63 protein-coding genes (1 of these 63 only partly in view) are annotated in these 56,949 nt (G+C 42.6%); 37 read left to right on the top strand and 26 right to left on the bottom strand.

Going from position 1 to position 56,949, the window contains the following annotated elements; all coding sequences use genetic code 11:
• The 19 genes from miaB to B5F18_RS01400 all read left to right on the top strand — a co-directional run.
• On the top strand, window positions 1-475 hold the 3' portion of the coding sequence (gene miaB, locus B5F18_RS01490) for a tRNA (N6-isopentenyl adenosine(37)-C2)-methylthiotransferase MiaB (protein WP_087155897.1). 977 nt of this gene lie to the left of the window's left edge; only the last 475 of its 1,452 coding nucleotides appear in the window; its start codon lies off the left edge, out of view; it ends in the stop codon at window positions 473-475.
• Between the two features lie 117 nt (window positions 476-592).
• Window positions 593-1,009 carry a putative ABC transporter permease gene (locus B5F18_RS01485; protein WP_087155896.1) on the top strand — a complete coding sequence of 139 codons (417 nt, stop codon included), beginning with the start codon at window positions 593-595 and terminating at the stop codon, window positions 1,007-1,009.
• Between the two features lie 84 nt (window positions 1,010-1,093).
• Window positions 1,094-3,748 (top strand): DNA mismatch repair protein MutS, encoded by a 2,655-nt coding sequence (gene mutS / locus B5F18_RS01480; RefSeq protein ID WP_330394076.1) that lies wholly within the window; start codon window positions 1,094-1,096, stop codon window positions 3,746-3,748.
• A gap of 12 nt (window positions 3,749-3,760) precedes the next feature.
• Complete coding sequence (gene mutL / locus B5F18_RS01475) at window positions 3,761-5,758, top strand: DNA mismatch repair endonuclease MutL (protein ID WP_087155895.1); 1,998 nt, start codon at window positions 3,761-3,763, stop codon at window positions 5,756-5,758.
• A 15-nt stretch (window positions 5,759-5,773) separates the two neighbouring features.
• Window positions 5,774-6,730: a tRNA (adenosine(37)-N6)-dimethylallyltransferase MiaA gene (gene miaA, locus B5F18_RS01470; protein ID WP_087155894.1), complete on the top strand. Its 957-nt coding sequence runs from the start codon at window positions 5,774-5,776 to the stop codon at window positions 6,728-6,730.
• A complete protein-coding gene (locus B5F18_RS01465; RefSeq protein ID WP_087155893.1) occupies window positions 6,718-8,013 on the top strand; it encodes a methionine gamma-lyase family protein in 1,296 nt (431 codons plus the stop codon). The genes miaA and B5F18_RS01465 overlap by 13 nt, the downstream gene beginning before the upstream one ends.
• A gap of 14 nt (window positions 8,014-8,027) precedes the next feature.
• On the top strand, window positions 8,028-9,254 hold the full coding sequence (locus B5F18_RS01460) for an NAD(P)/FAD-dependent oxidoreductase (protein WP_087155892.1): 1,227 nt from the start codon (window positions 8,028-8,030) through the stop codon (window positions 9,252-9,254).
• Window positions 9,255-9,263: 9 nt separating this feature from the next.
• Window positions 9,264-10,901, top strand: coding sequence for an NAD(P)/FAD-dependent oxidoreductase (locus B5F18_RS01455; protein WP_087155891.1), 1,638 nt, complete (start codon window positions 9,264-9,266; stop codon window positions 10,899-10,901).
• A 156-nt stretch (window positions 10,902-11,057) separates the two neighbouring features.
• A complete protein-coding gene (gene radC / locus B5F18_RS01450) occupies window positions 11,058-11,756 on the top strand; it encodes a RadC family protein (protein WP_087155890.1) in 699 nt (232 codons plus the stop codon).
• 21 nt (window positions 11,757-11,777) lie between these two features.
• Complete coding sequence (locus tag B5F18_RS01445; RefSeq protein ID WP_087155889.1) at window positions 11,778-12,800, top strand: rod shape-determining protein; 1,023 nt, start codon at window positions 11,778-11,780, stop codon at window positions 12,798-12,800.
• 2 nt (window positions 12,801-12,802) lie between these two features.
• Window positions 12,803-13,663, top strand: a complete 861-nt coding sequence (gene mreC / locus B5F18_RS01440; RefSeq protein ID WP_087155888.1) for a rod shape-determining protein MreC — start codon at window positions 12,803-12,805, stop codon at window positions 13,661-13,663.
• A 23-nt stretch (window positions 13,664-13,686) separates the two neighbouring features.
• Complete coding sequence (gene mreD / locus B5F18_RS01435; protein WP_204217047.1) at window positions 13,687-14,220, top strand: rod shape-determining protein MreD; 534 nt, start codon at window positions 13,687-13,689, stop codon at window positions 14,218-14,220.
• On the top strand, window positions 14,213-17,104 hold the full coding sequence (locus B5F18_RS01430) for a penicillin-binding transpeptidase domain-containing protein (protein ID WP_087155887.1): 2,892 nt from the start codon (window positions 14,213-14,215) through the stop codon (window positions 17,102-17,104). The genes mreD and B5F18_RS01430 overlap by 8 nt, the downstream gene beginning before the upstream one ends.
• Window positions 17,105-17,122: 18 nt before the next feature.
• A complete protein-coding gene (locus B5F18_RS01425; RefSeq protein WP_087155886.1) occupies window positions 17,123-17,779 on the top strand; it encodes a septum site-determining protein MinC in 657 nt (218 codons plus the stop codon).
• Between the two features lie 19 nt (window positions 17,780-17,798).
• Window positions 17,799-18,590, top strand: coding sequence for a septum site-determining protein MinD (minD, locus tag B5F18_RS01420; RefSeq protein ID WP_087155885.1), 792 nt, complete (start codon window positions 17,799-17,801; stop codon window positions 18,588-18,590).
• A 12-nt stretch (window positions 18,591-18,602) separates the two neighbouring features.
• The gene (locus tag B5F18_RS01415) at window positions 18,603-18,842 is read left to right on the top strand and encodes a cell division topological specificity factor MinE (RefSeq protein ID WP_087155884.1); all 240 of its coding nucleotides are present in this window, start codon (window positions 18,603-18,605) and stop codon (window positions 18,840-18,842) included.
• On the top strand, window positions 18,839-19,945 hold the full coding sequence (locus B5F18_RS01410; RefSeq protein ID WP_087155883.1) for an FtsW/RodA/SpoVE family cell cycle protein: 1,107 nt from the start codon (window positions 18,839-18,841) through the stop codon (window positions 19,943-19,945). The genes B5F18_RS01415 and B5F18_RS01410 overlap by 4 nt, the downstream gene beginning before the upstream one ends.
• 11 nt (window positions 19,946-19,956) lie before the next feature.
• Window positions 19,957-20,352, top strand: coding sequence for a methylglyoxal synthase (locus tag B5F18_RS01405; protein WP_087155882.1), 396 nt, complete (start codon window positions 19,957-19,959; stop codon window positions 20,350-20,352).
• Window positions 20,336-21,334 (top strand): D-alanyl-D-alanine carboxypeptidase family protein, encoded by a 999-nt coding sequence (locus B5F18_RS01400; RefSeq protein ID WP_242955773.1) that lies wholly within the window; start codon window positions 20,336-20,338, stop codon window positions 21,332-21,334. Before B5F18_RS01405 ends, B5F18_RS01400 begins: the two co-directional genes overlap by 17 nt.
• A gap of 52 nt (window positions 21,335-21,386) precedes the next feature.
• Here the strand turns inward: B5F18_RS01400 and B5F18_RS01395 are convergent, their stop codons facing one another.
• Window positions 21,387-21,593, bottom strand: coding sequence for a DUF378 domain-containing protein (locus B5F18_RS01395; protein WP_087155881.1), 207 nt, complete (start codon window positions 21,591-21,593; stop codon window positions 21,387-21,389).
• Between the two features lie 74 nt (window positions 21,594-21,667).
• On the opposite strand from B5F18_RS01395, the gene B5F18_RS01390 reads away from it, so the two are divergent.
• The 8 genes from B5F18_RS01390 to B5F18_RS01355 are packed head-to-tail and all read left to right on the top strand — an operon-like array spanning window position 21,668 to window position 28,199.
• Window positions 21,668-22,624 (top strand): TIGR01212 family radical SAM protein, encoded by a 957-nt coding sequence (locus B5F18_RS01390; RefSeq protein WP_087155880.1) that lies wholly within the window; start codon window positions 21,668-21,670, stop codon window positions 22,622-22,624.
• Entirely contained in the window at window positions 22,621-24,018 is a 1,398-nt protein-coding gene (locus B5F18_RS01385) for an HlyD family efflux transporter periplasmic adaptor subunit (protein WP_087155879.1), read from the top strand. The genes B5F18_RS01390 and B5F18_RS01385 overlap by 4 nt, the downstream gene beginning before the upstream one ends.
• A 14-nt stretch (window positions 24,019-24,032) precedes the next feature.
• Window positions 24,033-24,734 (top strand): YggS family pyridoxal phosphate-dependent enzyme, encoded by a 702-nt coding sequence (locus B5F18_RS01380; protein ID WP_087155878.1) that lies wholly within the window; start codon window positions 24,033-24,035, stop codon window positions 24,732-24,734.
• 13 nt (window positions 24,735-24,747) lie between these two features.
• On the top strand, window positions 24,748-25,293 hold the full coding sequence (locus B5F18_RS01375) for a cell division protein SepF (protein WP_087155877.1): 546 nt from the start codon (window positions 24,748-24,750) through the stop codon (window positions 25,291-25,293).
• A gap of 14 nt (window positions 25,294-25,307) precedes the next feature.
• Window positions 25,308-26,063, top strand: a complete 756-nt coding sequence (locus B5F18_RS01370) for a YlmH/Sll1252 family protein (RefSeq protein WP_087155876.1) — start codon at window positions 25,308-25,310, stop codon at window positions 26,061-26,063.
• Between the two features lie 21 nt (window positions 26,064-26,084).
• The gene (gene lspA, locus B5F18_RS01365; protein WP_087155875.1) at window positions 26,085-26,606 is read left to right on the top strand and encodes a signal peptidase II; all 522 of its coding nucleotides are present in this window, start codon (window positions 26,085-26,087) and stop codon (window positions 26,604-26,606) included.
• Window positions 26,606-27,514, top strand: a complete 909-nt coding sequence (locus B5F18_RS01360) for an RluA family pseudouridine synthase (RefSeq protein WP_087155874.1) — start codon at window positions 26,606-26,608, stop codon at window positions 27,512-27,514. Before lspA ends, B5F18_RS01360 begins: the two co-directional genes overlap by 1 nt.
• Before the next feature lie 40 nt (window positions 27,515-27,554).
• The gene (locus tag B5F18_RS01355) at window positions 27,555-28,199 is read left to right on the top strand and encodes a cytidylate kinase-like family protein (RefSeq protein ID WP_087155873.1); all 645 of its coding nucleotides are present in this window, start codon (window positions 27,555-27,557) and stop codon (window positions 28,197-28,199) included.
• Window positions 28,200-28,261: 62 nt separating this feature from the next.
• Here the strand turns inward: B5F18_RS01355 and B5F18_RS01350 are convergent, their stop codons facing one another.
• Window positions 28,262-28,996 (bottom strand): tRNA 2-thiocytidine biosynthesis TtcA family protein, encoded by a 735-nt coding sequence (locus tag B5F18_RS01350; protein ID WP_087155872.1) that lies wholly within the window; start codon window positions 28,994-28,996, stop codon window positions 28,262-28,264.
• 165 nt (window positions 28,997-29,161) lie between these two features.
• On the opposite strand from B5F18_RS01350, the gene dtd reads away from it, so the two are divergent.
• From dtd to B5F18_RS01335, 3 genes are read left to right on the top strand one after another with little or no spacing between them, the layout of a single operon-like run.
• Window positions 29,162-29,608, top strand: a complete 447-nt coding sequence (gene dtd / locus B5F18_RS01345; protein ID WP_087155871.1) for a D-aminoacyl-tRNA deacylase — start codon at window positions 29,162-29,164, stop codon at window positions 29,606-29,608.
• A 24-nt stretch (window positions 29,609-29,632) separates the two neighbouring features.
• Window positions 29,633-30,250, top strand: a complete 618-nt coding sequence (locus B5F18_RS01340; RefSeq protein ID WP_087155870.1) for a glycerol-3-phosphate acyltransferase — start codon at window positions 29,633-29,635, stop codon at window positions 30,248-30,250.
• Window positions 30,251-30,256: 6 nt separating this feature from the next.
• Complete coding sequence (locus B5F18_RS01335) at window positions 30,257-31,381, top strand: MGDG synthase family glycosyltransferase (RefSeq protein ID WP_087155869.1); 1,125 nt, start codon at window positions 30,257-30,259, stop codon at window positions 31,379-31,381.
• Between the two features lie 9 nt (window positions 31,382-31,390).
• On the opposite strand, the gene B5F18_RS01330 is transcribed toward B5F18_RS01335, so the two are convergent.
• Window positions 31,391-32,452 (bottom strand): tyrosine-type recombinase/integrase, encoded by a 1,062-nt coding sequence (locus tag B5F18_RS01330; RefSeq protein ID WP_087155868.1) that lies wholly within the window; start codon window positions 32,450-32,452, stop codon window positions 31,391-31,393.
• 212 nt (window positions 32,453-32,664) lie between these two features.
• Here B5F18_RS01330 and B5F18_RS01325 point away from each other — a divergent pair, with 212 nt between their 5' ends.
• From B5F18_RS01325 to B5F18_RS01300, 6 genes are all read left to right on the top strand, one after another.
• The gene (locus B5F18_RS01325; RefSeq protein WP_204217045.1) at window positions 32,665-33,588 is read left to right on the top strand and encodes a DUF7916 family protein; all 924 of its coding nucleotides are present in this window, start codon (window positions 32,665-32,667) and stop codon (window positions 33,586-33,588) included.
• A 164-nt stretch (window positions 33,589-33,752) separates the two neighbouring features.
• On the top strand, window positions 33,753-34,613 hold the full coding sequence (locus B5F18_RS01320) for an ABC transporter ATP-binding protein (RefSeq protein WP_087155867.1): 861 nt from the start codon (window positions 33,753-33,755) through the stop codon (window positions 34,611-34,613).
• The gene (locus B5F18_RS01315) at window positions 34,610-35,407 is read left to right on the top strand and encodes a hypothetical protein (RefSeq protein ID WP_087155866.1); all 798 of its coding nucleotides are present in this window, start codon (window positions 34,610-34,612) and stop codon (window positions 35,405-35,407) included. The genes B5F18_RS01320 and B5F18_RS01315 overlap by 4 nt, the downstream gene beginning before the upstream one ends.
• Window positions 35,404-35,808 carry a GntR family transcriptional regulator gene (locus tag B5F18_RS01310; protein ID WP_087155865.1) on the top strand — a complete coding sequence of 135 codons (405 nt, stop codon included), beginning with the start codon at window positions 35,404-35,406 and terminating at the stop codon, window positions 35,806-35,808. Before B5F18_RS01315 ends, B5F18_RS01310 begins: the two co-directional genes overlap by 4 nt.
• Entirely contained in the window at window positions 35,789-36,505 is a 717-nt protein-coding gene (locus B5F18_RS01305; protein WP_087155864.1) for an ATP-binding cassette domain-containing protein, read from the top strand. The genes B5F18_RS01310 and B5F18_RS01305 overlap by 20 nt, the downstream gene beginning before the upstream one ends.
• Before the next feature lie 15 nt (window positions 36,506-36,520).
• Window positions 36,521-37,054 (top strand): hypothetical protein, encoded by a 534-nt coding sequence (locus B5F18_RS01300; protein ID WP_087155863.1) that lies wholly within the window; start codon window positions 36,521-36,523, stop codon window positions 37,052-37,054.
• A gap of 37 nt (window positions 37,055-37,091) precedes the next feature.
• On the opposite strand, the gene B5F18_RS01295 is transcribed toward B5F18_RS01300, so the two are convergent.
• Window positions 37,092-38,900 (bottom strand): ABC-F family ATP-binding cassette domain-containing protein, encoded by a 1,809-nt coding sequence (locus B5F18_RS01295; RefSeq protein WP_087155862.1) that lies wholly within the window; start codon window positions 38,898-38,900, stop codon window positions 37,092-37,094.
• Between the two features lie 211 nt (window positions 38,901-39,111).
• Window positions 39,112-39,450: a LysM peptidoglycan-binding domain-containing protein gene (locus B5F18_RS01290; RefSeq protein WP_087155861.1), complete on the bottom strand. Its 339-nt coding sequence runs from the start codon at window positions 39,448-39,450 to the stop codon at window positions 39,112-39,114.
• Window positions 39,451-39,684: 234 nt separating this feature from the next.
• On the opposite strand from B5F18_RS01290, the gene lexA reads away from it, so the two are divergent.
• Complete coding sequence (gene lexA / locus B5F18_RS01285) at window positions 39,685-40,302, top strand: transcriptional repressor LexA (protein ID WP_087155860.1); 618 nt, start codon at window positions 39,685-39,687, stop codon at window positions 40,300-40,302.
• Window positions 40,303-40,358: 56 nt separating this feature from the next.
• On the opposite strand, the gene B5F18_RS01280 is transcribed toward lexA, so the two are convergent.
• The 21 genes from B5F18_RS01280 to B5F18_RS01180 all read right to left on the bottom strand — a co-directional run bounded on the left by B5F18_RS01280 (window position 40,359) and on the right by B5F18_RS01180 (window position 56,835).
• The gene (locus tag B5F18_RS01280; RefSeq protein WP_087155859.1) at window positions 40,359-41,003 is read right to left on the bottom strand and encodes a DUF2238 domain-containing protein; all 645 of its coding nucleotides are present in this window, start codon (window positions 41,001-41,003) and stop codon (window positions 40,359-40,361) included.
• Window positions 41,004-41,148: 145 nt separating this feature from the next.
• A complete protein-coding gene (locus B5F18_RS01275) occupies window positions 41,149-43,350 on the bottom strand; it encodes a DNA topoisomerase III (protein WP_087155858.1) in 2,202 nt (733 codons plus the stop codon).
• Window positions 43,351-43,370: 20 nt separating this feature from the next.
• Window positions 43,371-43,730 carry a ribosome silencing factor gene (gene rsfS, locus B5F18_RS01270; RefSeq protein WP_087155857.1) on the bottom strand — a complete coding sequence of 120 codons (360 nt, stop codon included), beginning with the start codon at window positions 43,728-43,730 and terminating at the stop codon, window positions 43,371-43,373.
• Entirely contained in the window at window positions 43,718-44,326 is a 609-nt protein-coding gene (yqeK, locus tag B5F18_RS01265) for a bis(5'-nucleosyl)-tetraphosphatase (symmetrical) YqeK (protein WP_087155856.1), read from the bottom strand. Before yqeK ends, rsfS begins: the two co-directional genes overlap by 13 nt.
• Window positions 44,319-44,942 (bottom strand): nicotinate-nucleotide adenylyltransferase, encoded by a 624-nt coding sequence (gene nadD / locus B5F18_RS01260; RefSeq protein WP_087155855.1) that lies wholly within the window; start codon window positions 44,940-44,942, stop codon window positions 44,319-44,321. Before nadD ends, yqeK begins: the two co-directional genes overlap by 8 nt.
• A 19-nt stretch (window positions 44,943-44,961) precedes the next feature.
• Window positions 44,962-45,252: a ribosome assembly RNA-binding protein YhbY gene (gene yhbY, locus B5F18_RS01255; RefSeq protein WP_087156073.1), complete on the bottom strand. Its 291-nt coding sequence runs from the start codon at window positions 45,250-45,252 to the stop codon at window positions 44,962-44,964.
• 17 nt (window positions 45,253-45,269) lie between these two features.
• Window positions 45,270-46,553 (bottom strand): GTPase ObgE, encoded by a 1,284-nt coding sequence (gene obgE, locus B5F18_RS01250; protein WP_087155854.1) that lies wholly within the window; start codon window positions 46,551-46,553, stop codon window positions 45,270-45,272.
• A gap of 82 nt (window positions 46,554-46,635) precedes the next feature.
• Window positions 46,636-46,917, bottom strand: coding sequence for a 50S ribosomal protein L27 (gene rpmA, locus B5F18_RS01245; protein WP_087155853.1), 282 nt, complete (start codon window positions 46,915-46,917; stop codon window positions 46,636-46,638).
• A gap of 4 nt (window positions 46,918-46,921) precedes the next feature.
• Window positions 46,922-47,254, bottom strand: a complete 333-nt coding sequence (locus B5F18_RS01240; protein WP_087155852.1) for a ribosomal-processing cysteine protease Prp — start codon at window positions 47,252-47,254, stop codon at window positions 46,922-46,924.
• Between the two features lie 15 nt (window positions 47,255-47,269).
• Window positions 47,270-47,578, bottom strand: coding sequence for a 50S ribosomal protein L21 (gene rplU, locus B5F18_RS01235; RefSeq protein ID WP_087155851.1), 309 nt, complete (start codon window positions 47,576-47,578; stop codon window positions 47,270-47,272).
• A gap of 140 nt (window positions 47,579-47,718) precedes the next feature.
• On the bottom strand, window positions 47,719-48,504 hold the full coding sequence (locus tag B5F18_RS01230) for an amidohydrolase family protein (protein WP_087155850.1): 786 nt from the start codon (window positions 48,502-48,504) through the stop codon (window positions 47,719-47,721).
• The gene (locus tag B5F18_RS01225) at window positions 48,497-49,048 is read right to left on the bottom strand and encodes a GNAT family N-acetyltransferase (RefSeq protein WP_087155849.1); all 552 of its coding nucleotides are present in this window, start codon (window positions 49,046-49,048) and stop codon (window positions 48,497-48,499) included. The genes B5F18_RS01230 and B5F18_RS01225 overlap by 8 nt, the downstream gene beginning before the upstream one ends.
• 3 nt (window positions 49,049-49,051) lie before the next feature.
• Window positions 49,052-49,480, bottom strand: coding sequence for a CBS domain-containing protein (locus B5F18_RS01220; protein WP_087155848.1), 429 nt, complete (start codon window positions 49,478-49,480; stop codon window positions 49,052-49,054).
• A 17-nt stretch (window positions 49,481-49,497) separates the two neighbouring features.
• Window positions 49,498-50,817, bottom strand: coding sequence for an aspartate kinase (locus B5F18_RS01215; RefSeq protein WP_087155847.1), 1,320 nt, complete (start codon window positions 50,815-50,817; stop codon window positions 49,498-49,500).
• Window positions 50,818-50,834: 17 nt separating this feature from the next.
• Window positions 50,835-51,419: an HAD family hydrolase gene (locus B5F18_RS01210; RefSeq protein WP_087155846.1), complete on the bottom strand. Its 585-nt coding sequence runs from the start codon at window positions 51,417-51,419 to the stop codon at window positions 50,835-50,837.
• Between the two features lie 13 nt (window positions 51,420-51,432).
• Window positions 51,433-51,915 (bottom strand): Cys-tRNA(Pro) deacylase, encoded by a 483-nt coding sequence (ybaK, locus tag B5F18_RS01205; protein WP_087155845.1) that lies wholly within the window; start codon window positions 51,913-51,915, stop codon window positions 51,433-51,435.
• Window positions 51,897-53,099, bottom strand: coding sequence for a ribonuclease E/G (locus tag B5F18_RS01200; RefSeq protein ID WP_242955772.1), 1,203 nt, complete (start codon window positions 53,097-53,099; stop codon window positions 51,897-51,899). Before B5F18_RS01200 ends, ybaK begins: the two co-directional genes overlap by 19 nt.
• Window positions 53,100-53,103: 4 nt before the next feature.
• Complete coding sequence (locus B5F18_RS01195; RefSeq protein WP_087155843.1) at window positions 53,104-53,802, bottom strand: TIGR03936 family radical SAM-associated protein; 699 nt, start codon at window positions 53,800-53,802, stop codon at window positions 53,104-53,106.
• Window positions 53,780-55,651, bottom strand: a complete 1,872-nt coding sequence (locus B5F18_RS01190) for a TIGR03960 family B12-binding radical SAM protein (RefSeq protein ID WP_087155842.1) — start codon at window positions 55,649-55,651, stop codon at window positions 53,780-53,782. Before B5F18_RS01190 ends, B5F18_RS01195 begins: the two co-directional genes overlap by 23 nt.
• 259 nt (window positions 55,652-55,910) lie before the next feature.
• Window positions 55,911-56,546: a GyrI-like domain-containing protein gene (locus B5F18_RS01185; protein ID WP_087155841.1), complete on the bottom strand. Its 636-nt coding sequence runs from the start codon at window positions 56,544-56,546 to the stop codon at window positions 55,911-55,913.
• Window positions 56,533-56,835 (bottom strand): VOC family protein, encoded by a 303-nt coding sequence (locus B5F18_RS01180; RefSeq protein WP_087155840.1) that lies wholly within the window; start codon window positions 56,833-56,835, stop codon window positions 56,533-56,535. The genes B5F18_RS01185 and B5F18_RS01180 overlap by 14 nt, the downstream gene beginning before the upstream one ends.
• Window positions 56,836-56,949: the final 114 nt, after the last annotated feature.

Below are 56,949 nucleotides of genomic sequence, written 5' to 3'. Positions count from 1 at the left end.
AGAACAATATCTTGCTCTGGCAGAAAAGATCAAAAAAGCCATGCCGGATATTTCGCTGACAACGGACATTATCGTTGGATTTCCGGGAGAGACGGAGGAAGATTTCCAGGAGACGCTGGATGTGGTGAGAAAAGTGCGCTATGACAGTGCATTTACCTTCATATATTCCAAGAGAACAGGGACACCTGCCGCAGTGATGGAAAATCAGGTTCCTTCGGATGTCATCAAGGACCGTTTTGACAGACTTTTAAAAGAGGTGCAGGAGATTTCAGCCCAAGTGTGCAGCGTACATACAGGAACGATACAGGAAGTTCTTGTGGAGGGTGTTAGCGAACATGAGCCATCTCTTGTGACCGGAAGGCTTAGCAATAATCTTCTTGTACACTTTGCAGGCGGACAAGAGCTGATTGGAAAGATCGTACAAGTAAAATTAAACGAATGCAAAGGATTTTATTATATCGGACAGCAGGTGTAGGCAATAGAAAAGGGTTTTTTGTTTGTATTGTGCCAAATAACAGGAACTGCCATTATAATTCCGAAAGAAAACGTCCAGACTATGAGTATCTGAATTTCATAGAAAGGGCGTTTTTTGATGAAAAAACTCAGTGAATACTTATTTTTGATCGCTGCCGGAGGCTGTATTTATTATACATTTGAAATGCTTTTTCGCGGGTTTTCGCACTGGAGTATGTTTCTTTTGGGGGGAGTCTGTTTTTGGTTCTGTGCATGGCAGGGAATCCTGGTCAGGTGGCAGGATCCACTTTGGCGTCAGGTGGCGAGATGTCTTATTTTTGTTATTTCCTGCGAATTTATCACAGGGCTGATCGTAAACAAGTGGATGGGATGGCAGGTATGGGATTACAGTGACCAGCCGTTTCAGCTGTTTGGGCAGATATGTGTTCCATTTGCAGTCATTTTTTCCGGGCTTTGTGCCATCGGAATCCTTCTTGCTGCTTATCTTCTACATTTCTTGTACAGGGAACCTAAACCGGATTTTCACGTTCTTTGATCTGCTCAGATATTTTTTCTTTGCGCTTTTTTTAAAAGATGATATAATGAAATGTAAAAAACCAAAGAGAAAGAGGAGAAGATTGTGGCAGAATTAACACCAATGATGCAGCAATACATGGAGACGAAAGAACAATATAAGGACTGTATTTTATTTTATAGATTGGGAGATTTCTATGAAATGTTTTTTGATGATGCGCTTACCGCTTCAAGAGAACTGGAGATCACCCTGACCGGAAAAAACTGTGGATTGGAAGAACGTGCGCCGATGTGTGGAGTTCCGTATCATGCGGTGGACACGTATCTGAACCGTCTTGTTTCAAAAGGCTATAAGGTAGCTATCTGCGAACAGGTGGAGGATCCCAAACAGAGCAAAGGGATCGTAAAAAGAGAGGTTATCCGAATTGTGACGCCGGGAACTAATTTGAATACACAGGCGCTGGATGAGACGAAAAACAATTACATTATGTGCATTGTATATGCGGATGAGCAGTACGGGGTTTCCTCTGCGGATGTGACGACCGGCGATTACTCTGTGACGGAAATTGATTCGGTGCAGAAACTTCAGGATGAAATCTATAAAATATCCCCATCTGAGATCATCTGCAACGAGGCGCTGTTTATGAGCGGATTTTCCTTGGAGGAGCTGAAAGACAGGCTTGGGATCACAGTGTATTCGCTCGATTCCTGGTATTTTGACGACATGCTCTGCAAAAAGACATTGCTGGAGCATTTTCATGTATCTTCCCTTGAGGGGCTTGGATTAAAGGATTATGACAGCGGTATCATTGCAGCCGGAGCGCTTTTAAAATATCTTCTGGAGACACAGAAGACTTCGCTTGACCATTTGTCAAAATTGAGCGGGTATGTGACGGGTAAATATATGCTTCTTGACAGCTCTACCAGACGGAATTTAGAACTTTGCGAGACACTGCGGGAAAAGCAAAAAAAAGGCTCCCTTCTCTGGGTGCTGGACAAGACAAAAACAGCCATGGGTGCAAGAATGCTAAGAAAATACGTGGAGCAGCCGCTCATTGAAAAGGAGTCTGTCTTAAAAAGACTGGACGCAGTGGAGGAGCTTGTATCCAATGCGATCGGAAGGGAAGAAATCCGGGAATATTTAAGCCCGGTCTACGATCTGGAGAGACTGGTGAGCAAGATTGTGTATCAGTCCGCCAATCCAAGGGATATGACGGCATTTCAAAGTTCTCTCGCCATGCTCCCGCCCATCCGCTACATATTGGAGGAGATGAACAGTGAACTTTTGCGGGAACTCTATGAAAATCTGGATCCCCTTGAGGATATTTGTGCTCTTATACAGTCTGCAATCAAAGAAGATCCTCCGATTGCCATGAAAGAAGGAGGCATCATAAAAGAAGGATACAACGAAGAGGTGGACAGGCTTAGGAATGCAAAGTCGGACGGCAAGATGTGGCTTGCAGAACTTGAGGCAAACGAGCGGGAGAAGACGGGGATCAAAACGCTTAAAATAAAATACAATAAAGTGTTTGGGTATTACCTGGAAGTGACAAATTCTTTCAAAGATCAGGTGCCGGATTATTATACCAGAAAACAGACGCTTGCCAATGCAGAGCGATACACCATTCCAAAGCTAAAAGAGCTTGAGGATACGATTTTGGGGGCTGAGGACAGGCTCTATGCGCTGGAATACGAGCTGTACTGTGAAGTGCGCAATCAGGTGGCAGCTCAGATTCTGCGCATCCAGACTACTGCAAAGGCAGTAGCCAATCTGGATGTGTTTGCCTCTCTTGCTGTGGTGGCGGAGAAAAACCGGTATGTCAGACCGAAAATCAATGAAAAGGGAGTCATTGATATCAAAGACGGAAGACATCCGGTTGTGGAGAAAATGATACCCAACGATATGTTTATCAGCAACGATACTTATCTGGATGACAAAAAAAACAGGATTTCCATTATCACAGGACCAAATATGGCAGGAAAGTCCACATATATGAGACAGTCAGCGCTGATCGTACTAATGGCACAGATTGGTTCCTTTGTTCCGGCGGCCAGCGCCAATATCGGGCTGGTGGACAGAATTTTTACAAGAGTCGGAGCATCGGACGATCTTGCCTCCGGGCAGAGTACTTTTATGGTGGAGATGACTGAGGTTGCAAATATTCTTCGGAATGCCACGAGTAAAAGTCTTCTTATTCTGGATGAGATTGGGCGCGGAACGAGTACTTTTGACGGTCTCTCGATTGCCTGGGCTGTGGTGGAGCACATCAGCAATGGAAAACTTTTGGGGGCGAAAACTTTGTTTGCCACCCATTATCATGAGCTGACTGAACTGGAAGGAAAAATTGATAATGTGCACAACTACTGTATCGCGGTGAAGGAAAAGGGGGACGATATTGTCTTCCTCCGGAAAATCGTCAAAGGTGGAGCGGATAAAAGCTATGGAATTCAGGTTGCAAAGCTTGCGGGAGTGCCGGAATCTGTCATTGTGCGGGCTAAGGAGATTGTGGAAGAGCTGAGCGATGCGGATATCACCACACGAGTCAGAGATATAGCCGAGCATACTGTAGAGATGAAACGAAAGAAGAAAAAATACGACGACTTGGATCTGGCGCAGTTTTCGCTTTTTGACACAGTCACGGATGATGATGTGATCGAAGAACTGAAAAGTATTGATATCGGAAATCTGACTCCGGTAGATGCGCTCAACACCATCTATCGGCTGCAGAATAAGCTGAAAAATCGATGGGGAAACTGCTAGGAGGAGATATAAGTGGGACAAATACATGTGTTGGATCAGATTACAATTGATAAAATAGCAGCCGGTGAGGTGATCGAGCGTCCTGCATCCATAGTAAAGGAACTGGTGGAAAACTCCATTGATGCAGGTGCTACTGCCATTGTGGTGGAGATTAAAGAAGGAGGAATCGCGTTCATCCGCATTACAGACAATGGATGCGGGATTGCCAAGGAGGATTTAAGGGCTGCGTTTTTGCGCCATTCCACGAGCAAGATCACGAGTGCTGATGATTTGGAGGATATCCATTCTTTAGGTTTTCGTGGGGAGGCCCTCTCCAGCATTTCTGCGGTCACTCAGGTGGAAGTGCTGACAAAGACCAAGGATGAGATATTGGGCAGCAGATACCGCATAGAAGGTGGAAAGGAAATCTCTTTGGAGGATGCGGCTGCCCCGGACGGCACAAATTTTTTGATCCATCAGCTTTTTTATAATACGCCGGCCAGAAGGAAGTTTTTAAAAACTCCGATGACCGAGGCAAGCCATATCAGTGATCTTGTGGCAAGACTTGCCCTCTCTCATCCGGAAATCTCTTTTCAGTTTATCAACAATGGACAGAGCAAAATCCATACGTCCGGAAACGGAGATTTAAAAAGTGTGATCTATCATCTTTACGGGCGGGAGATTGCCGGAAATCTGATAGAAGTGGATGAAAGTTTCCGCGGCATGCACATGAAAGGTTTTCTCGGAAAACCGATCATCAGCAGAGGAAACCGAAATTTTGAAAATTATTTTATCAATGGCAGATATATCAAAAGCCAGGTGATCTATAAAGCCATTGAGGATGGGTATAAAGATTTTGTCATGCAGCATAAATATCCGTTTGTGGTCCTGCATTTTACAATGGATGGACAGAATACGGATGTCAATGTACATCCGGCGAAGATGGAGGTTCGATTTTCCAACCAGCAGGAAGTGTATCGGTTTGTGTGTAATGCAGTGGAGGAAGGACTTCACGAAAAAGAGCTGATCCCAAAAGTGGAAGCGCCGGATGCAAAAGAGATACCAATGCCTGATAAGGAAACCGAAAAAGGTATGGACAGTGCGTCGGTTTTGGTGCAAACAGAATCTTCAGGGAAAGAGATAGGAGGACAAAGCAGCCAGAATTCTGAGAAAGAGAGGGATTTGGACTATTTCATGGAGAAGATGAAAAAGAGGGTGCGAGCCTACCATGAACAGCAGTCCAAAGCAGAAGTCTCTGACAGGGCGGAAATTGAGAAACATACAGGCGCTATGGATAAAGTGCGGGAGGCTGTACAGTACCGGATCCAAAATGAGGAACAGCCAAAGTTGCAAAGACCGGTGGAAGAAAGTTTACAGACGGAAAAAAAAGAGCAGCCAGTGGAAAAGCAGCTTGATTTTTTTGAGGAGAATCTTCTGAAACGGGAAGTAAAGGCAGAATACAAAATTATCGGCCAAGCGTTTGATACATACTGGCTTGTAGAATTCCACGATAATCTCTATATCATTGACCAGCATGCGGCACACGAAAGAGTACTCTATGAAAAGACATTGAAGGGTATGAAACAAAGAGAATATACTTCCCAGTATATCAGCCCGCCGATGGTATTGAATCTATCCATGCAGGAGGCACAGCTTTTGGAAACGTACATGGAACAGTTTACAAGAATCGGGTTTGAGATAGAGGAATTCGGGGAATCCTCCTACGCGGTGAGAGCAATTCCTGATAACCTTTTCGGGATTGCAAAGCGAGAGCTTTTTATTGAGATGCTGGATGCGCTCTCTGATGAGATCCGCCCCAATACAGCACCGGACATGATCGATGAAAAGATAGCGTCCATGTCCTGCAAGGCAGCAGTGAAGGGAAATTCCAGGCTTTCTTTTCAGGAAATGGAGACTCTGATCGGAGAGCTTTTGACACTGGAAAATCCTTACCACTGTCCGCATGGAAGGCCGACGATCATCTCCATGTCCAGGCGGGATTTGGAAAAGAAATTTAAAAGGATTGTTTGATAAGGGGAATCATTTATGAAAAAACCATTGATTATACTGACAGGCCCTACGGCCGTTGGAAAAAGCGCCTTATCCATTCAACTTGCAAAAACAGTTGGCGGAGAGATCATCTCCGCTGATTCTATGCAGGTGTATCGTCATATGGACATCGGCTCTGCAAAGATCACGGAAGAGGAGATGGAGGGAGTGCGCCATCATCTTATCAATGTGCTCGAGCCGACACAAGAATTTAATGTCGTTCGATTCCAGGCAATGGCAAAAGAGGCGATGGAGAAGATTTATGATGCCGGACATATTCCGATTGTTGTGGGAGGAACCGGATTTTATATTCAGGCACTGCTCTATGATATTGACTTTACAAAAACAGAGGAGGATAGCACATTCCGGAATAAGATGGAGGACCTTGCAAATGAAAAAGGAGACGGATTCCTGCATGAGATGTTAAGAAAGGTGGATCCTGTGTCTGCCAAAACCATTCATGAAAACAATAGAAAGCGTGTGATCCGAGCTCTGGAGTTTTATCATGAAACCGGGACTCCCATTTCCAGCCACAATGAAAGAGAAAGGCAGAAGGAATCCCCCTACCAGTACGCGTATTTCGTGCTCACGGATGACCGGGCACGCCTGTATGAGCGGATCGAGGCTCGGGTGGATAAGATGCTGAAGGATGGACTTGTACAGGAAGTGAGCGCTTTAAAAGAGATGGGATGCAAAAAGGAAATGGTCTCCATGCAGGGACTGGGATACAAGGAAATTCTGTCTTACCTGAATGGAGAACGCACGCTGGAGGAGGCTGTATATGTCTTAAAGCGAGATACCAGGCATTTTGCAAAACGGCAGCTTACTTGGTTTAAAAGAGAGAGGGATGTCATCTGGCTTGACAAAAGAGAGTACGGATATGAGGATTCGAAACTCCTTGATGCGATATTGGAGAAACTAAAGGAAAGGAATATAGAAAGATGCAGGAAATAGAAAGCATGTACCGGGTGCTCGGCATTTCCGCCGAGGTGTATGCGTTTGGGAAAAAAAATGAGCAAATGTTAAAAGATCGGTTTGAAAGGATTGATGAGACAGCAGAGTATAACCAGATGAAGGTCATTCATGCCATGCAGAAGGCAAAAGTGAGTGAGGCGTGTTTTAATTATGCCAGCGGATATGGGTATAATGATCTTGGCAGGGATACATTGGAGGAAGTGTACGCCAATACATTTCACACAGAATCTGCCCTTGTCCGCCCACAGATTACTTGCGGTACCCATGCTCTGGCTTTAGCTCTCGGGGCAAATTTGCGGCCTGGGGATGAATTGTTCTCTCCGGTCGGAAAACCGTACGACACATTGGAAGAAGTGATTGGTATCCGAAAGTCCAAAGGTTCACTGGCAGAGTATGGCATTACATACCGCCAGGTAGATTTAAAAGAGGATGGCTCTTTTGACTATGAAAACATCAAAAAAGCAATCAATGAAAAGACAAAGCTTGTTACGATTCAGCGATCAAAGGGATATCAGACAAGGCCAACGCTTTCCGTGCAAAGGATTGGTGAGCTGATTTCTTTTATCAAAGAAATCAAACAGGATGTCATCTGCATGGTGGACAATTGCTATGGGGAATTTGTGGAGACGCTCGAGCCAAGCGATGTGGGTGCAGATCTGGTGGTAGGGTCTCTTATCAAAAATCCGGGCGGTGGTCTTGCGCCGATCGGTGGGTATCTTGCCGGGAAAACAGAATATATTGAAAATTGTGCTTATCGTTTGACTTCGCCGGGACTTGGAAAGGAAGTGGGGGCCTCCCTTGGTGTGATGAAAGATTTCTATCAAGGTTTTTTCCTTGCCCCGACTGTTACGAGCCAGGCATTAAAGGGTGCGATTTTTGCGGCGAATATTTATGAGAGATTAGGCTACAAGGTTGTACCGGATGGGAAGGAGAGCCGCCACGACATTATTCAGGCTGTAGAGTTTGGATGCCCGGAGGGTGTGATCGGGTTTTGTCAGGGAATCCAGGCAGCCGCACCTGTGGACAGCTATGTTACCCCGGAGCCTTGGGCCATGCCGGGCTATGACAGTGATGTGATCATGGCAGCCGGGGCATTTGTCCAGGGATCCTCCATTGAGCTTAGCGCGGACGGACCGATCAAGCCGCCGTATGCAGTCTATTTCCAGGGAGGGCTTACGTGGGCGCACGCAAAGTTGGGAATCTTAATGTCTCTTCAAAAGCTTGTAGATGCAGGTGTTTGTACACTGCCAGAGGAAAGATAAGGAGGAGGTTACAGATGAAAAAAATTATTGTCATCGGGGCTGGGGCCTCCGGGATGATGGCCGCGGTGAGCGCAAAATCTTTTGGCGGAAAAGATGTGGATGTATATGTTCTGGAGCGAAATGAATATCCGGGGAAAAAGATTCTTGCCACGGGAAATGGGAAATGTAATTTTACAAACATTGTCCAGGGGCCTCTCTGTTACCGCAGTTCCAATCCTGATTTCGCATGGGACGCAGTCCTGCAGTTTCCGGCACAGAGCACTATCCGTTTTTTTCTGGAGCTTGGCATTTATTCGGTAAACCGCAATGGTTATCTCTATCCGGCATCCGGACAGGCATCCTCCGTGCGGGATGTGCTGACAATGGAGATGAAACGGCTTGGGGTACATGTTTTGACTAATGTGTTTGTCGAGAAGGTGGAGGCAGAAGGAAATGGATTTTGTGTTTATACAAAGGAGAAAACGTTTGCGGCAGACAAAGTGATCCTGGCCTGTGGAGGGAAGGCTGCTTCCTATACTGGTTCTGACGGCAATGGGTATGCACATGCAGAGATGTTTGGACATACGATCGTCCCGGTATTACCGGCACTTGTCCAGCTGCGCTGCAAAGAGAAAGTGTACAAAAAGCTGTCCGGTGTACGCAGTGCATGTAAAATTTCTCTGTTTTCGCATCAAGAATGTGTGGCCCAGGATAGCGGAGAGCTGCAGCTTACTGACTACGGAATTTCAGGCATTCCGGTTTTTCAGGTGAGCAGGTTTGCGGCGCAGGCACTTCGTGAAGGAAAAGAAGTGAGCGCGCTTTTGGATTTTGCGCCGGATTTTTCAAAAGAACAGTTTTTAGATTTTTTGAAACGAAGAATTCAAAGCAGGCCAAAAAAGAATGTGGAAGAATTTTTGATTGGTTGTTTTCACAAAAAGCTGTGCGACTGCTGGATCTATATCAGCCGCATTGACAAAGCAAAACTGGTCATTGAGCTTACGGATGATGAGCTTGAAAAATTAGTGAGGATTATCAAGGAGTTTAAAACTACAGTTGTGAATGTCAATTCCTTTGACCAGGCCCAGGTTTGCGCAGGCGGCGTTGACACAAAGGAAGTCTGCGTCAGGACAATGGAATCAAAGTTGAAAAAAGGACTGTTTTTTGCAGGGGAAATTCTGGATGTGGATGGAATGTGCGGGGGTTACAATTTGCAGTGGGCCTGGAGCAGCGGATATCTTGCAGGAAAACATGCTGCACAATAAGGAGGATTTATGATAAGGATCAGCCAGTTAAAACTTTTTTATCAGCATGACGTAAATGCCGTCAAAAAGAAAGCGGCAAAGATTTTAGGAATTTCGGAGAGGGAGATCAAGAGTGTGGAGATTGTCCGCCAGTCTATCGATGCGAGAAAGAGACCCGAAATTTATTATGTATACACTGTGGATGTGAAAGTCTCTTCCGTGGAAAGAGAAGAGAAAATATGCAGATCCTGCAAAAATAAAAATGTTTTTTTAGCAGAGCCAAAACTTTACCGTTTTCCAGATGGAGGAACAGAAATGCTGATGCACCGTCCGGTTGTAGTGGGGAGCGGACCTTGTGGACTTTTCTGCGCCTATTTCCTGGCAAAACATGGATACCGACCAATCCTTTTAGAGCGTGGCAAAAAAATAGAGGAGAGAAAAAAAGACGTGCAGTCTTTCTGGGAGGGCGGTTCATTAAACACGGAGTCCAATGTCCAGTTTGGAGAAGGGGGTGCAGGAACCTTTTCTGATGGGAAACTGAACACACTTGTAAAGGACCCTTTTGGAAGGGGAAAAGAAATTTTTCGGATCTTTGTTTCCCATGGAGCTCCAAAAGAGATTTTATATTCGTATAAACCACATATCGGGACGGATATTCTGGAAAAAGTCATCACAAATATGCGGCAGAGCATTTTGAAGATGGGCGGAGAGATTCGTTTTCAACACAAAATGACGGATATTATATATGAAAAAGGAAAGAATGGAGAATTTTTAAAAGGGTTTCAAGTTATGGATCTTGCAGAAAAGAAGGAGTATTTTCTTGAGGCAGATGTGGCGGTGCTGGCACTTGGCCACAGTGCCAGGGATACTTTTTCCATGTTGAAGGAAAGAGGGATACCCATGGAGGCAAAGGCCTTTGCCGTGGGTGTGCGCGTGGAACACAGGCAAAACGTTATCAACAAATCCCAGTACGGAATGGAGCAGGATGACAGGCTTGGAGCAGCTCCGTACAAATTGACTGCATCATTGGAAAACAAAAAAGGAGTGTATTCGTTCTGCATGTGTCCTGGCGGCTATGTAGTCAATGCTTCATCCGAGAAGGGCTGTCTTGCTGTCAACGGGATGAGTTTCCATGCAAGAGATGGGGAAAACGCAAACAGTGCAATCGTTGTGACTGTAAGTCCCGAGGAATACCAAAAACAGGGGGATGACCCGCTGGCAGGAATGAAATTTCAAAGAGAACTGGAAAGGCGTGCGTATCTTGCTGGAAACGGAAAGATTCCGGTACAGACGTTTGGGGATTTCAAGAAAGGGAAAAAAAGTAAGTGCTTTGGCAGCATACGTCCAAATATGAAAGGACATTATACTTTTGCTGATATACGAGGCATTTTCCCCGAGGAGATTTCGGACAGCATTGAACAGGGCATGGAGATTTTCGGTACAAAGATCCGCGGATTTTCTGATGAAGATACCTTGTTGTCGGCAGTGGAAAGCCGCACATCTTCCCCGGTGCGCATTCCAAGAAATGAAGAGATGGAATGTAAAATATACGGAATTTATCCTTGCGGGGAAGGTGCCGGATATGCAGGCGGGATCACATCTGCTGCCATGGACGGCATTAAGGCTGCGGAGAAATTAGCACAGAAATACCGAAGATTCGACAGATAGGAGGAATCTTCAGAAAAAATTAATAGTTGAGAGCCTATACACTTTTTTTAAATTATGCTACAATATGTTGTGTTTGTGGAATGCAGAAGTGAGGAGGAGTATAAAACGAGGGAATCCTTCTGCATCTTGTTTTGTGTCAATTGTCTACATAAGAGAATGAATCAAGAACATACAATAAAAAAGTTGCCCAATGAAGAGCGCCCATATGAGAAGTGCGAGCGCTTTGGCCCTGGTGTACTGACAGATACGGAGCTGCTAGCAGTGATTTTGCGAAGCGGGAAAAAAGGAAGGAACGTATTGGAAGTCTCCAGGGAACTTTTGTTTGGGGATGCCGTAAATGAAAAAGGGATTCTTGCACTCTATGAGTGGGATGCAAAGACTGTACAGAAAGTGGACGGCATCGGAAAAGTGAAGGCCGTGCAGGTTGTCTGTATCGCAGAGCTTGCAAGACGCCTTTCCAAAGCAGCTGCAGCTTTAAATTTATCCTTCTCTTCTCCTAAAACAATTGCAAAATATTATATGGAAGATATGCGGCATCTTAAGCAGGAACATATGAAACTTTTGATGCTGGATACAAAAACAAGGCTGATCGGAGAGAGCCTGATTTCCAAAGGCACAGTGAATGCCACACTGGTTTCTCCGAGAGAACTTTTTATAGAGGCATTGCAGAAGAACGCTGTTTCCATTATTCTTCTGCACAATCATCCTAGCGGTGAGCCTACGCCGAGCAGAGAAGATCTGCTGGTGACAAAAAGAATCAAGGAGGCCGGCAGTTTGATCGGAATCGAACTGCTGGACCACATTATTATTGGAAATAACTGTTATTTAAGTTTTGCCGAGAAAAAGCTTTTATGACAAGATAGAAAGGATATCAAGATGGCAAGAGACGTATATGGATTGGATCTCGGCACATATGAAATCAAAGTATATGATCAGAAGACGGATTCCATCTGGAAAGAAAAAAATACAGTTGCCATAATTGACGACAGCCGGATTTTTGCGGTTGGGGAAAAAGCGTACCGGATGTATGAGAAATCCCCGGCCAATATTTCCGTCCAGTTTCCCATGAAAGACGGAGTCATCTCCAGTTTCAGTAATATGCAGTATCTGATGCAGTGTCTTTTGAAGGACAGGAAGAACCGCATTGCGGGAGCTGAATATGTCATAGCAGTTCCCACAGATGTGACAGAAGTGGAAAAAAAAGCTTTTTTTGACCTTGTTATTCATTCAAATGCCAGGGCAAGGGAAGTAAATATCATTGAAAGAGGGATTGCGGAGGCTGTGGGAGCCGGAATTCCCATAGAGGAGACAAAAGGAAGTGCGGTCGTCAATCTTGGGGGCAGCGTCACAGAAGTGTCCGTTATAGCCATGGGGGGACTTGTCCTGAATCGGAAGATCCACATTGGCGGGAAAACATTTGACGAGGCAGTTGTAAACTTTGTGCGAAACAATTATGATTTTCAGATTGGCAGACTGACGGCTGAAGAACTCAGAAAAAGCACCGGGCTTTTTGGGGAGGAAAAGGAGATGAAAAAAAGAATTGCGGGAAAGGATTTGACGACCTCTTTTCCGGGATATCTGAATGTCTCTCCGGGCCTGATCCGGGCAGCCGTTCGATCTCCACTTGAAAGATGTGTACAGGAGATCCGGATGTTGTTGGAGAGAACCCCTCCGGATGTGTGGAGGTCACTGCAGAAAAATGGCATTTGTCTGACAGGAGGGCTGGCAAACATACCGGGAATTGATGTTTACTTCAGTGAATTGACAGGGTTTTGCACAACGTGCATCAAAGAACCTGAATATAGTGCAGTGAACGGGATAAAACTAATGCTGCACTCAAAGGAATATAAAAAGAAAATATACTCAATGTTAGATGAAAGATATAGGTGGATGAGATAAGTATGAAGACAAAGAAACCAAACCCATTAGCAAGTAAATACTGGCTGCTGATTTTATCGGTCATTTGTGTTCTCCTGATGGTGCTCTCCTTTGTGTCAGACGGAAAAGCAAACACCCCTTTGCAGGTGATTGCGGACTACACGGTTGTTCCGATGCAAAAAGGAATCAATCATGTGGGAACATGGCTCAATGACCTGGCTGATAACTTTGAAACGCTCAAAACTGTCAAAAAGGAAAACCAAAAACTGCAGGAGCAGGTGGACAGCCTTACCATCGAGAAAAACAATCTCCAGCAAGAACAGGCGGAACTGGAGCGATTAAGAGAACTGTATAAGTTGGACTTGAATTACTCAGACTATGAAAAAATCGGTGCGCATGTTATTGCAAACAATGGAAGTAACTGGTTCAGTACATTTACTATTGATAAAGGTTCTGAGGATGGAGTAAAAGTGGACCAGAATGTCATGGCCGGCAGCGGATTGGTCGGGATCGTCACAAAGACAGGGCCTCACTGGGCAGAGGTTCGATCCATCATAGACGATGCCAGCAATGTAAGTGCCATGATGCTCTCCACTTCTGATACTTGTATTGTCAGGGGAGATTTGACTCTTATGCAGGATGGAGTCATTCGGTTTGAACAGCTTGCAAAGACTGAGAATCGGATTGAAGTGGGTGAACAAGTGGTGACATCTTATACAAGCAGCAAATACCTTCAGGGAATTCTCATAGGGTATGTTAGTGAAATCCACGATGATGCCAATAATCTGACCCGGTCAGGATACATTACTCCGGCTGTAGATTTTACGCATCTTCAGGAAGTGCTTGTAGTGACAAAGACCAAAGCGGAAATGACAAAGCAGTAGTGCACCCAGAAAGGAGAACATAAATGCTGAAAGTGAAAAGAGTTTTCATTACTTTTCTTATCATTATCATATGTTTTCTGCTGCAGAGCACCGTATTTCAAAATCTGGAATTTGCATCTATTGCGCCAAACCTGATGATTATCGTAACAGCTTCATTTGGTTTCATGCGTGGAAAGAACGAGGGCATGGTCATCGGATTTTTCTGCGGTCTTTTGATGGACATCATGTTTGGAGTAGGTTCGCTGATTGGATTTTATGCTTTGCTCTACACATTGATCGGATACGGAAACGGATGGTTCAAACGTTTGTTTTTTGCGGAAGACATTAAACTGCCGATAGCACTGATTTTTGGTAGCGAATTCCTCTTCGGCATTGTCAACTATTTGCTGCTGTATATGATGCGCAGCAAATTTGATTTTCTGTTTTACCTTAGCAGGATCATCATGCCGGAATTGGTGTACACGGTTTTGATAACACTGGTTCTTTATCAAATCATATTACGTATCAATCAAAAGTTGGAAGCAGAAGAGAAAAGGAGTGCAAGTAAATTTGTTTAGTAAGATTAAAGAGGCACTTGGCCGCATTTTGGAGTCCAGGCTTGTGGTCGTCATCATCGTGTTCTGCCTATTGTTTCTTATGTTAGTCAACAGGGTTTTCTATCTTCAGATAGTAAAAGGGCAGGAATACCTGGACAACTATAAGCTCCAGATAGAAAAAAAGAAGTACACAGAGGGTACCAGAGGCAATATTTATGACAAAAATGGGAATGTACTTGCATACAATAAGCTTGCCTACTCGGTTACGATCGAAGACAATGGCTCTTACATCAGTGAAAAAGAGAGAAATAAAACTTTGAATTCGACTATCCTCAAAGTGATTGATATTGTGGAGTCCCACAATGATTCGATTATCAATGACTTTGGTGTAGTAATAAATGCAAATGATGAATACGAATTTGCACAGGAAGAAGGAACTGGTAGGCAGCGTTTCCTTGCCGATATCTACGGATATACGACCATTGATAAGCTAAAAGAAAACGAAAAAAATGCGTCTCCGGATGATGTCATCAATTTTTTGTGTGAAGGAAACAAAGATAAGGGAATCACAGGATATGGAATCAACCAGGAGGATTACGATAAATCAACGGTTCTGAAACTGGTCACGATCCGGTATCAGATTTCCCTGAACAGTTACCAGAAATACATTCCGACTGTCATCGCATCCGGGGTCAGCGATGAGACTGTGGCAGAGGTTATGGAAAATATGGACAGTCTTCAGGGAGTGGATATTGCGGAGGATTCTGTACGTTGTTACAATGACAGCAAATATTTCGCCTCCTTGATCGGATATACCGGAAAAATTTCAACAGAGGAGTACAATGAGCTGACGGCTGACGGCAAAAATAAAGACAAATATTCCAAGACTGACACCATTGGAAAGGCTGGTCTTGAACAGTCGATGGATGAAGTCCTCAAAGGTACAAAAGGGGAAGAAACAGTATACGTGGACAATGTAGGTAAAGTCTTGGAAACTGTAAAAGGAACAGATGCCAAGGCAGGCAATAACCTATATCTTAGTATAGATAAAGATATGCAGATTGCAGCTTACAATATGATTGAAGAAAAGCTGGCCGGTATTCTTTTGGACAGGATCCGGAATGTTATGAATTATGAACCGGATCCGGAAGGAAATACAAAGAATATCATCATTCCGATCAGCGATGTATACTATGCATTGCTTGGAAACGAGGTACTGGACTTAGAACATCTCAAATCTGCGGATGCAAAGCAAAACGAACAGGCAATCTATGCAAAGTATTCTTCCAGACAGAAAAGCGCTATCGATGATATCATGGCGGAGCTTGGCAATCCAGACGCAGCGGCGTACAAGGATTTGGGTGATGAGATGCAGGCATATATGAGCTATGTGGCGGATACGGTGCTCCTTACCAATACTGGTGTATTGAACAAGGATGCCATCGATACCAATGATGATACGTACAATGCGTGGACAAAGGACGAGTCCATCAGTCTTTATACGTATTTGAATTACGCTATTTCAAAAAACTGGATTGATACATCCAAACTTCAGGACTATATGCCTAGCCAGGGAAAATATTCGGATGCATCTGAGATTTACGAAGGAATTCTCTCACTTTTAAAAGAATATCTTCCTGACAATACCGGATTTCAGAAACTGGTATATGAGTATCTTGTCAAGAATGGATCTATTACGGGACGGCAGGTATGTCTTGCCCTGTATGAACAGGGAATTTTAAGTACAGAGGATGAAGATTACGCGAAGCTTTCATCAGGAGCAATTTCTTCCTACGAGTTCATGCGCCGGAAGATTGAGAAACTGGAGATCACACCTGGACAGCTGGCTCTGGAGCCGTGTACCGGTTCCATGGTGGTCACAGATGTCAATACTGGTAAAGTATTGGTATGCGTTTCCTATCCGGGATATGACAATAACAAGCTTGCAAACAGTATGGATTCTTCCTACTATGCAAAATTAAATTCAGATATGTCAAGACCGCTCTACAACAGCGCAACGCAGGAAAAGACTGCTCCTGGTTCTACATTTAAGATGATTTCCAGCGTTGCAGGACTTACTGAGGATGTGATCTCCACAGGCTCTTATATCGGCTGCAGCGGGCAGTTTGATAAAATTTCTCCGGCGCCGAAGTGCTGGATCTATCCATCTGCACACGGCAGTCTGAATGTAGTATCAGCGCTTGATAAATCCTGTAATGATTTCTTCTATGAAGTTGGATACCGTCTTGGTTCCGGAAGCGGGGAATATAAAAGTGCAGACGGAATCATGAATTTCCAGAAATATGCATCCATGTTTGGATTGTCTGAAAAATCGGGCCTGGAAATTCCGGAGTCTGCACCTCAGATTTCAGATACTGACGCAGTACGTACAGCAATCGGTCAGGGTACAAATAACTACACGGTCAGTCAGTTGACAAGATATGTGACAACCGTGGCGAACAAAGGAACACTGTATGATTTAAGTCTTTTGGACCATGTGGAGGATAAAGACAAAAACGTGATTCAGACTTATGATCCAAAAGAAAAAAGTAAGCTTGAACAGGTTTCTTCCACGACATGGAATGCGGTGCATCAGGGTATGACGAATATGGCCGCTCACAGCAGCACATTCTCTGTTTTGAGAAGAGAGGGATTTGCAATGGCCGGAAAAACCGGTACAGCAGAGCAGAGTAAGCTCCACGCAGACCATGCGCTGTTTGTCGGATTTGCACCTGCAAATGAACCGGAAATTGCAGTGGGTGTCCGTATCGCAAACGGTTACAGCTCTTCCTATGCAGCTGAACTTGGGCGCGATATTGTAAGATATAAATACAACCTGACAGACAAGAAAAATCTTGTCACAGGCTCCGCGGCAAACTTAGGAGCACAGATTGCCGGTGATTAAAGAATTAAAGAAGGTGATATGATGAAAAACTCCGTTATCATCAAGAGCACAAGACATGGACTTCTCGTTCATATGGATGCGGATGTCCCATACGAAGATTTGAAGGCCGAGATTGCGGAAAAGTTTTCTGCATCAAGAAGATTTTTCCGCAAATCAGCAATGGCCGTCAGCTTTGGGGGACGGAGTCTTACTCATACACAGGAAAAGGAGATCGTCCGTCTGATCTCAGATACGGCTGATATTATGATTCCTTGTATTGTGGATATGGATGAGGAACATGATGCTTTCTATCAGAGCGCAGTTGAGCATGCAAGAGAAAGAGAGGAGCCGGAAGAAGAATCGGACGGAAGATTTTACAAAGGTACTTTGAGAAAAAATGAGTTTTTGGAAACTGATACAAGCCTGGTGATACTTGGGGACGTTGAAAGAGGTGCAGTGGTTGTCTCCAAGGGAAATGTAACGGTGATAGGCAGAATTGACGGCAGTGTGCATGCCGGATGTGCCGGCGACAGAAATGCTGTGATCAGTGCGCTCTCCATGGAACCAAAGGAACTGAAAATAGCAGATATCCGGTGGGATCCGCAAAGGACAAAAGACGAAGAAAATAATGTTTCAGGAGCAAAGAAAGCCTTTATAGAAGGGAACTCTTTTGTGTTCCAGTCTTTGGCCAAATAAAGAACCGGGAGGAAAGAAAATGGGTGAAATCATTGTTGTAACATCAGGAAAAGGAGGAGTCGGAAAGACGACGACAACAGCAAATCTTGGTGTGGGGCTTGCACGTTTGGATAAAAAGGTAGTGGTGATCGATACAGACCTTGGACTTCGGAATTTAGATGTTGTGATGGGGTTGGAAAACAGGATTGTGTACAACCTGGTCGACGTCATTGAAGGAAACTGCCGCTTGAAACAGGCGCTTATCAGGGATAATCGATATGAAAATTTGATGCTTCTGCCTTCTGCGCAGACGAGAGACAAGTCAGCGGTCTCTCCGGAGCAGATGAAAAAGCTTACCGAAGAATTAAGTGAAGAATTTGATTACATACTTCTGGACTGTCCGGCGGGGATTGAGCAGGGATTTCAAAATGCCATCGCAGGAGCGGACAGAGCGATCATTGTGACTACTCCGGAAGTATCTGCAATCCGGGATGCTGACAGGATCATTGGGTTGCTGGAAAAAAATAAGATGAAAAAAATGGATCTGATCATCAACCGCATCCGTATGGACATGGTAAAGCGGGGAGATATGATGTCCATTGAGGATGTGACGGAAATTCTGGCTATTCCACTTCTCGGGGCAGTTCCGGATGACGAACATGTCGTGATCGGGACAAATCAGGGAGAACCGGTTATTGGACTGCACTCTAAGGCTGGGATTGCATACCAGAATATCTGCAGGAGAGTTATCGGAGAGGAGGTTCCGCTTATGGATCTGTCCGATGGAGCGGGATTCTTTTCAAAGATTTCAAAAATGTTCAAAAAGAAATAGGAGGCATAAGTGATGGGAGTATTGGAATTTTCCGGCGGTGCAAAGACCCCGTCTGTACCTATCGCGAAAGACCGGTTGAAGATTCTTCTTGTATCTGACCGGATCTGCTGCTGTACTCCAGATAAATATGAACAGTTAAAAAAAGAATTGTACCAAACCGTATCCAAATATATTGAAGTTACACAGGAAAATTTTGAAGTCCAGGTTACCCGGGCAAACATTACTATCAAACTTACAGGAGAAAAATTGTGAAATTTACAAAACCATATCATATTAAGGATTACAAATTTAATCTGGTGATACTTGTCATTGCCATCTCTGTCATTGGGATCGTGGCTGTGGGAAGTGCGAAGGAAGAATTGCAGGGCAGACAGATTTTCGGAGTCATCCTCGGCATTTTAGTCATGGTTGTGATTTCGCTTATCGATTATGTCTGGATACTCAAATTGTACTGGCTGATGTATGCCGCCAATATTGCACTTCTTACGTTGGTTTTGCTTTTTGGTAAAAACGTAAATGGAGCGACAAGATGGCTGGCGATCGGAGGTTTTCAGTTCCAGCCTTCGGATTTGACAAAAATACTGACCATACTGTTTTTTGCCAAATTTATGATGAAACATGCGGAGGAGATGAGCAATAAAAAGATCATACTGGAATGCATCGGTCTGATGCTGCCATCGTTGCTTTTAGTGTATATGCAGCCGAATCTTTCCACAACACTTTGTCTTGCGGCTTTGTTCTGCGCATTGTTGTTTATGGGAGGATTGAGTTATAAGATCATCGGGCGGACGCTTGCTGTTGTCATTCCGGTTGGAGTCATCTTTATTGTCATTGCCATACAGCCAAACCAGCCGTTTTTGAAAGATTATCAGCAGGAGAGAATTCTTGCATGGCTGGAACCGGAAAAATATGCCGATGAGGAGGCATATCAGCAGAAAAACTCGCTGATGGCGATCGGAGCAGGACAGTTGACTGGAAACAAAGATTCCACGACATCTGTGAAAAACGGAAATTTCATTTTAGAGCCGCAAACTGACTTTATTTTTGCAATAATTGGTGAAGATTTTGGCTTTGTGGGTTGTTGTGCAGTTATAATTTTGTTATTATTAATAATAATAGAATGTATTCTAATAGGTATGAAAGCGCAGGACCGGGCGGGGCAGCTTATCTGCGGGGGAGTTGCCGCACTGATAGGGATACAGACATTTATCAATATCGGTGTGGCGACGATGTTGCTCCCAAACACAGGACTCTCCCTACCGTTTGTGAGCTACGGACTGACATCCATTGTCTGTATGTATATGGGAATTGGATTTGTACTAAATGTTGGATTACAGCCAAAAAAATATCAGTAAGGAGAGAAAAAATGAATATAGGATTGATTGCACATAATTCAAAAAAAACACTGATGCAAAATTTTTGTATTGCATACCGTGGAATTTTAAATAAACATTCACTTTATGCAACAGGGACTACGGGCAGACTTGTGGAGGAAGTGACAAATCTTTCCATCCACAAATATCTTGCAGGTCCGCTGGGCGGCATGCAGCAGCTGGGGGCACAGATAGCACAGAATGATATTGACGCGCTGATTTTTCTCCGCGACCCGGCAAATCCAAAACCAAATGAGCCGGATGTCAATGATGTTGTCCGTCTGTGTGACACGTATAATATTCCGATTGCGACGAATGTGGCAACTGCTGAACTTTTGATTCATGCGATAGAACGAGGAGATTTGGATTGGCGTGAGATGTATAAATAAGTATTATGGCTTTTTTATGGCTGTCTTTATCAGCGGATTACTTCTTAACGGATGTTCTTCCAATTCTTACGAAGAAAAACTCTCTCTCCTGGAATCAGAGCACTACGTAGAGGATTTGTACAGGGGAGAGTTTTTTGCGGAGAATTTATGTGTGACAGATAAGGATATTGAGCGGGCAGGGTATGAGACAGATGGATCCTTGCACGCTGCGGGCTTGTTTGATCTGAACAGAAAAGAGGTCCTCTATTCCCAGAAGGTACACGAGAAACTTTATCCGGCAAGTACCACAAAGATCATGACAGCTTATGTGGCACTAAAATATGGGAATCTTGACGATGAGGTGACAGTGAGTGATTCGATACTTGATCTGGATCCGGCATCTTCAGTCTGTGGACTGAAGGTTGGGGATCAACTGACTCTGCGTGATTTGATCTACGGCCTTGTTCTGCATTCCGGAAATGACAACGCGGTTGCCATCGCAGAGCATATTTTTGGAAGTGAAGAGGCATTTGTGGATAAGATGAATGAAGAGGCAAAGTTGATGGGGGCCACAAATACACATTATACGAATGCCCACGGCCTTCAGAATGCGGAGCACTATACAACAGCGTATGATCTGTACTTGATTTTCAGTCAATGTGTCCAAAATGAAACTTTCCGGGAGATTATTGAGACGAACTCTTATCCTGTGAATATTACAGAGGCGGACGGTACAGTCCGCTCTGACACATGGAAACCGTCCAATTACTACCAGAGAGGGCTTGCAGATGCTCCACAGGGCATTACTGTTCTCGGGGGAAAGACTGGAACAACAGACGAGGCAGGGTACTGCTTGATTCTCTATGAGAAAGATGAAAAGGGAAATCCTTACATCTCTGTTGTGATGGGAGCACAGAGCAGACAAGTTCTGTACAAGGATATGAGTGCTTTGATGGGAACGATTGACACAAGTTTACCAAGTTCACCTGTATTTGAAGAGTAAATGATATGTACCAGGAGGGTGTTGTAATAGTTGCAGCACCCTCTTTTTCGGATTATGATTCGGAAATAGCATTGATTCTTCCGTAAAGGCTGATCAAATATAAACCGCACAGTCCTACGAGGGTATAGATGATGCGTGATACCCAGGACAGGTTGCCGAAAATGAAAGCAACAAGGTCAAAGCGGAAAATACCGACCAACAGCCAGTTTACTGCTCCGATGATGACAAGGGTCAAGGCTGTGTTGTCAAACCATTTCATGTAAATATTCCTCCTTTATCCAGTATGTCTTTAGTATTTCCGAAGGAGGAAAAAATATACATCAGGGAGGAAAAATGGAATTCTACTACAAATATTCAGATTACCTGAAAAGAAAATATAAAGAAAAAGTATATAAACTTCCTGTCAATCTTCCGGTCACCTGCCCGAACAGGCTGGGTGGGGAAAGCGGCTGTGCTTTCTGCTCAGAAGTCGGGACAGGTTTTGAGGCAATGTCCTCCTTCCATTCTGTGCAAGAACAGCTTCTTGCCACAAAAGAGCACATTGAAAAAAAGTATAAGGCAAAGAAATATATCGCATATTTTCAGAACTTTACCAACACCTTTCTTTCTCTTGAGCGTTTCCGGGAGTATGTGCAGGAAGCAGTCAGGGTGGATGATATTGTGGAGATAGCGGTCTCTACAAGGCCGGACTGTGTTTCAGAGGCTTACATGCAAGTGCTGGAGGATGTAAGAAAGAGGTACGGAGTGGAGATAACCGTGGAACTGGGGCTTCAAACTGTAAACTATCATACTCTTGATTTTATCAACAGAGGACATGGTCTTGCAGAATTTATCGATGCAGTGCGCACAATACAATCTTATGGATTTTCCATCTGTGTTCACATTATTTTGAATTTGCCCTGTGATACACTGCGGGATTGTATAGAGACTGCAAAGGTGATTTCCGCCATGCAGATTGATACAGTGAAACTTCATTCTCTTTACATTGCAAAAAACACTTTATTGTGTGAATACTATGAAAATGGTACAATAACCATATGTTCCAAAGAGGAATACCTAAGACGTGTGGAGACCTTCCTCGAATATCTGGATCCCGGGATTGCCGTGGAGAGACTTTTTAGCCGTATTCCGCAAAAAGATGCAGTGTTTTGCAATTGGAACACCAGCTGGTGGAAACTTCAGGATGAACTGCTGGAAAATATGAGACAGGATCATTCATATCAGGGAAAACGATTCCACTATCTGCGTGGAGCTGCATTAAAGAAATTAGGACAGGAGGAGACACATTGAAAACATCAGTTCAGAAAGAAAATATCCGGTCTTTCCGCAAACGCCGGTATTTTAATATCGGTATGCTGATCTTTGGGATTATTCTTGTATATCTTGTCGCTGTCACTGTCATCTATCTTACGACGCCTAAGATAGATGAATATGAAGTGCGGGAGGGAAGGATTCTGAAGGAAAAGTCTTGTACAGGACTTGTTTTGCGCAACGAGATTGTAGTCACAGCTGCGCAGGACGGTTACTTGAATTTTTTTCAGACAGACAATACGAAAGTTGCAAAAGGAATGCCGGTTTACTCCCTGTCAGAGGAAAAATTGAAACTGGAGGAGGAAACAGACTCCAAGGAAATGCTTTCAGATGAGGAGTATGGAAAGATTTTGTCGCGATTCCAAAGTTTCGGAGAGACTTTTGGGGAAACACAGTTTGATGCTGTTTATTCACTCAAAGACCAGGTGGATTCTGTGATCATGGACGCCTCAAATAAAAATTATGCAGCTGAAATACAGACGAAACTGGATGCAGGGGATACGTCACTGTCCATGCAGTACACAGAAGATGATGGTATTCTCGTTTGTTATACGGATGGTATGGAGGGGCTAAAGGCAGAGGATGTCACTCCAAAAGATTTGGAACGGACAAAGTATAAAAAAGCAGAGAGGAAAAACAACACGAAAGTTTCGAGAGGAGATCCGGTATACAAGCTGATCACAGATGATGACTGGAGTATGGTTTTGGGTCTGGATGATACTACAGCGGAAACGCTTTTAGAAAAACAGAGGGAAAACAAACAGAATACAAGTACAGTAAAAATTCGTTTTTCCAAGGACAATACAATTACCACCACTTCTATGAAAATAGAAAAAAAGGAAGGACAGTATTTGGGGACCGTCTCTCTTTACAATTCCATGATTCGTTATGCATCCGACAGATATCTGGATGTGCAGCTCATTTTAGAGGATCAGGAAGGCCTTAAGATCCCAAAATCAGCAAAAGTGGAAAAGGAGTTTTATGTAATTCCGTACTCCTATTTAAATAAAGACCACACCAAGATTCATGTCCTTTCAGAAGACGGGATGGAGAGTAAAGATGTAAGTGTCAGTATTTTTGCGGACAATGTGGATGAAAATGTGGCTTACATCGCAATGGATGAACTGCCAAAAGATGCAGTACTTGTCAAAGAGGATACACTGACTGAAAACTATGTGCCAAAAGAGACAAAAACATTTGACGGCGTATACAGTATCAACAACGGCTACACGGTATTTAAGCAGATCAATATTCTCAGCGAGGATGAGGATTCCTATATTGTGGAGGGAATCGGAAGTTATGGCCTGTCCAATTACGACCATATTGTGCTGGATGGAAATACAGTGACAGAAAATGAAATTGTAAATCAATGACGGAGGCGTTTGTTATGACATTAAAAGATAATCTGGAAAATGTGGAGGAAAAAGTTCAAAAAGCATGTGAAAGAGCCGGAAGAAAGCGGGAAGATGTCACTCTGATCGCAGTGAGCAAAACAAAACCAATCCCTATGCTGGAGGAAGTCTATGGATGTGGAATCCGTGATTTTGGGGAAAACAAAGTGCAGGAGCTTGCAGAAAAATGCGAGAAACTGCCAAAGGACATTCACTGGCATATGATTGGTCATCTGCAGAGGAATAAGATCAAATATGTGGCAGATAAAGCCTGCCTGATACACTCTGTAGATTCTGTGCGTCTGGCGGAGGCTCTGGAGCATGAGGCAAAAAAAAGAGGGATTGAAATCGACATCCTTCTGGAGGTCAATATGGCAAAAGAGGAGAGCAAATTTGGTTTTATGCCGGAGGAGGCAATACAGGCCGCAGAGGCGATTTCCCGATTTTCTCATCTTCACATAAAAGGTCTTATGACAATTGCGCCTTTTGTAGAAAATCCTCAGGAAAACAGGGTTCATTTTGCGAATTTAAGGAAATTATCTGTTGACATTGCCAATAAAAACCTTGATAATGTCTATATGGGTGTTCTCTCAATGGGAATGACCAATGACTATGAAGTTGCCATTGAAGAAGGCGCTACATGTGTGCGCGTGGGAACTGGTATTTTTGGGGAGAGAGAATACAAGAACAGAAGATAGGAGTGTTTTTAAGATGGGAGTATTAGATAAGTTTCTCGATATTATGAAATTGAATGATGATGAATATGAAGATGAATTCTTTGATGAAGACGAGGTAGAGGAATACGAAGAAAAACCTAAAAAGTCGTTCTTCAAAAAAGAGAAAGAAGATAAAGGAAGAGAAAAAGAAGAGGAAGACGAGTTTGGGACTTCTTCAAAAGTTTCCAAATCTGCAGGGGGATCAGGAAACAAGGTGACACCGATGCGTCAGCCGGCAAAACGCGCGACAGGTATGGAAGTGCGTGTTATGAAACCTGCAAATATGGAGGATGCGAAAGACATTACAGAAACACTTCTTAGCAATCGCACCGTGATTTTAAATTTGGAAGGAATGGATTTGGAAGTTGCGCAGCGCATCATTGATTTTACATGCGGCGCTACCTATGCAATTGACGGACATCTTCAAAAAATATCAAGCTACATTTTCCTTGTCACTCCGACCAATGTTGATATTTCCGGTGATCTCCAGGACCTGTTGAACACATCGTTTGATGTGCCTTCCATAAAAAACAGATATTAGGATGATTTTATCTTATGCAGAAAGAAGAAATGTTATTACAAAAACGACTGATAGAATTGTCGGCCTTGTCCTGGCAGAGAGGATATGTGACATTTTCCGATTTTCTGAATCTGAATGAATTGAATATTTTACATAGCATTCCGAAGGGAGAGTTGTCAGGAACCTATGCCCTCTTCGGCGGTTATGAATACGCAGAGCGTCAGATGGCAGCATTTCTCCCTGATGCTCTTTGTTATGAATACCATTATCCGATTCAGATTCTAAAAATCAGTCCTCTGCAGAAAAAATTTGCTGAAAAACTGACACACAGAGATTACCTGGGTGCCCTTTTGAATCTTGGTATTGAGCGGTCAAAAACAGGAGACATCCTTACGCTTGAAGATGGGGCAGTTGTCTTTGTTCACGAAAAAATAGCGGCCTTTATCACGGAAAATCTGACCAGAATCCGACATACTTCTGTAATGGCCAACCCAGTCTCCATAGAAAGCTTTGTGTATAAACCCTCTTTTGAGACGATAAAAGGGACCGTTGCCTCTGTGCGTCTGGACAGCCTTTTATCTCTCGCATTCTCATCCTCACGAACGAAACTTTCTGCTCTCATAGAGGGAGGGAGTGTGTTTGTGAATGGAAAACTTGTGACATCCAACGGCTACCATCCGAAAGAAGGAGATATCATATCCGTGCGTAAATTCGGACGTTTTATTTATGCAAAATGCGGGGAAACGACACGAAAAGGACGGTGTTTTGTGGAGCTACATAAATATATCTAAATACGGACAGAAAGGAAATATATGAAGAAAAACAGGACGTTTTTTTACATCAAAACATTGCTGGCCATTATATTGGCTGTTGCATTAGATCAGTATACAAAATATTTGGCTGTTATTTATTTAAAGAATAAGCCATCCATTCCTCTTATTCAGGGGGTATTTGAGCTGGAATATTTGGAAAACAGAGGGGCTGCTTTTGGCCTGTTTGAGAACCAACAGTGGTTTTTTCTGTTATTTGGGCTGCTGCTGATTTTAGTCGTGCTCTATTTTTATACGAAGATGCCGGCAGATAAAAGATATCTTCCTCTGAAAATCTGCAGTGTTTTTATCATATCCGGCGCACTGGGAAATATGATCGACCGTTTTCATCTGTCCTATGTAGTTGACTTTTTCTATTTTTCCCTGATAGATTTCCCAATTTTTAATGTTGCGGATATCTATGTGACAGTTTCTGTGTTTGCCCTTATGATCCTTGTATTGTTTTATTACAAAGATAATGAATTAGAGGGATTGTTTTCGCGCACCGGAAGGAGAAGGAGATAATGAAAGAAGAATTTTTTACAATAGAAGATGCCGGGGATATGCGAATCGACAAATTTTTAGCGGGAGAGCTCTCTACACTCTCCCGTTCTCATATACAAAAATTGATAAAAGATGGCAATGTGTTTGTAAACTCAAATCCCATTAAAGCAAACTATAAAATATCACAGGGGGATAAAATCTGCGTACAGATCCCAGAGCTAAAGGAGCCGGACATCCTTCCGGAGGATATTGCGCTTGATATTCTCTACGAGGATGAAGATATTTTGATCGTAAATAAGCCAAAGGGAATGGTGGTCCATCCATGTCCGGGGCATTATCAGGGAACATTGGTCAACGCGCTTTTGTATCACTGTAAGGACAGCCTTTCAGGGATCAACGGTGTGCAAAGGCCCGGGATAGTCCACCGAATTGATATGGATACCACGGGGTCTCTTTTAGTATGTAAAAATGATCTTGCCCATCAGATTCTAGCCAAACAGCTGAAAGATCATTCGATTCACCGCGTATATCATGCCATTGTCCATGGAGTGCTGAAAGAAGACGAAGGAACAGTGGATGCCCCGATAGGAAGACATCCTACAGACAGAAAGAAGATGAGTATCAATTACAAAAATGGGAAAGATGCAGTTACACACTACAAGGTGTTGCAGAGATTTTCCAACTTTACCTACGTGAAGTGCATCCTTGAGACCGGGCGCACCCATCAAATCCGGGTTCACATGGCAAGTTTGCATCATCCGCTGCTTGGAGATGCTGTCTATGGCCCTGCAAAATGTCCCATAAAAGGCCTTCAAGGCCAGACCCTGCACGCAAAAATACTTGGTTTCATCCATCCATCCTCAGGAAAATACATGGAATTTGATGCACCTTTACCAGATTATTTTGAAAATTTGTTGTTAAAGTTGTAAAAATATAATATAATATTTTTTATAAAGGAGCGTGAGGATTATGGCAGAAATGAACTCAATTATTACCATCGGGCGTCAGTTTGGAAGCGGAGGAAAAGAGATTGGCGAAAGACTGGCAAAAGAATTCAATGTAAAACTGTATGACAAGGAGATGTTGAACCGGGCAGCAAGAGACAGTGGGATTTGCAAGGAGATTTTTGAGGCCCATGATGAGAGACCGACAAACAGTTTCCTGTATTCGCTGGTTATGGACACATATTCCCTTGGATATTCTACTGGCAATTATATGGATATGCCAATCAATCACAAAGTATTCTTGGCACAGTTTGATGCAATCAAAAAAATAGCAAACGAGGGGCCTTGTATCTTGGTCGGACGTTGCGCAGATTATGCGTTGGAAAATTATAAAAATTGTGTCAGTGTGTTTGTCCATGCAGATTTGGATGCGAGGATCCGGCGGGTTGCACGCCTGTATGATCTGACAGATGCCAAGGCTAAGGATATGATCAACAAAACGGATAAACAGCGCGCAAGCTATTACAATTACTATACAAATAAGCGTTGGGGTGAGATCGACAGCTATGATCTGGGAGTCAGCAGCTCCAAGCTTGGCATTGACGGGGCAGTGGAGCTGATCAAAGATTTTGTAAAAATCCACGAGACAGCAAAGAACCGAACAATTTAGAAATCATGAAATAGACAGGACGGAAGTTGTCCACTTGTTTGTGGAAGAACTCCCGTCCTGTTTTATCTTTTTCGCCCCACGCGGGTGGGCCATCCGGCAATGTTTCCGTTTAAGATCGCAGTAAACATCCGCTCCTTGGCGCCAGGATTCTCTTCATTCAGTTTCTTTATCAGCTCTTTTGCATATTGGCGTTTTGTGAACCCATCAATCGGACAACGGCTCTTTGCCACCGGCAGATCATATTTGTGCCAAAATCCAATGACATCCATTTCATTGACAAACATAAGTGGACGGATTACTGTCAAATCCATGCGGTCCAGGTAGGTTTTCGGTGAGAACGAATGGAAACGCCCTTCAAAAATCAAGGAGAGCAGCATCGTTTCCACGATATCATCTTTGTGGTGGCCATAAGCGATTTTATTGCAGCCAGCTTTTTTGATCGCATCGTTTAATGCTCCCTTTCTCATCTTAGCGCAAAGGGAGCATGGGTTGCTTTCTTTCCTTTCATCGAAGAGGATGTGCGCAATATCAGTCTTCACTACAATGTATGGAACATCAAGCTCATCACAGAGCTTTTGAAACGGTGCAGTGTCAAATTTTTCGTATCCCAAATCCACAGTGACTGCGCTGAGTTTGAATGATTCCGGATAAAATCTGCGCAAACCATGCATGGCATAGAGCAGCGTAAGGCTGTCCTTTCCGCCGGAAAGCCCAACGGCAATATGGTCACCTTTTTGAATCATCTGGTATTCATCTACGGCCTTTCTTGTATAGCTGAGAAGTTGTTGAAGTTTCATAAATCTATCTTATCCTTTCTTAACGATCATTTTCACACCGTACCATAGTACTTTATTTTGGAGAGAATGGCAAGTGCAATTTCCGGTTTATACAGATTCATTCTTGCATGACAGGCGTAAAATAGGTAAGATAAGGATGAACGAATTGGATGGAGGTTGAGAAGTATGAAGTTTGTAATACAGAGGACAACACAGGCATCTGTAAGCGTAGACGGAGAGGTGCTTGGAAAAATTCAAAAAGGGTTTGTAGTTCTCATTGGTGTCTCCAATGAGGATACAAAAGAAACAGCAGATAAAATGGTGCGCAAAATGTGTGCTCTGCGCATTTTTGAGGATGAAAATGGGAAAACCAATCTTTCTTTAGCTGACGTTGGAGGCGGACTTTTGCTGATTTCACAGTTCACATTGTATGCGGATTGTAAAAAAGGAAATAGGCCAAGCTTTATCAAAGCAGGAGCTCCGGACATGGCAAATGATATGTATGAATATATTATAGAACAATGCAGGAAGTATGTTCCGATTGTAGAAAGAGGCAGATTTGGAGCAGATATGAAAATACAGCTGTTAAATGATGGTCCTTTTACAATTGTTCTTGATTCCGCAGAGTTATAAAATAATAAAAAGATGGAAAAAATAATGGAGAGCTTGTTTTTTGCAACATTTGGGTATCTGTCGGGAAGTATTCTTTTCGGATACTGGATACCTAAAGTATTAAAAAAAGTGGATATTTGTGCTGTGAGTAAAGATGGAAACCCTGGGACAGCAAACGCATTCCTTTATGCAGGTGCAGGATGCGGCATCCTTGTTCTCTTATGCGATCTGGCAAAGGGGTTTTTGCCGGTATTTTTTGCCGTTCATTTTTTTGACCCGCATTCACCTCTTTTTCCAGTCATTCTTGCAGCGCCTGTTCTTGGCCATGCTTGGCCGATTTTTCACAGGGGAAAAAAGGGAGGAAAAGGGATTGCTGTATCTTTTGGTGTTCTGCTTGGCTTGTTTCCTGATGTTTCTTTTGCATTTTTTCTTGCTTTTTGGTATATCCTATTTTCAATAGTATGGATTATTCAGCCACATTGCCTTAGAACGGCAGTAACGTACATTGCATGGACGATCAACATTGGTGTGTCAGAAAAAAGCCGGTATATGCTGCCAGGAATTCTTTTGATCGCTTTGATCGTGATCCAAAAGCATATGGATTCTTTAAGAGAATTGGAAAAAGGTGAGGGACAAATTCGTTTTCTTTTCAGAAGGAGCTAGACAAATATGAATTTTTTGATTTTATCGTGCAAAACCGGCGGAGGTCATAATGCTGCAGGGTTTGCTCTAAGGAAAAGATTAAAAGAGCTGGGACATGAGGCGGTTGTATTTGATTATTTAACATTAGCGGGAAATAAAGTTTCTGATACTGTTGGAAATACGTACATTCAGATTGTCAAAAATGCGCCAGATGTATTTGGGGCTGTCTATAAAGTAGGGATGTTTGTCAGTAAAAGAACAAATCATTCCCCTGTTTATTATGCCAACACAAAAATGGGAAAATACTTAAAAGAATTTCTTCAGAATCATTCATTTGATGCAATTATCATGCCTCATCTATATCCTGCAGAGACACTTTCGTATTTAAAAAAGAAAAGGGTTTTGCTGCCGCCTACAATTGCAGTTATGACAGACTACACCTGTATTCCTTTTTGGGAAGAAACATGCTGTGACTACTACATTCTGCCGCACGAAGAGTTGAAGAGGGAATGTATCCGCAGGGGAATCCCAGAAGAGAAACTGGTGCCGATAGGAATTCCTGTGGATATGGCGTTCGCAGAGCATATAGAAAAGAATAAGGCAAGAGAACAGTTGAAACTGCCTGATTCGCGCAGGATCCATTTGATCATGGCGGGGAGCATGGGGGCAGGAAAACTTGAAAAATTAACAGCATGTGTGTGGAAATATAACCAGAAAAAGGATTTGGTAATTGTCATATGCGGAAATAATGAAAAAATGTTCCAAAGGCTTACAAAAAAATATCACGGTGTGGAAGAAGTAAGAATATACAAGTTCAGTGACAACATTCCTCTCCTTATGAAAGCTTGTGATATCCTGTATACAAAACCCGGAGGACTTACCTCCACAGAGGCTGCTGTGAGTAAAATCCCGTTGGTGCTGACAGATCCGATTCCAGGCTGTGAGACAGAAAATTTAAATTTCTTTGTAAAACATAAAATGGCCCTTACTGCAAAAACTACATCCGGTCAGGCAAGGGCAGGTGTCCAGCTGCTTGGAAGTGAAAGTGCAAAAAGACAGATGGCAGCTGCACAGGAACACATCATTGACGGGATGGCAGACAAAAAAATTGCTGAATTTATCCTTGAAAAGTGTGAAAAAACGGGAAAGTAGAAGAGAGCCTTACGGCTCTCTTAACTGAACAGCTTTTGCTGCACTTCGCCTTCTGGCATCGTCGATGGCGGCATAATGCTTTTTGGTCGTATTGACATCTTTGTGACCGAGTACATCGGCTACAAGGTAGATATCCCCGGTTTCCTGATAAAGGGTTGTCCCGTAAGTGCTCCTCAATTTGTGAGGAGTAATTTTTTTTGCTGTTGTGACCTTCATGGAGTATTTTTTTACAAGATTTTCCACTGCCTTGACTCCGATGCGTTTTCTTTGAGTGGAGTAGAAGAGGGCGTGTTCATGCCCGGAAACAGGGACGATCTGGCGGCGCACTTCAATGTAGTCTTTCAATGCCTTCTCCACTTCAGGGCCAAAATAGATGATCATTTCATTGCCGCCTTTTCGTGTCAATTTTAGACCATTGTTTTTAAAATCAATATCCTCAATGTCAAGGCCAACGCACTCTGAGACACGAACACCCGTTCCGAGCAGAAGAGTAACGATCGCAATGTCACGGTATTTAGTCTTTTCGTAGTACTTTTTTTGATGAGGTGTAAGCTCATCAGCGCAGGATTCTATGTAATCCAAAAGCCTTGCGACTTCATCAGGTTCCAGCCGGATGATTTCTTTTTCGTGAAGTTTTGGCATATCTACAAGAAGGGTCGGATTGTTTTGGATCATTTCATGCTTATAATAATATGCATAAAAGGACCTCAAAGACGATAATTTGCGTTTTAAGCCCCGTTCACCGTTGGTAAAGTATTCGTCATTGCCTTCAGGCTGATAGGCCTTTAAATACTCAATATATTCCTCCAGGTCAAGTGCAGTGATCTTATCAAGCTCGGCAAGCGTAAAATCATGTAGGGAGTGATCCTTATAGAGCGGATTTTCACGGATCAAAAACTGAAAGAAAATCCTTACGTCCAGTGCATATTTGATTCTTGTGCTTGTAGCGGTTGTTGTGCTGACTGCACGGAAGAAATCCGAGGCAAATGGAGGAAGTGATTTCACAATTTCACGAAGTTTCAAAGTATTTTGCATGTCTGTCTGTTCATGGTATGTAATTCGTTTTTCCATAAAGAACCTCCCGTGTCTGTGAGATTTGTGTTTAATTATTCCAAAAACCTGTGTTTCCCGAATAGTTAAGAATATCATATAATACCACCTTACGTTTGTCAATTGGAAAATTTTGACTTTATATTTAGCTCTAAATTGCTTGCGAAACCTTTTATTTCTCAATATAATGAATCTGATGTCGTTTGAATTTCTAAATTTTGGAGGTACTCATTATGAAACGTATATTAAATATGACAGCATCGGAAATGACGAATTTAAATAAAGAAGAATTCATCAGCGCGATTGCAGGCAGTGAAGGCCGTGTTATGGCCTGCGAAACAATCGGCATTACTCACCCATTACTGACCGATGTTACCAATGCAGAATTTGCCGCGTCCATGGGTGCGGACCTAGTGCTCTTAAATATGTTTGACGTACAAAACCCTCTTATCCAGGGACTCCCTTCTGTTGAAAAAAAAGAAACCGTCCGTGAAGTAAAACGTCTTACCGGATGTTTGGTCGGCATAAATCTGGAGCCTGTGGACGACTCCATCGTATCCGAAAATGCGCAGGACTTATGGTCTATGAGTGAAGGCAGACGCGCCACTGCGGACAACGCTGCTCTCGCACAGGAAATGGGTGTGGATATGATCGTGCTGACAGGAAATCCGGGAAATGGAGTCAGCAATGACGCAATTGTACATTCCCTTCAGGAGATTTCAAAAAGAGTTGGCGATAAGATTACACTTGCAGCCGGGAAAATGCATGCCTCCGGTGTGATCGGAGAAGGCGGCGAAAATATTATCACAAAGGAAGACATTCGTCTTTTTGCCGAGGCAGGCGCGGATATCATTCTTTTGCCGGCACCTGGGACTGTTCCGGGAATTACAACCGCATACATTCATGAACTTGTCTCCTATGCTCACAGTCTTGGAAAACTGACAATCACTTCTATTGGTACTTCCCAGGAAGGCGCAGACGTGGAGACTATCAAGCGTATTGCACTGGAGTGTAAAATGACGGGAACAGATATCCACCATATTGGTGATTCCGGATATATCGGTATGGCTCTTCCGGAGAATATTATGGCATACAGCGTTGCAATACGTGGAATCAGACATACGTATCATAGAATGGCCTTATCTGTCAATCGCTAAAAACCTTATAAGTAAGATAGAATAAAAAATGGCGTTTTATTTTCAAAATATCGAAAATGAAACGCCATTTTTTATTGACAATTAATTACCGCGGAAATATACTGTATATATAAACATATACAGCATATGAACAGTAAGAAGTGTTGAGAAAGAAGGGAAAAGTTATGGAAAACGATCATCTATTAGAAGTTCGGCATCTGCACAAGCAGCTGGGACAATTTTCTTTAAAGGATATCAGTTTTAACATAGAACCAGGATACATTACCGGGCTGATCGGAAGAAACGGAACCGGAAAGTCTTCTCTCATCAAGACCATACTAAATCTTTACGAAAAAGATTCGGGAACGATTTTTGTGGACGGACATTCCATGGATGAAGAAGAAAATTTAGCTAAAAATGCAATCGGTGTTGTGCTTGATGAATGTATTTTCGAAGAAAATCTGTCCGTAGAGGACAATGGGCGTACATTTGGAATATTTTATACAAAGTATGACCATGAATTGTTTTTGAAATTTTGTGAACGCTTTCAAATTCAGCCAAGGAGAAAAATCAAAAAACTTTCCAAAGGACAAAAGACCAGATTTCAACTTGCCTTTGCTCTCTCCCACGGCGCAAAACTTTTTTTGATGGATGAGCCGTCGGCAGGATTGGATCCGCTTTTTCGCCAGGAACTGATGTCCTATATGCAGGATATTGTGGAAGACGGAACAAGAAGTGTCTTATTTTCTACGCATTTGACTGCGGATCTGGATAAAATCGGTGATTATATCCTTGTCATGGAGGACGGTGCATTGCTCTTCTGTGAAGATAAGGAATCACTTTTTGAGCGTTTTAGTATTGTACATGGAACAAAAGAAGAACTTTTGGCTCTGCCTGATGATATGGTCATATACAGGGATTTGGGAGAATATAAAAATCTGGCAATGGTAGATAAGACAAAAGGTATCTGCTCTTCTCTTCCATCGCACATTCCATCTTTGGAAGAATTTCTTTACTATTTACAGAAAGGTGGTGTGATCAAATGACGAAAGTGATATGGAAACAAATAGCAAGAGATTTTAGAAAGAGCTGGAAAACGCTTTTGTTTACCTTGCTAATATGGACATTTTTTTCGTTTGTTTCTTACAATGTGGTTTCGGCGGCGATTCCGCAGGATATGATACCTCATATTACTATGAAAATCGCATTGACAAAAGGACCTGGTTATGTGTGGGATCAATTGCAAAATCAAAATCCTGTTATCATCAAAATCCTGTTGCTTACGCTCAGTATTAATTTCGGTATCGTTATGCCGGATGTGTTTCGGAAAATGCCGATCCGAATTCTTCGTGTGCTCTATATTTGCCCTGTGGACAGAAAATTTAAATACCGGTATTTGAAAAGGTATTTGTGGACAAAGACTTTGCTTTGTCTCGTGATTTTCTTTGTTTTTCTTGCAGCGATTGGAATTTCATATCCATTTGCCACGGATACGTGGACTGCGCTGATATTTGTTATGGTGGCCCTCTTCTACTTTATAGATGTCAATTTAAAAGCGGATCCGGGAAATCGCAGAAAGTCTACTCCTAGAGATATTGAGGATGAAAAGTCAGGACAGACAATTTCAAGTATTTATTGGTTCCTTTTGTTAACTTTGGAAGTCTTGTTTTTTGGATGGATGTATTTGGAGAATATTTCCTGGACTCCTTTGCTTGCAGTCATTTGGGGTGTGATTTTTCTCGCCAATATACTTATTGCCAAATACTGTATTTCCTCTGTACTTTCCAGCATGCTCTCCTACGAGAAAATTTATCTTCCTAGTGAGGAGGAAGAACAATGAGTGTAAATATTGTGTTGAATCCGGATTCTTCTATGCCAATCTATGAGCAGATTGTCCGTTCGTTAAAGGAAACTTTGCTGAAAAAAGAGCTGCTGCCGGGAGATATGCTGCCTTCTATCCGGAGTCTTGCAAAGGAGCTTGGCATCAGTGTGATCACAACAAAACGGGCATACGAGGAGCTGGAAAAAGAAAAACTGATCTATTCGAAACAGGGAAAAGGATTCTTTGTCTGTGAATTTGACAAACGGATACTGGAAGAAGAAAAACTGCTTGTTTTAGAGCGCTCTCTCCTGCACTGTGTGAAAGAAGGAAAAAAATTGAATCTTACGCTTCAGGAAATGCAGGAGATCTTGGAAATTTTATGGAAAGGAAGGGATGAGGATGTCGAAACTAAGATGTGACAAAATCACAAAGACTTATAAAGAATTTACACTGCAGCCAACTTCATTTACCATTGAAAGCGGTTACCTGACTGCCTTGATCGGACTTAACGGAGCCGGGAAAAGCACGCTTTTGCGCTGCCTTTCAGGTCTGGATATGAATTTTGGGGGAGATGCAAATGTGGATGGAATGTCATTAAAATATGACAAAGGAGATTATCAAAATGAAATCGGTGTGGTCTCAGATGAAATCACCTATTTTATGGAATACTCCGCTTTTGAAAATGGTGAACGGCTTGGCAGGTATTTCAAGAATTGGTCCACGGAGCGGTACTACTATTTCATGGATCGGATGGATTTTTCTCCTTCAAAACCATTGTATCAGCTTTCTAAAGGGGAATATATGAAAATGCAGACTTGCTTTTCTTTGGCGCATAAGCCCAAATTTCTGATCATGGATGAGCCGTTAGAAGGATTTGACCCTGTTTTCCGGAAAGAATTTTTTGCAATTTTGCAGGATGTGTTAAATGATGATACAGGAATTTTGCTATCCTCTCACATCACTGAATCCTTGGATACGCTTGCAGATTACATCATGATCATGAAAAACGGAATGCTCACGATTCACAATGATATTGAGACATTGCAGGATGCTCTTTTGAAGGGAGAACCGTTCCATAAGTTCCATATCAAAGATTTGCTCTCTCGCGATATTTAGAAGGAGGGATGGGAAATGAAGTATTATTATCTGGAAAAGAAAAATTGTAATCCGCCAAACCATACTTTTTCGTGTATTTTATCATTGGCAGCATATTATCTTACAGTACAGGTTGGTACATTGGATATACGAGCCAAACTGCAGACAACCACGGTAAGCCATATTTCACCGATTCCATTTTTCAATGCGTGGATATACATTGGAATTATAGTAGAGGTTTGTCTGGTGTGCAGTACTCTTTTTACAGTCAATGAATGTGAAAAAAGAAGGATTCCTCTTATCTTGAAATATCGGACACTTCCTATGACCATAAAAGAGTACTATCAGGTAAAGTCTTTGCTTTTAGTTAGATATGTCGGTCTTTATTTTGGAATTGCAGTGATATTATATTTAAGCTGTTATGTAACCATAAAGCTGCCGAAGTATTTGGTTATCAAGGCCATTCCTCAGATTCTGTTTGGGGTCCTGTATGCCGCTTTGATCACGATTTCCTTCCTGGTATTCAATGTCTGCAGAGATGCTATTTGGATTCGCAGAGAACATGCTTAAATTGATCGGGCATCCAGTCACATGGATGCCCGAATTTCTAAGAGGTTTTCTTTTCCGTTTCTATTTTCTCTGCCAGATCATTTAAATATACCCATCGCTCCATCTTCTCCTCCAGAGCACTTTCCGTTTCTTCTTTCGCCTTCATCAGCTCGGAGAGTTTTACGGAATTGGTGGCAAATTTTTGCATGTCGTTATCAATCTGTTCCAGCATTTGTTCCAAAGATGCAATATCATCATCGATCGTCTCATATTCTTTTTGTTCTTTATAAGTAAATTTTAATTTGGCAGTTCTGCTTTGATGTTTCCATTCTTTGTAATCTGTATGTTTCTTTTCTTTTTCTTCTGTTTTTTGAAAAACAGAAGATGTTTCCTCTCCTCTTTTCTTTTTCGCATTTGCATAATCTGTGTAGCCGCCTTCATAAGGAATCAAGTGTCCCTGACCGTCAAATTCAAAGATCTTATCCACTACATTGTCCAGAAAATAACGGTCGTGGGAAACCGTAATGACAATTCCCTGGAAATTGTTCAGATAATCTTCCAGAATGGTGAGTGTTGGAATATCCAAATGGTTTCCAGCCTCGTCAATGAGTAAAAGATTGATATTTTGTGCCAGCACTCCAAGGAGATAGAGTCTTCGTTTTTCTCCTCCGGAGAGTTTACCGATTGGGGCATACTGCATGTCCGGTGTGAAAAGAAAACGCTCTAAAAGCTGAGAAGCACTTAATTTTCCATCGCTTGTTGTGATATACTCGCCGATATCTTTCACGTAATCGATCACTCTCTGCCTGTCATCCATATCCTGTTCTTCCTGAGCAAAATAACCGATTTTTACAGTTTCTCCCACTTCAATACTTCCCAAATCCGGTTCTATCATTCCTGCCATCATTTTTAAGAGTGTGGATTTTCCGCAGCCGTTTGGCCCGATGATTCCGATCCTTTGATTTTTCAATACCGTATAGCTGAAATCATCCAGAAGGATCTTATCGCCGTAACGCTTGCTGATATGATGCAGTTCCATCGTCTTCTTTCCCATGCGTGTTTCGACAGAGTCAAGGACAACCGTTTCCTCCTTGATCGGCGCTTGGGCATTTTTTAAATCCTCCAGCCGCTCCAATCTTGCTCTTTGTTTTGTGCTCCTTGCACGGCATCCCCGTTTTGCCCACTCCAGTTCCATGCGGAGGATGCTCTGACGTTTTCGTTCTGAGGCAAGCTCCATCTCTTCTCTCATGGCTTTTAATTCTAAAAACCCAGAATAATTGGATTCATAAGCATATATTTTACCATGACTGATTTCAATGATCTTATCTGTAGTCTGATCAAGGAAATATCGGTCATGTGTCACCATAATCACAGTCCCCTTAAATCCTTTCAGATATTCTTCGAGCCAGGATATCATGGCATCATCCAGATGGTTTGTAGGTTCGTCCAGCAAAAGAACATCAAAATCACCGGAAAGGACTTTTGCCAACTCCACTTTCCGTTTCTGACCTCCGGATAAAGTGGATAAGGAAGGCGTCCAATCTGTGATCCCAAGTTGTGTCAGGATACTTTGCACTTTCCAGTTTTCATCTGAATTTCTTTCTGATACATATTCAAGAATGGACATCTGTGTATTGAGATTTGGATTCTGCTGAAGATAAGCGATCTTAAGTCCGTTTTGTTTTACGATTTGTCCACTGTCAGGGGTTTCCTCTCCGGCAATCATTTTCAAAAGAGTTGTCTTGCCCATTCCGTTAATTCCCACGATTCCGACTTTTTCTGATTCCTGGATACCAAGGGATGCATCATCAAAAATAGTTTTTTCTCCAAATACTTTACTGATATGTTCAATATTTAAAATATTCATTCCAAATACCTCTGATTTTCAATTTTTCAAACACACTTATCATACTGGATTTTTAACGACTCGTCAACGAAATCGCAGTCTGCACTGCCATTCTTATTGCCTGCTGAAACAGAGGTGAATGAAGAAGAGATTCTGGTTCTTTCCTTGAGCCCTATGGCTGTTTTACATGCGGGACTCAAGGAAATCCATAAAGAGAGCTAATCCTGTGCTTTTACTTGAATTCGGAGTCATAATAGAAAATGGTGATGTAGTCTCCTGCACAGATTTTATCAGAAGAAAGATTGTTCATCTTTCGCAGCTCATTTACATAGTCTTTCACGGATATTCGATCCGGATGCGCGTACTTTTTTGCGATGTCCCAGAGCGTATCTCCTTTTTCTAACTTCACACTTGTATAATATTTATATAGAACAGGTGACTCCTGTGAGCTGCCGTGTGCGCTCGCGAAAAGATTTCCAATGCCCAAACCTGTTCCGGCGATCACAAATGCAGTTACAATGATAAGCATCATCTTTTGTCTTCGCTGCTTATTTCTTCTGCTTTTTCTCATAAATATGTCCCCCTAATATTTTATAATTGAATCCAAACATTTGTTCTTGTTTCTGCTTTCAGTATACAGTGCGAACAAATGTTTGTCAATGGATTTTTCGAACATATTTTCTAAACATTTGTTTGCTTTTTTTTTATGCGTATGGTAAACTACAACATATAAATAATAAAAATCAGGGTGTTTTCCGCCTTTTGACAGATAAAATCTAAGCAGAACTATCGGAGGTATATAGTTATGACACAAGGGAAAATCAGCAAAAAGCAGATGGAAATTCTAGAATATATTAAAGAACAGATACTGACAAGGGGATATCCGCCTGCGGTGCGCGAGATTTGTGAAGCAGTAAATTTGAAATCTACTTCTTCTGTGCACTCACATCTGGAAACATTGGAGAAAAACGGGTACATCCGCAGAGACCCGACAAAGCCGAGAGCCATTGAGATCATTGATGATTCTTTTAACCTTACGAGAAGAGAGATGGCAAATGTTCCGATGATCGGACGTGTTGCTGCAGGAGAACCGTTGCTTGCTCAGGAAAATATCGAGAATTATTTTCCTATTCCGGTAGAGTTCATGCCAAATAATGATGCATTTCTTTTGACTGTCAAAGGAGAAAGTATGGTGAATGCCGGTATTTTCGACGGGGATTATGTTTTGGTCGAAAAACAAAACACAGCTGAAAATGGAGATATGGTAGTTGCATTGGTCGGTGATGGAGCTACAGTAAAAACCTTTTATAGAGAAGAAGGCGTATTCCGTCTCCAGCCGGAAAACGATTTTATGGATCCGATTATCGTGGAACAGGTGGAAATTTTAGGTAAAGTGATCGGTGTGTTCCGATTTTTCCATTAAAATGATTTGGCGCACATCAAAAGGACCTTGGCCGGTAAATGTCAAGGTCCTTTTGGTCAATCTTCTATATTTCTTTTATAAAACTTTTGGTACACATCTACAAAGAAATTGGAGTTTCCGCGTTTGTAGTAGCGGATGATCAATCCTGTCAAAAGCGCTCCGGCCAAAGTAGCACACATCACATCTGTAATGGTATCATGTACCCCCTGTGTATAGTGATTGATACAGTCGTCATGAAAAAAGATCAGCATAGCATATTCAAAAAATTCCCAGAATTCGGCGATCGCAATATTGACTGCATTGATAAAAATAAGAAAAATAGTGAAATCATTCTGTTTTGGAAAACCATTGCTCTTTTTGATACTCATATAGCAGATAACAGCAGCTGTGGTGATGAGCCATCCACTCGTAAAATGTAAGATTTTGTCAAATCCTGGCAAGTTATATCCGTTTAAAGTACTCCCCCATACACTGGCAAAATAGGTAAACACAGTGGAAATAATATAGATTTCATATACAGCTTTCCACTTGAAAATGCTGAAAATGCAAGGGACAATGAGCGGAGTGATGCAGGCTACAAGGATCATTTTTAAATTGCGCCCTCCATTTCCTGTGATATTGACATAGAAACTGTACAGCAACGTCAATATGTACACAGCAGCACAAATAAAAAGAGCTATTTTTAATCTTTTTTCCTTCATGATTGTCTCTCCCCCTATCAGATAATTTTATAAGATATATTTAAAGGATATCTCCAAATTCTTATTTTTTGGCGTATCAGAAGATGAAATTTTCTTAAAATTGTAAAGGGAAATACCTCGTTTTCCCTGGCATTTCCCCTTTTGATTATTTTAAATTCAATTTTGCAAATGCATCTGCGAAAGCGGAATTGATCGGTTTCTCAGCCTCTTTTTTTTGCTGATTTAAGTAACGTTGGACTTCCCGTTTGTTTACTCCAGCACCTTCTTTTTTTCGTCGTTCCTGGAATGCGGACAATTTTTCTTTGTAACCACAAGTATTGCAAATGAATGTATCCTCTTTTCCTTTTACATACAATTCCAGTTTCCGGTGACATTTCGGGCATCTTGCATTTGTTGTTCTGGAAATTGTCTCTCTGTGTCCACATGCACGATCCTGACAGACGAGCAATTTGGAATTTTTTCCATTCACTGCCAGCATTCGTTTCCCGCAGACTGGACATTTTGTGTTAGTGAGATTGTCATGGCGGAATGTTCCATCTCCGGTTTTGATCTCAGAAACGATTTCCTCCGTATAATTTCGGATATCCCGCAAGAATCCCTCTTTTTTCATTTTTCCCTGAGCGATTTTGGAAAGTTTCATTTCCCAGTCCGCCGTCAGTTCCGGTTTTTTTAGGTCTTCCGGCACAAGCTCTAAAAGCTGTTTTGCCTTGGATGTGATCAGTATATCATTTCCTTTCTTTTCCATTAAAAATGTATGGAAAAGTTTATCAATGATATCAGCTCTTGTGGCCACTGTGCCAAGTCCGCCTGTCTCTCCAAGTGTTTTGATAGCCTTTGCATCCCTGCTTTCCATGTATTTTACCGGATTTTCCATAGCAGAAAGAAGGGTGGCTTCGTTAAAGTGAGCCGGGGGTTTTGTCTTGCCTTTTGTCATCTCCATCTTCACTACTTCGAGAGATGTATGTTCTTTCAGTGGAGGGAGAGATTGGTCTTTCAGTGGAGTTTCCCCGTTTTCTTCTTCGGAATCGTCATCCGTATAAGTTTCATAGGCATCTTTCCATCCGGAGGATTTAACGATCTTTCCCTTTGCAGTAAAGCATTCGCCGTTTAATTCGGCCTCAACAGTAGTCTGTTCATATTCAAAGGCAGGATAAAAAACAGCACAAAATCTCCGGATCACGAGGTCATAAATTTTTCTTTCATCGTTTGTCATGTGATCCAGCTGTACAAACTGCTCTGTAGGGATGATTGCATGGTGGTCGCTGACCTTTTTATCATCCACAAAGGATTTGTTCCCTTTCAGTGGACGCATGGACAAAGAGCCCGCCATCTTACGATAAGGTCCTACTGCACAAGCTTTCAGCCTCTCCGAAACCGTGGGCATGATGTCTGTACCGATATAGCGGGAATCGGTTCTTGGGTAGGTGAGCACTTTATGATTTTCATAAAGTCTCTGCATGATGTTGAGCGTCTCTTTTGCGGACAAACCAAATTTTTTATTGGCGTCTCTTTGGAGTTCCGTCAAATCATAAAGTCCTGGCGCAGGCTGCTTTTTAAGTTTCCGGTCCACTTTGACAACCGTTAGTTTTCCCCTTTTGCAGGACGAAAGAATGGAGTCCATCCGCTCCTTTTGGAAAGAACGAAGACTCCCGCTTTTTTTATCCTTCCATGTAAAACGCACTCCTCCTGCAAGGAGGGAAATCCCATAATATTCTTCTGGTTTAAAAGCGCGGATTTCTTCTTCTCTTTTTGCGATCATGGCAAGTGTAGGTGTCTGTACACGCCCGCAGGATAGCTGGGCATTGTACTTGCAGGTCAAGGCTCTTGTAGCATTGATGCCCACGAGCCAGTCAGCTTCCGCTCTTGCCCACGCCGCTGCATAGAGAGGAAGATAATCGGATCCATCTTTTAAGTTGGCAAATCCATCCCTGATCGCCTTGTCTGTGACAGAGGAAATCCAAAGACGTTTTACTTTCTTTTTGCATCCCGCTTTTTCTAAAATCCACCTGGCGACAAGCTCCCCTTCTCTTCCGGCATCCGTAGCAATGATGATTTCTCCGATATCATTTCTAAAGAGCTGGCTTTTCACAACTTGATATTGTTTTGCCGTTTGTTTGATGACAACCAGTTTCATATCTTTTGGCATCATAGGAAGCTGCTCTAAGTTCCATTCCTTGTATTGTTTGCTGTATTCTTCCGGATCCGCAAGTGTGACCAGATGTCCAAGAGCCCAGGTCACTACATATTTCCCTCCTTCCAGTACCTGTCTGTTGCTTTTTTTACATCCAAGTACACGGGCAATATCTCTGCCCACAGAAGGTTTTTCTGCTATTACCAATGATTTCATTGTCATTCTCCTGTATCTGTCTATAAATCTTTGAGATCGATTGTTTTTCCGTCACTCCAGATTCGCTCCAGATCATAGAACAGACGGTTTTCTTTGTCAAATACATGGACAATGATATCCGTATAATCCAAAAGAACCCAGTTTGCAACGCCGTATCCTTCTGTTTGTTTTACCTCATAGCCGGCTTTTAAAAGTTCTTCTTCCACATTGTCGACCAATGCTTTGACCTGATTTGCGTTGGAGCCGTTTGCAATGACAAAATAGTCTGCAACTACAGACACGCCGGAAATATCAATGATTCGGATATCTTCTCCTTTTTTATCTTCCAGCGCGCGGCATGCGATCTTTGCCATTTCTTTTGATTTTTCTAATCCTTGCATAGCTGCTCTCCTTTCCTGGTTTTCATATATTGTTTGTAATAATCATACGTTGTTTCTGTCATAGAATCAACAGGAGCTTTTTTGCTCTGCAGATATTTCATCGTATCTTTTAAAATACGGAAGAGGCATGCGTCCAGATCCACAAAAGCAAGTGCGCGCACATCCGAAAGATTTGGCGCTTCGTCCCGGTATGGTTCCATAAAATCTGCAATGTAAATGATTTTATCCAGCAATGTCATTTCAGGGCAACCGGTAGTGTGCACTTCGATGGCATGCAGGATTTCTTTGTCCTGGATGCCATACTCACTCTCTGCAAGATAAGCCCCCAACTTTGCGTGCAGAAGGCCTGGATTGGCCAGTTCTACATCACTGATGGAAATCCCTTGTTTTTCGCAAAGAGAGATTTTTTCTTTGTTTGGAATACATTTTGCACAGTCATGGAGAAGTCCTGCCTTCATGGCAGCTTCCACATCACAATCATAACGCATGGCAAGGGAAGCGGCCGTATACATAACTCCAAGAGTGTGAACGTATCGGTGGCTGTTCAGTTTTTTCTCCAATTGCTTTTTCACGTGTTCCAGATATTCTTTATCCATGTGTATTTATCCTCTTCTCATATAAGTGATGTGTTTGAATGTAGTTCATCACAGCTGCGGGAACCATATCTGCTGCATTTTCTCCGGATTTTAATTCACGACGTATTTCACTGGAAGCAGCCGGGACAACCGGAGCCTTCAAAAGACGGATATCGCCGTGATATTTCTGATTCAGATAATCCATTTGCTGTCTCATACTTTTGGTATCTATATCATCCCTGCAGGCGGCAAGGATTGTACAGATTGGGAGCAGTCGTTCCGGATATTTCCAATCTTCCATATCAAAAAGGGAATCCGCTCCAATAATGAAATAAAACTGATGCTGCGGAAACTTTTTGCGAAAATTTTCCATAGTTGCATAAGAATAATAGATGTGGTTTTCATCTGCTTCGTATAAACAAAGCTCATACCGTTCATCTCCAGTGAGCGCTGCTTTTACCATATCTACTCTCTGTTTGATATTCGTTTCCATCTCATCGTTTTCCTTATGCGGAGGGTTGCCGTTTGGAAGAAACCAGATTTTATCCAGTTTAAATTCCCGGTAAGCACAGTCCGCAAGTATCAGATGTCCATTGTGAATGGGATTAAAGGTTCCTCCCATAATACCTATCTTCATGATTCACCGCCTGCTATTTTTATGGTAATACGATTTTCTTTTTCTCATCTTTTCCTTCTTTGTACAATACAATTTTTTTGCCAATAACTTGTACAACCAAAGAGTGTGTGCGCTCTGCAAGCGTCTGTGCCATCTCTTTTGGATTGTCCGGACAGTTTTGCAGCACATTGATTTTGATCAATTCACGCGCTTCAAGCGCCTCCCCGATGGCAGATACAATCTCCGGGGTGACTGCCGATTTTCCAATCTGGAAAATCGGATCCATCGTCATGGCAAGTCCTTTTAAATAAGCTCTCTGTTTGGATGTAATCTTCATCTTAAACTCCTTTATTTATAATAGTCAAACTGCAGGCCATACATACGCACAGTATCGCCCTCCTGGATGCCTTTTTCTTCCAATTGCTGTAAAATTCCAGTATCTTTTAAGAAACGCTGGAAGAACTGGAAACCTTTTTCCGAATCCAAGTTTGTATAGCCGAGCATTTTTTCAATCTTCGGTCCTTCCACCACATAGACGCCGTCTTCCACTTCAACCGTGTACGGAAGATTTTCAGTGATGATTTCATCTTCCGGGAAGTATTCCTGTTCAAAAATGATTGGCGCATCGTCCAGAGTCTTGAGTTTTTCGTTGACGTAGTACAAAAGTTCTTTTACCCCTTCCCCGGACACCCCGGAAATGGCAAATACTTTGTATCCCTGCGGCTCAAATTCTTTTCTGATCTTTTCTACCGGGTCTTCATCCCCTGCATAGATCAGATCAATTTTGTTTGCTGCAATGACCTGTGGACGTTTTGCCAGATCTTCATTGTAAGCCTTTAATTCAGAGTTGATTTTATAGATATCCTCAATAGGATCTCTTCCCTCGGAACCTGCGGCATCCACTACGTGGATCATCATCTTCGTTCTTTCCACATGGCGCAGAAACTCATGGCCAAGGCCAATGCCCTCGGAGGCTCCTTCGATGAGCCCTGGAATATCCGCGAGCACAAACCCCTCTCCGCCACCAAGATCCACAACCCCAAGATTTGGATTGATAGTTGTAAAGTGGTAGTTTGCGATTTTAGGCTGTGCATTAGTCACGCGGGAAAGAAAGGTGGATTTTCCTACATTTGGAAATCCCAAAAGTCCTACATCTGCGATCACTTTCAACTCTAAAGTTACCCAGAGTTCTTTTGCAGGCTGTCCAGGCTGTGCGTATTTTGGAACCTGCATCGTGGAGGTGGCAAAATGCATGTTTCCAAGTCCGCCCTTACCACCTTTTAATATGATCTGCCGTTTATTGTCACCGGACATATCAGCGATGACTTTTCCGGATTCTGCTTCTTTGATGATCGTTCCCTCCGGAACTTTCAAGATCAAATCCTGGGCATCTTTTCCGTGACAGCGTTTCTTTCCGCCCTGTTCTCCGTCCTTTGCAGCAAATTTACGTTTATGACGGAAGTCATAGAGGGTGTTTAAACCTTTGTCCACTTCGAAAATGATATCTCCGCCGCGTCCGCCGTCTCCGCCGTCCGGACCGCCGTTTGGCACATAGAGCTCCCGCCTGAAACTGACATGCCCGTCTCCGCCCTTACCGGAACGGATGAATATTTTTGCTCTGTCTGCAAACATAAATATGATACCTCATTACTTTCTTATAATTACAAAACAAGCTCCAAACCAAGAAGATTTGAAGCCTGCATTTACATCACTATTATTCTGCTGGATAGATAGAAACCTGTTTTTTATCTCTACCCTTTCTCTCGAATCTGACAACACCGTCAACTAATGCAAACAATGTGTCATCTCCGCCACGTCCTACGTTTAAGCCTGGATGAATCTTTGTTCCACGCTGTCTGTAAAGAATGTTTCCAGCTTTTACAAACTGTCCGTCAGCTCTTTTCGCACCCAATCTTTTGGATTCGGAATCACGACCGTTCTTTGTAGAACCAACTCCCTTTTTATGAGCGAAAAATTGAAGGTTTAATTTCATCATGGTTTTACACCTCCTCGAATATTAAGTCAATATACGCTGAATAGGATTCTTCCTCTTCCAAATTCTGAAGACCAAGTACCATTGCCTTGAAGAGAAGTTCACTCTCCTTTGTAGGAGTTCCTGTAATCCTGTAATCAATCCTTCCTTCCTCATCATTTGAGGTAAGAGAAGATTTTACATCGGTAAACTCCTCGATCGCATTGATCGTGTTGATCGTCAGAATTGAGATGGCTGCACACACGACATCCTCTCCGCTTTCGGCGTATCCGGCGTGTCCGCACGCTGTAAATCCAACGTATTCATTATTTTCATTTTTGTAAACGGATACCTTTACCATAATTCCTTACCTGGATTATGCGTTGATTTTTTCAATCTTAACAGCTGTATACTGCTGTCTGTGACCATTTTTCTTATGGTATCCAGTTTTTCTTTTATACTTGTAAACGATGACTTTTTTACCTTTTTTATCACCGATTACAGATGCTGTTACAGTAGCGCCCTCTACAGTAGGGTTTCCAACTTTGAAATCATCTCCGCTTACTGCAAGAACCTGGTCAAATGTATAAGTCTCTCCAGCCTCTACCCCAAGTTTTTCTACTTTGATGATATCGCCTTCCGCTACTTTGTACTGTTTACCACCTGTTGCTATAATTGCGTACATATGGCACCTCCTATTATCATTACTCGCCAACTTCGGTGTCCTCAAAGGAACTTATAACCCCGTTGTGCGGCATCTATAAAAGAATAACATTCTGTCATAGGACTGTCAAGCAATTTATTAAAAATTTGTAAAAGAAATGCTTAAAGGTGTAATAGTTTGGCAGCGTTTTCATGCCCAATGGCGCTCTTTTCCTGTTCGGTAAGCGGCAAAGAGCGGAAATATTCTGCATCCAGTTTCTGGCTGCTCCACGGAGAATCTGTTGCAAAGAGCACCTTGTCTGTTCCATGGTTTCTTATTATGCGCAGAAACTGTTTCTGATCAATCTTTCTTAAGATAACGGCGGTATCCAGATACACAGGAGCTCCGATCAGGATTTTCTCCACCTCATCCGCCATGTCGTTGCCTCCAAGATGCGCGAGCACCAATTTTGTAGGACGGACATCCTCAATAATATCCAAAGCCATGGCCGGTGTACAGTGCACATGATCCGGGCAGAGCGGATCCACACCTGCATGTGTCACTACAATGAGGTCAAGGGAGGAAGCACAGGCAATGATGCGTTTGTAGCGGATATCGTTGAAATCCACTCCCTGGTAGTCCGGATGGAGTTTGATCCCCGCGAAACCGCAGCTTTTGATAAATTTTAATTTCTCATCAATATCCGTGCAGTCCGGATGGATTCCGCCAAAGGAGATCTGTTCCCCTTGAAGAAACCGGGCCGCAAAGCGGTTGATGGAATCAAATTGTTTTGGAGCTGTCACAACCGGAAGGATGACGCTTACATCAATCCTGGCCTCCTTTTGTGAGCGGGCCAGTCCATCAATCATCCCGTTTGTATCCGCCTTGGTTTTACATGTTTTTTCCAGAGAGGCAATGGCGGACGCCGCAATTTTTTCTGGAAAAATGTGTGTATGAAAATCAATCATTGTGAAATTCCTCCCTTAAAAGTCCATATACACATGTATTTTGATAACTTCCGTTTTTGTAGATATTTTCCCGCAATGTTCCTTCCAGTTCAAACCCATTTCTTTCCAGTACACACCGGGAAGGAATGTTGTTTTCAAACACATTTGCAACGATGCGGTGGATGTTCCATTTATCAAATGCCTCCTTACAGATTTTCGGAACAGCCTCACTCATGATACCTAGATCCCAGTAATCTTCAGACAGAAAATATCCTATCTCTGCCTCCATGCAGTTGATATCACTTTTCCGTTCAAGCGAAATACTTCCAACCACCTCTGAATCCACTACGATTGCACGGAACATGTTTTCCTCTTCATTGCTGCCCATACAAAGGGCAATGTACATGTGGGCATCCCCTTCGGTATATGGGTGCGGAAAAATGTTTCGCAGATTTGCGGCAATATTCATATTATTTGCATGAAAGGCCAGGGAAGGGGCATCCGCCTCCTCCCATGGCCTTAGTTCCAATGTTGTATAGGTCTTTACTTTTTCTCTCCAAAACATAGGCTACTCCTTTCCACATTCCGCAAAGCATCCTTTTGCCTTCTCATAGCAGTAGCTTATGATGTCCCTTCTGGTGATGATTCCGATGAAATTTCCCCTGTCATCGATGACAGGGACAAAGTTCTGTTCCATGGCGCGAACGATCAAATCTTCCATGTCAGCGTCCGCCCGAACAGGCTTATAATCTGCTTTTCTGCTAAAAGTCAGAACCGGGATATCCTCAGACTCTTTTAGATTTAAATTGCGGCGGTTTTTGATTCCCCACAAAAGATCACCCTCTGTGATACTTCCGACATATCCTCCGGCGCGGCTGATGATCGGGATGGAGGAATAACGATGGTATTCCATTGTCTCGAGAGCCTGTCTGACAGAGTAGTCATCATAGATAAAAGCTACGTCGTTTTTTGGTTTCAGAAAAAATAAAATGTTCATATCGTCCCTCTTTTTTTCTATAATTCTGTCATCACAAAAATATCATAGATTGCCTTGATCGCAGGTTTGAAGTCATCTGTTCTCACACCAATGATGATATTGAGCTCACTGGAGCCCTGGTCGATCATCTTGATGTTGATGTTTGCGTGCGCAAGTGCGGAAAAGATTCTTCCAGCAGTTCCTCTTGTCGACTTCATGCCTCTTCCCACAACCGCGATCAAAGCCAAATCTGTCTCAAGCTCTATCACATCCGGGCTCACTGCGCGGTGGAGTTCTGCAAGCACTCTCTGCTCTTTTTCTTCCAGTTGCTTTTGTTCCACAAAAACAGTCATAGTGTCGATACCGGACGGGATGTGTTCAAAAGAAATACCATTGTGTTCAAATACTTCCAGTACTTTTCTGCCAAAACCGATTTCATTGTTCATCATCGCTTTTTCCAGATATACAGATGCAAATCCACAGTGTCCTGCGATTCCAGTAATCGTATATTTTGCCTTTCTGCATGTGCTCTCCACGATCAGGGTTCCTTTATCCTGCGGAGCATTGGTGTTGCGGATGTTGATCGGAATACCTTCTTTTCTTACCGGGAAAATGGCGTCCTCGTGAAGGACAGTGGCTCCCATGTAGGAAAGCTCGCGAAGTTCACGATATGTAATGACGTCGATCGGTTTTGGATTTTCTACAATACGAGGATCTGTGATCAAAAATCCGGATACATCTGTCCAGTTTTCATACAAGTCCGCGCTCACAGCTCTTGCAACGAGGGAACCTGTAATGTCGGACCCGCCTCTTGAGAACGTTTTTACTTTTCCGTCTGCACCGCATCCATAGAAACCAGGGATGACTGCTTTCTCCTCCTTGGCAAGTCTTTCTTTTAAGCATTCATTAGTTTTATCCGAGTCAAGAGTTCCATCCTCTTTAAAGAAGATAACTTTGGCAGCATCAATAAAGACAAATCCAAGGTAATTCGCCATGATGATGCCGTTTAAGTATTCTCCCCTTGAAGCCGCATAATCTGCTCCTGCTTTGTCTGCAAACAGTTTGTGGATAGTGTCAAATTCCTGATCAAGAGAAAGAGAAAGGCCAAGCCCTTCGATGATCTCCATGTATCGTTTTTTGATATCATCCAGCTGTTTGTCAAAGTTTTTTCCTTGAACAGCTGTCTCATAGCACTGATAAAGCATATCTGTGACTTTGATGTCCGTGGAAAAACGTTTTCCAGGTGCAGACGGAATCACGTATCTTCTGGACTCCTCTTCACGAATGATTTTTCCTACTTTTTTGAACTGCTCTGCGCTGGCAAGTGAGCTCCCGCCAAATTTCACAACTTTTAACATCTTATTCCTCCTGATATTTATCTTAAGATTTCTTCTACAATATTTGGAGTAAACACAACCCCCTCCATACCCAGTTCCACGGCTGCCTTTACATTTTCTTCTCTGTCGTCATAGAAGATGGCATTGCTTGGTTCTATATTATAGCGTTCCAACAATATTTTGTAAATGCCAACTTCCGGTTTCATACATTTTTCAGAATAGGAAAAAACTCCGCCGTCAAAGGTTTCAATGAAAGAAAGCTCCTCTTTTGATTTCCGATAGAGGTACTCGGAATAGTTCGATAAAAAGTAGATACGAAAGCCTTTTTCACGAAATTTTTGTATCAACTTATCTGTGTAATCGAAACGGTGGATCGTGCCTTCCAGATTTGCATATACTTCGCGGATCTCCTTTTCATGGGAAGGAGCGTTTTTTATGAAAGCCAGGAGCCATGACTCTTCGTCGTAGACACCAAGGTCTCCATCTTCCCAAGTCCTGTTCAAAAACATGGCGTCCGCGATGATTTTTTTTGTTTCCCCGGAATATGGAAATTGATCCAGATACTTTTTCCAGTCATAGGCGACAAGGACATTTCCCAAATCAAAAATTACCGTATTTTTCATGGCATAGACCTCCTTATTCGTGAATGACATCTGCAAATGTTGCATTTGCGGCTGCTTTTAGATCCAAAGGGCTTAGTTTCAGCTGCATGCCCGGTTTCCCGGCGCTGACATATAGATAGTCAAGCATTTCGGCCTGGCACTGAATGAATGTTGGAAACTGTTTTTTCATTCCTATCGAAGTGCATCCTCCGCGTACATAGCCGGTCACCTTTGTAAGGTCTTTTAAATGCAGCATTTCCACAGATTTTTCGCCGGCAGCCTTTGCAGCTTTTTTAAAGTCGATTTCTGTTTCAATGGGGATGACGAACACATAGTGATTATTGGATTTTCCCACTGTCACCAGTGTTTTGTAAACCCTTTCGTGAGGCAGGCCCAAAAGGTCGGCCACATGGATGCCGTCTGTGAATTCTTCGCATTCGTAGGTAGAATATTCATATGGTATGTGCATCCGCTCCAAAATGCGCATGGCGTTTGTCTTTACTTCTTTTTTTCCCATAAAGCTCCCTCCATGATTTCATGTATCGGTTTCCTGGTCTTCTTTCTTGTGATCTCAGCAAGCCCTACACCTGTGAAATCAATAAATTCAGTCAAAACGGAATCTTTTTTCAATTCTCTTTTCAACACCTTTTCCAGCTCCTGCCATTGCTCTTCTTTTTTCATGTTGATGAAATCCACTACAATGATACCCGAAAGGTTTCGCAGGCGGATCTGTCTTGCGATTTCCCTTGCAGCCTCCGTATTGATCTTTAGGAAATTTTCTTCATCCTGCTTTTTCAGTATGCATTTCCCGGTGTTGACATCAATGACAGTCAATGCTTCTGTTGGCTGGATGACAAGATAAGCACCGGAGTTTAACCATACTTTTTCTTTCAAAATGCGTGCAAGCTCAGCCTCCACATTGTAAAGCTTGTGAAGCGGGAGAAGTTTGTCCTCATATTTTGTGAGAAGAGGTCTTCCTCCCAACGGATAACCTTCCAAATAGACGGCAGTTTCCCGAAAAAGAGTTTCGTCCTCGATTACAATTTCCAAAAGGCCGTCCTGCCGCATATTCTGGATGTCTTGGAGATAGGGCGGCAGGGCTTTTTTCAGACAAGAAAAACAGATTCTGGTAGCCGCTTTTTTTACAAGAGATTCATACTCCGATTTCAGGGCAGTAAACTCCAAAAATATTTCCTCTTTTGTAGCGCTCATGGCATTGGTGCGAACAATGCATCCAAAAGGAGCATTTGTTATCTCCTCTCCAAGCCATTCCCTAAACTGACTCTTTTCCTCTTTTGGTATTTTTCCGGAAATACCAAGTTTCTGGTCAGACGTTGTAAGGACCAAATATTTTCCGGTCAAATTAATATCCGAGGTGACGGATGGGACTTTGGTTTTGACTGCATCTTTTGATACCTGTACGAGTAATTCATCTCCTACGCAGAGTGGTTTTTTCCCGATTTTATTTGTAAAAAACGGTTGTTTTTTTTCATTGATGGAGTAATAACATTCTAATCCCTTATTAATTTCTATAAAAGCAGCCTGGATATTCGGAACAATTTTTTTGACCTTTCCAATATAGATATTTCCAAGAAGATTTTCTGTCTCCTCCTTCTGGCAGTGAAGATCTTCAATCACGCCATTTTCCACGAGGAGAGAAAAAATAAAACCGTTCAGCCGGATGATTATAAGTTTTTTCATCATGTTACCCTTCTATCACTTTCCCAAGTGCATTCAGCGGCACAAGCGCCCCGTCTTCTGCCCTTGCGTAATTGTCAAGTCTGTGGAGCACAAACCGAAACTCCTTAGAGGAAAGGCCGAGAAATGACGTGTACGTTTCCATGACAAGCTCTGGCTTTAAGTTGGAAACGCTTCCTGCAGACACTCTCATATACATAGCATTTCCTTGACGTTTCATCTCATAAATAAGAGGACGGATGTCCATCTCCTTTTCACTTCGTTTTGTCTTTTTCATGACATTTATTTTTTCCTGTTCTGTAAACCGGGAAAGCCCGTCAAAAAATGCATCATCCATTTTTCCGTCTTTGTCAGTCACAAGATAATCCGCAGCAGCCACAATGGACATACCGGTACTTTTTTTATCGCCGGAAATCTCCACAAAATCCAAGACTTCCATGCCCTCGACCATCACTTCATTCAGACGTTTCACTGCCTCTTTTGTAGAAAGAGGGCGTGTGATCTCAAGGTCAAAATATTCTCCGTCACTGGTAAGACCAACGCCAAGGGGATTTGCAAAGGACATGACCATGTGAGGGCTGAATCCTTTTGTAAACGCCACCGGGATATCCGCTCTTCTGAGCGCCTTCTGAAAATACCGCATCACATCCAGGTGCCCGATGAATTTCATTACGCCATATTTTTTAAATTTCACCCTTACTTTCAATGCAGACACCTCCTTTGTATTTTGCTACGCCGCATCCGGAACACTGCATCCGGCAGTTCGGAGTCACTTCTCCTGAAAGTGCGCGCATCCATTCTCTTTTCAAAAATTCTTTTGTCACACCAATATCAATGAAATCCCACGGCAATATCTCATCCAGATCGCGTTCTCTTTTGTTGTAGAAGGCAATGTCCGTTCCCGTATTTTCAAAAGCCTGCATCCACAGATCATTTTGGAATGTCTCACTCCAGGAATCATAAAGGCATCCGAGACGGTATGCTTCCAAAAGGACATTTGATACACGGCGGTCACCTCTTGCAAACACACCTTCCAGCACGGTCACATCCGCTTCATGCCAGTTGTATCGAAGACTTTTCTGATTAAGCTGCGCGCGCATCTCTTCATTTACAATATGGGCTTTTGCAATGTATTCTTCCTGGTCACACATCGTTGCCCATTGAAATGGAGTAAATGGTTTTGGAATGAAAAAGGATGTGCTGGCAGTTACTTGACATTTTCCATTCCTCTGATCCTTTGGTATCTCATAGTAGCGCCTTGCCACCTTGTCTGCAAGTCTTGCAATGTCCCGCATATCCTCTTCGGTCTCTCCTGGAAGTCCCAGCATAAAGTACAGCTTGACTTTATTCCATCCTCCTTCAAAAGCCTGTCCCGCACCGTTTAGGATCATCTCCTCTGTAAGGCCTTTGTTGATGACATCGCGCATTCTCTGGGAGCCGGCCTCAGGCGCAAAAGTCAAACTGCTCTTTCGTACATCCTGGACCTTGCTCATCACATCCAGGGAAAATGCATCGATACGCAGAGACGGAAGGGAAATGTTGATTCCCTTTTCTTTGAACTCTTCAATTAAAAATGTAACTAATTCTTTTAAGTTTGTATAATCGCTGGAGCTTAAAGAGCTTAAGGAAATCTCTTCATGACCTGTATTTTTCAGCATCTGGTATGCGTACTGTTTGAGTGTCTTAAGATTTTTTTCCCTTGTCGGGCGATAGAGCATTCCTGCCTGACAGAAACGGCAGCCGCGGATGCAGCCCCTCATGATCTCAAGAACAACTCTGTCCTGTGTCACTTTGATGAACGGCACCACCGGCTTTAACGGGTAAGAGGCATCTGTGATATCCAAAACCATCTGCTTTTGAATTTTTTCTTTTGCGTTTGGATGGTTTGGCTTAAACGAATCAATGGTTCCGTCTTCTTTATATGTGACATCGTAAAGCATGGGAATATACAATCCTTCAATCCTTGCCGCACGTTCGAGAAATTCTCTTCTGCTCCAATCGGAATGCTTGTATTCCTTGTAAAGGTCCAAAAGCTCGTTGTAGACTGTCTCCCCTTCTCCAATATAAAAGATATCAAAAAAATCGGCCAAAGGTTCCGGATTGTACGTACAAGGTCCCCCTCCGATCACGATCGGGTGGGCTTTTGTGCGGTCCTTTGCATACAGTGGAATCTGACTCAAATCCAGCACCTGGAGAATGTTGGTGTAGCACATTTCGTATTGGATTGTGATTCCAAGAAAATCAAACTCTTTTATCGGATCCTGAGACTCCAGTGCAAAAAGAGGAATGTTTTGCTCTCTCATAATTTTGTCCAGGTCGATCCAAGGGGAATACACCCTCTCACACCAGACATCCTCTCTTTTGTTGAACATATCATAGAGAATCTGAATGCCAAGATGGGACATTCCGATTTCATAGACATCAGGGAAGCACATAGCGAAACGGATATCCACCGTTTCCTTGTCTTTCATCACCGAGTTTACCTCATTCCCGATGTACCGGGCTGGTTTCTCGATTTTTAGTAATATTTCATCATCTAAAGCTAGTTTTCTCATGTATCTCCTTTCATTTCTGCATAATATATACAAAAGTAAAGATGTTATATTTGTAATTAAATAGATATAGATATAATCCGACATATTATATACCTTATATGAAAGAACTTCAAGCGAAAACTAGAGTTACTCTTGAGGTTATCGAAGGATGTAAAATCATTGATGGGATGTCAGCGGTAAAAAGGTTTTAAAAATAGAAATATCATATCAGACGCAAAAAGCCCATACAAAACATATATTTTGTATGAGCTAAATATTTTTACCCTTTTTTAATTGGCTGCCGGATAACTGTTTTTAAGTTTTCCGGCTTACACTTGCGCACATCACTTAGATAAATCTCATGGTGATATCTTTGATCGGAAAATTCCAGCTCATAGCCTTGTTCCTTGGCATACCGCTCCATCTCCCGGACAGTCTTGGGCTCATTGTCATAGGGACCGATGTGCATACACTGGATGCATAACCCTTCATGATAAGTAAAAAATTCCACTTTTGAAAAATCTGTCTGCTTTTTCACACTTGCTTCTTGAATTGCCCAATCAAACACCTCCCTGGTGACGAACTCCGGCAAACGGATGAGAGAAATCCACTGGAACTTCTCCTTATGTGCGTAATCAACACCTTGCACGCCATCCTCCCACCAGAATCCTTCCAGAGGCGGAACCACATAATCAAAGTATCCTTCTATTTTGTGCCTGCCCATCTTACTCATTTTGATAGTGTAGGCGATACTGTACAGCAGTCCGATCGCTGCCTTATAGTTTCCTTCCTCTTCATTCGGATCGCCCATGCCCCTCACTGCCAGGAAGTTCATCTCCGGAATTTCCACAATCTGCGGTTTCCTGGGCGGAAGATAAAATTCCTTATACTCTTTTTTATAATCAAACGCTGCCATCCTTTTTCCTTCCTCTCTTTGGTTTCTCCAGTTCATTTAGTTTCCCGACAAAATCATCAAAAGAATCCTCTTCAAAATACAGTTCCGCATCTCTCCCGCAAAAAGAAACGTCATTTTTTCCCGCCTGAATAAAGCGAAGCCAGCTTTCTTTTGTCTGCAGACAGACGCCGCCTGTCAGCGTTACATTCGCACCAAAATCCATAATCACACGAAGCCCCAGCACCTCCCGGTAAAAAGCTTTGGACACTTCCATATCTGTCACTACCAGCAACGGGTTTTTAAATTTCATCGGCTATTCCTCCTCGTATAATAAGTTTGTAAGCATAAAACAGCTTACAGACTTATTCTTTTTTGATTAGACAGAAGGATAATTCTAAACATCCTTTCAGAAGAGGCTTCTTCC

This window comes from Lachnoclostridium sp. An181, assembly GCF_002160325.1.
Taxonomy (GTDB): Bacteria; Bacillota; Clostridia; order Lachnospirales; family Lachnospiraceae; genus An181.
This window is presented reverse-complemented; position numbering and strand designations above follow the sequence as displayed.

Excerpts from the sequence above, each read along its gene's own strand:
- B5F18_RS01485 (WP_087155896.1), top strand. The coding sequence starts at position 593 with ATGAAAAAACTCAGTGAATACTTATTTTTGATCGCTGCCGGAGGCTGT.
- miaA (WP_087155894.1), top strand. The coding sequence starts at position 5,774 with ATGAAAAAACCATTGATTATACTGACAGGCCCTACGGCCGTTGGAAAA.
- B5F18_RS01465 (WP_087155893.1), top strand. The coding sequence starts at position 6,718 with ATGCAGGAAATAGAAAGCATGTACCGGGTGCTCGGCATTTCCGCCGAG.
- B5F18_RS01460 (WP_087155892.1), top strand. The coding sequence starts at position 8,028 with ATGAAAAAAATTATTGTCATCGGGGCTGGGGCCTCCGGGATGATGGCC.
- B5F18_RS01455 (WP_087155891.1), top strand. The coding sequence starts at position 9,264 with ATGATAAGGATCAGCCAGTTAAAACTTTTTTATCAGCATGACGTAAAT.
- radC (WP_087155890.1), top strand. The coding sequence starts at position 11,058 with ATGAATCAAGAACATACAATAAAAAAGTTGCCCAATGAAGAGCGCCCA.
- B5F18_RS01445 (WP_087155889.1), top strand. The coding sequence starts at position 11,778 with ATGGCAAGAGACGTATATGGATTGGATCTCGGCACATATGAAATCAAA.
- mreC (WP_087155888.1), top strand. The coding sequence starts at position 12,803 with ATGAAGACAAAGAAACCAAACCCATTAGCAAGTAAATACTGGCTGCTG.
- mreD (WP_204217047.1), top strand. The coding sequence starts at position 13,687 with ATGCTGAAAGTGAAAAGAGTTTTCATTACTTTTCTTATCATTATCATA.
- B5F18_RS01425 (WP_087155886.1), top strand. The coding sequence starts at position 17,123 with ATGATGAAAAACTCCGTTATCATCAAGAGCACAAGACATGGACTTCTC.
- minD (WP_087155885.1), top strand. The coding sequence starts at position 17,799 with ATGGGTGAAATCATTGTTGTAACATCAGGAAAAGGAGGAGTCGGAAAG.
- B5F18_RS01415 (WP_087155884.1), top strand. The coding sequence starts at position 18,603 with ATGGGAGTATTGGAATTTTCCGGCGGTGCAAAGACCCCGTCTGTACCT.
- B5F18_RS01405 (WP_087155882.1), top strand. The coding sequence starts at position 19,957 with ATGAATATAGGATTGATTGCACATAATTCAAAAAAAACACTGATGCAA.
- B5F18_RS01395 (WP_087155881.1), bottom strand. The coding sequence starts at position 21,593 with ATGAAATGGTTTGACAACACAGCCTTGACCCTTGTCATCATCGGAGCA.
- B5F18_RS01390 (WP_087155880.1), top strand. The coding sequence starts at position 21,668 with ATGGAATTCTACTACAAATATTCAGATTACCTGAAAAGAAAATATAAA.
- B5F18_RS01380 (WP_087155878.1), top strand. The coding sequence starts at position 24,033 with ATGACATTAAAAGATAATCTGGAAAATGTGGAGGAAAAAGTTCAAAAA.
- B5F18_RS01375 (WP_087155877.1), top strand. The coding sequence starts at position 24,748 with ATGGGAGTATTAGATAAGTTTCTCGATATTATGAAATTGAATGATGAT.
- B5F18_RS01370 (WP_087155876.1), top strand. The coding sequence starts at position 25,308 with ATGCAGAAAGAAGAAATGTTATTACAAAAACGACTGATAGAATTGTCG.
- lspA (WP_087155875.1), top strand. The coding sequence starts at position 26,085 with ATGAAGAAAAACAGGACGTTTTTTTACATCAAAACATTGCTGGCCATT.
- B5F18_RS01360 (WP_087155874.1), top strand. The coding sequence starts at position 26,606 with ATGAAAGAAGAATTTTTTACAATAGAAGATGCCGGGGATATGCGAATC.
- B5F18_RS01355 (WP_087155873.1), top strand. The coding sequence starts at position 27,555 with ATGGCAGAAATGAACTCAATTATTACCATCGGGCGTCAGTTTGGAAGC.
- B5F18_RS01350 (WP_087155872.1), bottom strand. The coding sequence starts at position 28,996 with ATGAAACTTCAACAACTTCTCAGCTATACAAGAAAGGCCGTAGATGAA.
- dtd (WP_087155871.1), top strand. The coding sequence starts at position 29,162 with ATGAAGTTTGTAATACAGAGGACAACACAGGCATCTGTAAGCGTAGAC.
- B5F18_RS01340 (WP_087155870.1), top strand. The coding sequence starts at position 29,633 with ATGGAGAGCTTGTTTTTTGCAACATTTGGGTATCTGTCGGGAAGTATT.
- B5F18_RS01335 (WP_087155869.1), top strand. The coding sequence starts at position 30,257 with ATGAATTTTTTGATTTTATCGTGCAAAACCGGCGGAGGTCATAATGCT.
- B5F18_RS01330 (WP_087155868.1), bottom strand. The coding sequence starts at position 32,452 with ATGGAAAAACGAATTACATACCATGAACAGACAGACATGCAAAATACT.
- B5F18_RS01325 (WP_204217045.1), top strand. The coding sequence starts at position 32,665 with ATGAAACGTATATTAAATATGACAGCATCGGAAATGACGAATTTAAAT.
- B5F18_RS01320 (WP_087155867.1), top strand. The coding sequence starts at position 33,753 with ATGGAAAACGATCATCTATTAGAAGTTCGGCATCTGCACAAGCAGCTG.
- B5F18_RS01315 (WP_087155866.1), top strand. The coding sequence starts at position 34,610 with ATGACGAAAGTGATATGGAAACAAATAGCAAGAGATTTTAGAAAGAGC.
- B5F18_RS01310 (WP_087155865.1), top strand. The coding sequence starts at position 35,404 with ATGAGTGTAAATATTGTGTTGAATCCGGATTCTTCTATGCCAATCTAT.
- B5F18_RS01305 (WP_087155864.1), top strand. The coding sequence starts at position 35,789 with ATGTCGAAACTAAGATGTGACAAAATCACAAAGACTTATAAAGAATTT.
- B5F18_RS01300 (WP_087155863.1), top strand. The coding sequence starts at position 36,521 with ATGAAGTATTATTATCTGGAAAAGAAAAATTGTAATCCGCCAAACCAT.
- B5F18_RS01295 (WP_087155862.1), bottom strand. The coding sequence starts at position 38,900 with ATGAATATTTTAAATATTGAACATATCAGTAAAGTATTTGGAGAAAAA.
- B5F18_RS01290 (WP_087155861.1), bottom strand. The coding sequence starts at position 39,450 with ATGAGAAAAAGCAGAAGAAATAAGCAGCGAAGACAAAAGATGATGCTT.
- lexA (WP_087155860.1), top strand. The coding sequence starts at position 39,685 with ATGACACAAGGGAAAATCAGCAAAAAGCAGATGGAAATTCTAGAATAT.
- B5F18_RS01280 (WP_087155859.1), bottom strand. The coding sequence starts at position 41,003 with ATGAAGGAAAAAAGATTAAAAATAGCTCTTTTTATTTGTGCTGCTGTG.
- B5F18_RS01275 (WP_087155858.1), bottom strand. The coding sequence starts at position 43,350 with ATGAAATCATTGGTAATAGCAGAAAAACCTTCTGTGGGCAGAGATATT.
- rsfS (WP_087155857.1), bottom strand. The coding sequence starts at position 43,730 with ATGCAAGGATTAGAAAAATCAAAAGAAATGGCAAAGATCGCATGCCGC.
- yqeK (WP_087155856.1), bottom strand. The coding sequence starts at position 44,326 with ATGGATAAAGAATATCTGGAACACGTGAAAAAGCAATTGGAGAAAAAA.
- nadD (WP_087155855.1), bottom strand. The coding sequence starts at position 44,942 with ATGAAGATAGGTATTATGGGAGGAACCTTTAATCCCATTCACAATGGA.
- obgE (WP_087155854.1), bottom strand. The coding sequence starts at position 46,553 with ATGTTTGCAGACAGAGCAAAAATATTCATCCGTTCCGGTAAGGGCGGA.
- rpmA (WP_087155853.1), bottom strand. The coding sequence starts at position 46,917 with ATGATGAAATTAAACCTTCAATTTTTCGCTCATAAAAAGGGAGTTGGT.
- B5F18_RS01240 (WP_087155852.1), bottom strand. The coding sequence starts at position 47,254 with ATGGTAAAGGTATCCGTTTACAAAAATGAAAATAATGAATACGTTGGA.
- rplU (WP_087155851.1), bottom strand. The coding sequence starts at position 47,578 with ATGTACGCAATTATAGCAACAGGTGGTAAACAGTACAAAGTAGCGGAA.
- B5F18_RS01230 (WP_087155850.1), bottom strand. The coding sequence starts at position 48,504 with ATGATTGATTTTCATACACACATTTTTCCAGAAAAAATTGCGGCGTCC.
- B5F18_RS01225 (WP_087155849.1), bottom strand. The coding sequence starts at position 49,048 with ATGTTTTGGAGAGAAAAAGTAAAGACCTATACAACATTGGAACTAAGG.
- B5F18_RS01220 (WP_087155848.1), bottom strand. The coding sequence starts at position 49,480 with ATGAACATTTTATTTTTTCTGAAACCAAAAAACGACGTAGCTTTTATC.
- B5F18_RS01215 (WP_087155847.1), bottom strand. The coding sequence starts at position 50,817 with ATGTTAAAAGTTGTGAAATTTGGCGGGAGCTCACTTGCCAGCGCAGAG.
- B5F18_RS01210 (WP_087155846.1), bottom strand. The coding sequence starts at position 51,419 with ATGAAAAATACGGTAATTTTTGATTTGGGAAATGTCCTTGTCGCCTAT.
- ybaK (WP_087155845.1), bottom strand. The coding sequence starts at position 51,915 with ATGGGAAAAAAAGAAGTAAAGACAAACGCCATGCGCATTTTGGAGCGG.
- B5F18_RS01200 (WP_242955772.1), bottom strand. The coding sequence starts at position 53,099 with ATGAAAAAACTTATAATCATCCGGCTGAACGGTTTTATTTTTTCTCTC.
- B5F18_RS01190 (WP_087155842.1), bottom strand. The coding sequence starts at position 55,651 with ATGAGAAAACTAGCTTTAGATGATGAAATATTACTAAAAATCGAGAAA.
- B5F18_RS01185 (WP_087155841.1), bottom strand. The coding sequence starts at position 56,546 with ATGGCAGCGTTTGATTATAAAAAAGAGTATAAGGAATTTTATCTTCCG.
- B5F18_RS01180 (WP_087155840.1), bottom strand. The coding sequence starts at position 56,835 with ATGAAATTTAAAAACCCGTTGCTGGTAGTGACAGATATGGAAGTGTCC.